Below are 54,040 nucleotides of genomic sequence, written 5' to 3'. Positions count from 1 at the left end.
TTGCCCATGTTTTCGCGCATGTCGGGGGCGAGGCGCTTGAAGAGATGCGCGCCCACCCAAAGCGCGATCCCGAAGATCATCAGAAGCATTGGTTCATCCTTTCGCGATCGCTGCGATCGCCTCTGCTTGTGCCAGCAAGCTCTGCGCCGTGTCTACGTGCAGGTTCTCCACGATCTTGCCATCGACCACGGCGACGCCCTGCCCGCTTGCCTTCGCGGCCTCGTAGGCTTCGATCTGGCGGCGCGCGAGGTCCAGTTCCGCCTCCGAGGGGCCGAACTCGGCATTGGCAATCTCCACCTGCGCGGGATGAATCAGCGTCTTTCCGTCAAAGCCCATGTCGCGGCCCTGTCTGCATTCCGCGGCCAATCCTTCATTGTCCTTGAAGGCGTTATAGACCCCGTCGACGATGGCGATGCCATGCGCCCGTGCGGCCAGCAGGCAGTGACCGAGCGCGGGCAGCATCGCCAGACGGTCCGGTGTCGAGCGCGAGCGCAATTCCTTGGCCAGATCGTTCGTGCCCATGACGAAGCCGTCCAGCAGCGGATGCGCCGCGATGCTGGACGCGTGCAGGATGCCGGTCGGCGTTTCCATCATCGCCCAGAGGCGGGCATTGCCGGTCAGCGTCGAGACCTCGTTGAGCCGGGTGGCGCTGCCGACCTTGGGCACGAGCACGGCATCGGCCTGCATGGTCGCGGCGGCGCGTGCATCCGCCTCGCCCCATTCGGTATCGAGCCCGTTGATCCGCACCATCTTGAAGCGCGCCCCGAAGCCGCCCTTGGCAAGCTCTTCGGCGAGCGTGTCGCGCGCCGAGGCCTTCTCCTCGGGTGAGACCGCGTCTTCGAGGTCGAAGATGATCGCATCGACGGGCAGCCCCCGCGCCTTGTCGATCGCCCGCGGCTTCGAGCCCGGAATATAGAGCACGGAACGGTAGGGACGGCTGATCATGGCGGAGATCCTGTTGCGAAATATAATTGCGCTCAGACCCACCAGTTTTGGACGAAACATTCAAGGAAAAGTTTCCGCAGCGCAGAGAAACCGGCGCAACGGGCATGTCGACCGCCGCATTAACCCGGTCTTGAGGGCTGTTGCGGCAGTGTCACCGGACCGCCCGCGTTCGGGCTGCTCCAGATATTCCGGGGGTTTTCATGCGCCGACTCATTCTTGCCTGTCTTGGCCCTGCTCTAGTCCTTGCCGCCGCCTCCGCCGCCGCGGCAGCGACGCCGCGCTGCGGTCCGCGAGAGACCGTTGTGCAGCGTCTGGCCGATCGCTACGGCGAGTCGCCGCAATCGGTGGGGCTGGCCGCCAATAACCAGATCATCGAGGTGTTCGCGTCGGACGACGGCACGTGGTCGGTCCTGCTGACACGGGCCGACGGCGTGACCTGCCTCATGGCCAGCGGCACCCATTTCGAGACGTTGATGCGGCTGCCGCCCGGACGCCCGGCCTGATCTGCGCGCCCGGTCGCTGCTTGCGATCCGCGCCGATCAGGTCAGCGCATCCCAGATCAGCTTGCTGCCTGTGATCGCCAGAAGCACGTAGGTGATCCCGAAGAAGATCCGCTCCGGCACCAGCCGATGCGCCTTGACGCCAAGCCAGGTGCCCAAAAGCGCGAAGGGGATCAGAAGGCCCGCAAGGATCAGCCCATCACGGGAGAAGATGCCCATCGCCCCGTAAATCCCGACCTTCGACAGGTTCAGCGCCCAGAAGACGAGCACCGTCGTGGCCTGGAATGCGGTCTTCGACAGCCCCCGTCCCAGCAGATACACCGCCGCGACAGGGCCGCCCGCATGGCTGACAAAGCTGGTAAATCCCGCACCGAGGCCTGCGGCAATCCCTGTTTTTGTGCCCATTTCACGCTCGATCCGGATGAGACCCGCCTTCTGCGACCATTGCCATGCGATGAAGGACAGGCAGACAAAGCCGATCACCAGCCGGATCGCATCGGGCGAGGTGAAACCGTAGAACAGTGCGCCCAGCACGCCCCCCGGCAATCCGGCATAGATCAGCAGTCGCGCCTCGGGCCAGGACCATTTGCGCCAATAGGGCGGCAGGGAGGCCACGTCGATCAGCATAAGGAGCGGCAGCATGATCCCGAGCGCGGAGCCCGGATCGAGGGCCACCGCCAGAATCGACGACGCCGCAAAGGCCGCGCCGGAGCCGAACCCGCCCTTCGAGACGCCCGCGAAGATCACCGCGGGCACGCAGATGGCGAAGATCGGCCAGCTCAGAAGCTCCATGGGAATCCCGGAATTGTCGCGTGCCCCGCAGGCTTAGCCGGTTGCGCCCGGCGACAACAGGGCCGTTTCACCCACGGCATTTCTCGCGCTGCAACGCGGCGGGCTTGCGCGAGGCGGCGCGATTGCTTAGGCCATCAGACGAATTTTGACCGAACCGGAGTAGAAATCCATGGCCAGACCCAAGATCGCGCTTATCGGCGCAGGGCAGATCGGTGGCACGCTTGCCCACCTCGCCGCGCTGAAGGAACTGGGCGATGTCGTTCTTTTCGATATTTCCGAGGGCACGCCCGAGGGCAAGGCGCTCGACATTGCCGAGTCGGGTCCCTCCGAAGGCTTCGACGCCACGCTGAAGGGCACGCAGGATTACGCCGATATCGCGGGCGCCGATGTCTGCATCGTCACCGCCGGCGTGCCGCGCAAGCCCGGCATGAGCCGCGACGACCTCCTGGGCATCAACCTCAAGGTCATGAAATCCGTGGGCGAAGGCATCGCCGCCAACGCCCCCGACGCCTTCGTGATCTGCATCACCAACCCGCTCGACGCGATGGTCTGGGCCCTGCGCGAATTCTCCGGCCTGCCGCATGAAAAGGTCTGTGGCATGGCAGGTGTGCTCGATTCGGCGCGCTTCCGTCATTTCCTGTCGCTCGAATTCGGCGTCTCGATGAAGGACGTGACCGCGTTCGTGCTGGGCGGCCATGGCGACACGATGGTGCCGCTGTCGCGCTATTCCACCGTTGCGGGCATCCCGCTGCCCGATCTGGTGAAGATGGGCTGGACCACGCAGGAAAAGCTCGACGCGATCATCCAGCGCACCCGCGACGGCGGCGCCGAGATCGTAGGCCTTCTGAAGACCGGCTCGGCGTTCTATGCCCCCGCCACCTCCGCGATTGAGATGGCCGAGGCCTACCTCAAGGACCAGAAGCGCGTCCTGCCCTGCGCGGCCTATTGTGACGGCGTCTTCGGCCTGAAGAACATGTATGTCGGCGTGCCCACGGTGATCGGTGCCGGCGGCGTCGAGCGCATCGTCGAGATCGAGATGAACAAGGACGAAAAGGCCATGTTCGAGAACTCGGTCAACGCGGTGAAGGGCCTCGTGGACGCCTGCAAGGGCATCGACGAGAGCCTCGCATAAGCCTCGCAAAAGTCCAGGCGACCGACCGAAACACAGCGCGCGTCCCCAGGGGGCGCGCGTTTTTTTATTGCGCAAGAGCGGCGTCGAAAGCCGCGGGCGAGAGGTCCACCGCATCCCCGAACAGGGCCCGGGTCGCCGCTGCGGGATCACATGGCATCGCTTCGATCAGCCCCGCCTCCTGCCAGGCCTGCGCCGTGTCAGCCGGGATCACCCGGATCATGTCGTGCAATGCGAAAGCCGCCGCGGGATCGGATCCCGCATTCTTCACATGCGTCACCTGGGCATGGCGGCAGCGATGCGGTCCCTTTGGCTCGGCATACATGCCAAGCTCCGCATAGCGCATGAGCTTCGCGACCCAATGCCGACGCGTGAGCCCGTCGAAATGGCACAATTTGGCAGATGGGGCCGCGACCTGGTGCGCTGGCGGCTCGCGGCGCGGCTTGTGCAGGCCGAGCTTCAGACCACGTCCCGTGCGCGTGACGCTCTTGCCCCATAGGTGCCCGCAGAACCCTCTGTCGGTGAACTCCGCAACCTCCGGGCCAAGAATGCGCCGGATGCGGCGTCGCGGTCCATCGACCGGCCAGCGCAGCACGCCATCGAAAATCGTGCGGGGGGACGCCCCGGCAATCCAGGCGCGTTCGCCATTGGCGATATGCAGGCTGTCGATGTCAGCGGGCTGCGCCGCGAGTTGCCCCGCGAAATCCTCCGCCGCGAGGAATTCGTCGGCATCGACATGCAACAGCCAGTCGACCTCCATCGTGCGCATCGCATGATCCGCGTTGAACCGCTGCTTGCGATTGAGCTGCGCAGGCTTGACGCGCGCACCGAGTTCATCCCTGTAGAAAGCGGCATCCGCGTCGATCGCTTCGACCCCCGGCACACGACTGATGAGTGCTGCCGCCTCGGGGTCCGGACGATCGAAATAAAGCCGGATCGATCCCGCCCCCATCCGGGCATAATGCGCCACGAAAGCCGCCAGCAGGGCAGGCGGTTCCGCGACGGTTGTGACGACGCCCCAGCGCATGACCTCAGGCCTGCCGCGCGACAGGCGCCGCGGCTTCGGGCATGAGTGCCGCATCGAAGGCGCTGATCGACAGGTCCGTCATGCGCCCGGGAAAGATCCGAGCGATGGATGCGGCAGCGTCTACCCCTGTCGGTACCAACTTACCGATCCGGGTCAGCTGCCGCGCGATCCGGGGCGGCAGAACGCGCAGCCGGTCGTGCAGCGCGAAGATCGGGGCCAGATCGCCGCCGCTTTCGGCGGCAAGCGCGATCTGACGGTCGCGATAGCCATAGAGCGTCCGACCCGGCTTGGACGCAATGCCGTTCAGCGCGTGGCGTTGCAGCTTGAGTGCCCAATGCAGTCGCGTCAGCCCATCGAAGTGACTGACGCGCAGGGTTTGCGCGACGTGAGTTTCCGCGGGCCCGACGCGGGGCCGGTGAATGCCCGCACCGACCTTCTGCCCCACCCGCAACGCGCCCTTGCCCATATCATGCGCAAGAAGGCCGAACCGGGTCAGCGCCGACATATCCGGCCCGCGCACCCGATCAAGGCGGTGTTCATTGGTCATGGGAAGCACGAGGGCCCCGTCGAAAATGCTTTCCGGCGGCGTATCATGCAGGAAGACGCGCTCTCCGTTGGGCACCCAGACGCCCCTGATCTCCGGGGCGATCGTGGCCAGTTCGGGACCGGGATCGGCGTTCAGGAACTCGTCCGCGTCGAGATGAAAGAGCCAGTCCGCAGAGCTTTGCGTCTCGGCGTGATTGGCGTTGATGATCTGACGGCGATTGATCCATTTCGGAAACCGGCGGCCCAGCGCATCGTAGAAATCGGCGTCACAATCGATCAGGGTCACGCGCGGGTCGGTTCCGATCATCGCGCGAAGCTCGGGGTTGGGCGCATCGAGATAGAGATGAACCTGCAAGGCCCCCAGCGCGAGGTGATGCGCGGCAAAGGCCTGCAGCAACTGCGCCGGTTCCCGGACCGTGGCGACCACGCTCCAGCGCGGCGCGGACGCAGGTGGCTGCACCGCGCCCTGCGGTTGGGATGAAGACATTGCCGGAAACCTGTCACTGCTTTTTTGTTTGTCAGACGGTAGGCCGTGGCCTCTTCTGCTGTCAAAACCGTGTCCGCACTTTGCAGGCCGTGTGATGCAGCCCCGCACCGGCAAGACATCCCATCGGATTCGAGACTCTCGCCGTCGACTTGTGATCACACCAAAATATTGCGTGATCACAAATGTCGCTTTTTCGCCCCTGAAGCCCTGACCTGCGGCATTTTCGCTGCAATCCTGCCCGCGACCTCAGGTATAGCAGGATCAAACAAAGCAGAACGGGACGGATGACATGAATATCCACGAGTATCAGGCCAAAGCGCTGCTGCGCAGCTACGGCGCACCGGTCTCGGATGGCCGGGTGGTGCTGCGCGCGGCCGATGCCAAGACCGAAGCCGCGAACCTCGACGGCCCGCTCTGGGTGGTGAAGGCGCAAATCCACGCAGGCGGACGCGGCAAGGGCAGCTTCAAGGAAGCCGATGCCGGCGAAAAGGGCGGCGTGCGGCTCGCCAAGTCGGTCGAAGAGGCCGCCGAGGAAGCCAAGAAGATGCTGGGCAAGACGCTGGTCACGCACCAGACCGGCCCCGCGGGCAAGCAGGTCAACCGCATCTATATCGAAGACGGCTCGGATATCGAGCGCGAGCTTTACCTCGCCCTGCTGGTCGACCGCGTCTCCAGCCGCGTCTCCTTCGTCTGCTCCACCGAGGGCGGCATGGATATCGAGGAAGTCGCGGCCTCCACGCCCGAAAAGATCCTCTCCTTCAGCGTCGATCCGGCGACGGGCTACCAGCCCTTCCACGGCCGTCGTATCGCCTTCGCCCTCGGTCTCTCCGGCGCGCAGGTCAAGCAATGCGTGAAGCTGATGGGCATCCTCTACACCGCGTTCATCGAGCGCGACATGGAGATGCTGGAGATCAACCCGCTGATCGTCATGACCAATGGCGAGCTGAAGGTGCTCGATGCCAAGCTCAGCTTCGACAGCAACGCGCTTTACCGCCAGCCCGACGTGGCCGAGCTGCGCGACGAGACCGAAGAGGACTCGAAGGAACTCGAAGCCTCCAAGTACGACCTGAACTACATCGCCCTCGACGGCGAGATCGGCTGCATGGTCAACGGCGCGGGCCTCGCCATGGCGACGATGGACATCATCAAGCTTTACGGTGCGGAGCCTGCGAACTTCCTGGACGTGGGCGGCGGTGCCACCAAGGAGAAGGTGACCGAGGCGTTCAAGATCATCACCTCGGACGCGAACGTCAAAGGCATCCTGGTGAACATCTTCGGCGGCATCATGCGCTGCGACGTGATCGCGGAAGGCGTGGTCGCCGCGGTCAAGGAAGTGGGCCTCAAAGTGCCGCTCGTCGTCCGCCTCGAAGGCACGAATGTCGAGAAGGGCAAGGAGATCATCAACACCTCCGGCCTCGACGTGATCGCCGCGGATGACCTCAAGGACGGCGCCGAGAAGATCGTGAAGGCGGTGAAAGGGTGAGCCGAGGGGCGGAATACACGCCCTTCCTGATCGGGCTGGGTCTGATCGGTCTGGGGCTGGCCGCGCGCCGTGTCGAGCCTGAGACACTGCGCCTGCCGGAACCGGCCGAGCGGGTCGATCTGCGCAATATCCGCAGCGGCAGCGATGCCGCTCGGGCGGCGCGGGACGGGATCGCAGGCTTCATGCCCCGCAACCTCACGAAATCGCTTGGCCGGACGATGATCCTGATGGGCGCGGCCCTCGTGGCCGTCCGGGCGCTCGACGAACTCGTGGATGATGACACAGCCGAATACTGATCGGCATGCCGGGCCTTCGGGACACCGGCGACAATGAAGGAAGATTGAACGATGGCCGTTCTTATCGATGAAAACACCAAGGTGATTTGCCAGGGCTTCACAGGCTCCCAGGGCACCTTCCATTCCGAACAGGCGATTGCCTACGGCACCAAGATGGTCGGCGGCGTGACCCCCGGCAAAGGCGGGCAGACGCATCTCGACCTGCCGGTCTTCAACTCGGTGCACGAAGCCAAGCACGCAACCGAAGCGAATGCGTCCGTGATCTACGTGCCGCCGCCCTTCGCCGCCGACTCGATCCTCGAGGCGATCGACGCCGAGATGGAGCTCATTGTCTGCATCACCGAGGGCATCCCGGTCCTCGACATGATGAAGGTCAAGCGCGCGCTCGAAGGCTCGTCCTCGAAGCTTATCGGGCCGAACTGTCCCGGTGTCATCACGCCCGATGCCTGCAAGATCGGCATCATGCCGGGCCACATCCACAAGCGTGGCAAGGTGGGCGTCGTGTCCCGCTCCGGCACCCTTACTTATGAAGCCGTGAAGCAGACCACCGATGTGGGCCTCGGCCAGTCGACCTGCGTCGGCATCGGCGGCGACCCGATCAAGGGCACGGAGCATATCGACGTTCTGGAATGGTTCCTTGCCGATGACGAGACCGAGGCCATCATCATGATCGGCGAGATCGGCGGCTCCGCGGAAGAGGACGCAGCGCAGTTCCTGGCCGACGAGAAGAAGAAGGGCCGCTGGAAGCCCACCGCGGGCTTCATCGCGGGCCGCACCGCACCTCCGGGCCGCCGCATGGGCCATGCCGGTGCGATCGTGGCCGGTGGCAAGGGCGGTGCCGAAGACAAGATCGAAGCCATGAACAAGGCGGGCATCGTGGTCGCGGACAGCCCGGCCACACTGGGCGAAGCGGTCCTGTCGGCCATCGACAAGGGCTGAAATAGGGGCTGAGCCCCCGGCCCTTCGGGGCACGCGGCCACGGGCCGCCAGTGAAAACGCATGCGGCCCCGGGTTCTGCCCGGGGCACCTGCACATCCAGGACAAGCCTCGCGACGAGGGCCCACACGGACCTTCTTCCCGATGCTTAGCGATCGGTCGAAAGGATACGAACATGACGGATCAGAGCCCGAACGATACCTTCCGCGCCTCCAGCTTCATGCAGGGGCACAACGCGGAATACCTCGAACAGATGTATGCCCGCTACGCCGCCGATCCTGATGCGGTGGACGAGGCATGGCAGGCCTTCTTCCTGAGCCTCGGCGACGAAGAGGTCGCGGTGAAGAAAGAGGCGGAGGGCCCGTCCTGGGCACGCAAGAACTGGCCGCCCCAACCGCAGGATGACCTGACCGCCGCGCTGACCGGCGAATGGCCCATGCCCATGGTGCCTGCCGAGGCGAAAGGCGCCGCGCAGAAGGTTCAGGCCAAGGCCGAAGCCGAGGGTGTGAAGCTCACCGACGATCAGGTCCAGCGCGCCGTGCTCGACTCGATCCGCGCGCTGATGATCATCCGGGCCTACCGGATCCGCGGCCACCTCGCGGCCAACCTTGACCCCCTCGGCATGCGCGACACGTCCGAGCATCCCGAGCTCGACTACAAGTCCTACGGCTTCACCGAACGCGACCTCGACAGGCCGATCTTCATCGACAACGTGCTGGGGCTCGAGATCGCCTCGCTGCGCGAGATCATCTCGGTGCTGAAGCGGACCTATTGCGGCACCTTCGCGCTGCAATACATGCACATCTCCGATCCCGAGCAATCCGCCTGGCTGAAGGAGCGGATCGAGGGCTACGGCAAGGAAGTGCGCTTCACCCGCGAGGGCCGGAAGGCGATCCTGAACAAGATGGTCGAGGCCGAGGGCTTCGAGAAGTTCCTGCACGTCAAGTACATGGGCACCAAGCGCTTCGGTCTCGATGGCGGCGAAAGCACGATCCCCGCAATGGAGCAGATCATCAAGCGCGGCGGCGCGCTCGGCCTGAAGGAGATCGTCATCGGGATGCCCCACCGCGGCCGTTTGTCGGTGCTCGCCAACGTGATGGGAAAGCCTTATCGCGCGATCTTCAACGAATTCCAGGGCGGCAGCTTCAAGCCCGAGGACGTGGATGGCTCGGGCGATGTGAAATACCATCTCGGCGCCTCGTCCGACCGCGAATTCGACGGCAACGAAGTACACCTGTCGCTGACCGCGAACCCCAGCCACCTCGAGGCGGTGAACCCCGTCGTTCTGGGCAAGGTCCGTGCCAAGCAGGACCAGTTCAAGGACAGCGCCCGCACGCAGGTCCTGCCGATCCTGCTGCACGGCGACGCGGCCTTCGCGGGTCAGGGCGTCGTTGCGGAATGTTTCGCGCTGTCGGGTCTGCGCGGGCACCGCACCGGTGGCACGATCCATATCGTGGTGAACAACCAGATCGGCTTCACCACCGCGCCGCACTTCTCGCGCTCCTCGCCCTATCCGACGGACAACGCGCTGGTCGTGGAGGCCCCGATCTTCCACGTCAACGGCGACGATCCGGAGGCCGTGGTGCATGCCGCCAAGGTCGCGACTGAGTTCCGCCAGAAGTTCGGCAAGGATGTCGTGATCGACATCTTCTGCTACCGCCGGTTCGGCCATAACGAGGGCGACGAGCCCATGTTCACCAACCCGCTCATGTACAAGCAGATCAAGGGTCACAAGACGACCCTGTCGCTGTATACCGAGCGTCTGGTGAAGGACGGTCTGATCCCCGAGGGCGAGATCGAGGACATGAAGGCCGCCTTCCAGAGCTTCCTCAACGAGGAATTCGAGGCGGGCAAGAACTACAAGCCCAACAAGGCCGACTGGCTCGATGGGCGCTGGTCGCATCTCGACCGGCAGAAGCAGGGCAAGTATCAGCGCGGCAAGACCTCCATCGCGCCCGAGACGCTGCAGGCCATCGGGTCCGCGATCACGACGGCGCCGGACGGCTTCCCGGTCCACAAGACCGTGGGCCGCCTGCTGGAGACCCGCAAGAAGATGTTCGAGACCGGCGAGGGCTTCGACTGGGCCACCGCCGAGGCAACCGCGTTCGGCTCGCTTCTGACCGAAGGCTATCCGGTGCGCCTCTCGGGCCAGGATTCGACGCGCGGCACCTTTTCGCAGCGCCATTCGGCCCTGATCGACCAGGAGACTGAGGAGCGATACTACCCGCTGAACCATATCCGCGAAGGCCAGGCGCGCTACGAGGTGATCGACTCGGCGCTGTCGGAATACGCGGTGCTGGGCTTCGAGTATGGCTATTCGCTGGCCGAGCCCAATGCCCTCACCCTCTGGGAGGCGCAGTTCGGCGACTTCGCCAACGGCGCGCAGATCATGTTCGACCAGTTCATCTCGTCGGGCGAAAGCAAGTGGCTGCGGATGTCGGGCCTCGTCTGCCTCTTGCCGCATGGCTATGAGGGCCAGGGGCCGGAGCACTCCTCGGCCCGTCTGGAGCGGATGCTGCAGCTTTGCGGTCAGGACAACTGGATCGTTGCGAATTGCTCGACGCCTGCGAACTACTTCCACATCCTGCGCCGTCAGCTGCACCGGTCCTTCCGCAAGCCGCTCATGCTGATGACGCCGAAGTCGCTGCTGCGCCACAAGATGTGCATTTCGACGGCCGAGGATTTCACCACCGGGTCGTCCTTCCACCGCGTCCTCTGGGACGATGCGGAAAAGGGCAATTCCGACACCGAGCTGAAGCCCGATGCCGAGATCAAGCGCGTCGTGATCTGCTCCGGCAAGGTCTATTTCGACCTGCTGGAGGAGCGCGACAGCCGCGGCATCGACGACATCTACCTGATGCGGGTCGAGCAATTCTATCCGTTCCCGGCCAACTCGATGGTCAAGGAGCTTGAACGCTTCAAGCAGGCCGAAGTCATCTGGTGCCAGGAAGAGCCCAAGAACCAGGGCGGCTGGAGCTTCATCGAGCCCAATATCGAATGGGTCCTGGGCCGCATCGGCGCCGATCATCCGCGTCCGCGCTATGTCGGGCGGGCGACCTCGGCCTCGCCCGCGACCGGCCTTGCCTCCGCGCACAAACAGCAACAACAGGCGCTCGTCGACGAAGCGCTGACGATTGAAGGGAAATAAGCGACATGACCACCGAAGTCCGAGTGCCCACGCTGGGCGAATCCGTGTCCGAGGCGACGGTCGCCACATGGTTCAAGAAGCCCGGCGACAGTGTCGCGGTGGACGAGATGCTGTGCGAGCTGGAGACCGACAAGGTCACCGTCGAGGTGCCCTCCCCCGCGGCAGGCACGCTTGCGGATATCGTTGCCGGTGAAGGCGAGACCGTGGGTGTCGATGCGCTGCTCGCGAACATCTCCGAAGGGGCCGAAAGCGGCAAGGCCGACGAGGGCTCGAAAGAGACCGAGAAGGCCGCCCCGAAAGAGGTCGCGGAAAGCGGCGGCGATCAGGGCGATGCGCAGCGCGACAAGGTCGACGTGATGGTCCCCACCCTGGGCGAGTCCGTCTCGGAGGCCACGGTCTCCACCTGGTTCAAGAAGGTGGGCGACAGCGTCGAGGCGGACGAAACCCTCTGCGAGCTCGAGACGGACAAGGTGTCGGTCGAAGTGCCCGCCCCCTCTGCCGGCACCTTGGCGGAGATCATCGCCGACGAAGGCACCACCGTGGAGGCGAACGGGCATCTCGCCGTGATCGCTAAATCTGCCGCCGGTCAATCGGGCGCATCGAAACCCGCCGCAGGCAAGGCCGATGGCGGCGACGAGGCCGCAGCGCCCAAGGGCGACACGCAATATTCGACCCCTGCCGCCGGCAAGGGCCGCTCGGATGTGGAAGATGCGCCGTCCGCCAAGAAGGCGATGGCCGAAAAAGGCGTGAGCCGCGACCAGGTCCAGGGCACCGGCCGGGACGGTCGCGCGATGAAGTCCGACGTGGACGCCGCGATCGTCGCCGCGAAGTCCGGCGCCGCCGCGCCCGCCCCCGAGACCAAGCAGCCCCCCCGCGCGCCCGTCGCCGCCGAGGACGAGGCCCGCGAAGAGCGGGTGAAGATGACGCGCCTGCGCCAAACCATCGCGCGGCGGCTCAAGGATGCGCAGAACAATGCGGCCATGCTCACCACCTATAACGAGGTGGACATGACCGAGACGATGGCGCTGCGCAGCCAGTACAAGGATCTCTTCGAGAAAAAGCACGGCGTGCGCCTCGGCTTCATGTCCTTCTTCACCAAGGCCTGCTGCCACGCGCTCAAAGAGGTGCCCGAGGTCAATGCGGAGATCGACGGCACCGATATCGTCTACAAGAACTTCGTGCATATGGGCATCGCCGCCGGAACCCCGCAGGGCCTCGTCGTGCCGGTGATCCGGGACGCGGATTCGAAGTCGTTTGCCGAGATCGAGGCGGACATCGCCGACAAGGGCAAACGCGCGCGGGACGGCAAGCTGTCGATGGCCGAGATGCAGGGGGGCACCTTCACCATCTCGAACGGCGGCGTCTATGGCTCGCTCATGTCCTCGCCCATCCTGAACCCGCCGCAATCGGGCATCCTCGGCATGCACAAGATCCAGGACCGGCCCATGGTGGTGGATGGCGAGATCAAGATCCGCCCGATGATGTATCTGGCGCTGAGCTACGATCACCGGATCGTGGACGGCAAGGGGGCGGTGACGTTCCTTGTGCGCGTGAAGGAGGCGCTCGAGGATCCGCGGCGGTTGTTGATGGATCTGTGAGAATCTTTCAATCGAAAGAGGTGAAGTTGGCGCGGAGCGCACTGGAACTCCGCGCCGAAAAAATGATTGGAAATTACAACGTTGGGCGACTTATTAACAAGACGCGAAAAGTTGCCTTTCAAAAGCGATTGGCTGCGTCGGCAATTCGCGACCATGGCGTTTCGCCGGAGGCCTATATCAGGCGCATTCTTGCCGAAGTTTGTGTCCAAGAACTATCCAGCGGGCAGCATCATTTCTATCGGTCAAAGCTAAACCGTGAAGGCCACTCTATTCTGAGATTGCTCTTCTTATTGCTAAGTGAAATGCGTGCAGACGGGGAAATCGATGATGTTGCGCTCAATCAAATGAAGTCTGATCTTCTCAAAGAAATTAAGGAAGTTGGCTAGTCGACTGATCAACGCAAATGATTGACAACTTATTATACGCCGCCCTCACCGCCCGCCGCGCGTTTCGCCCTGCCGGTTTCACCACCTTGACCGATATTGGGCTCGATCTGCCGCTGGTCTCTCCTTACCAGCTGTCCTGCGGCAATCCGGAGGGGCCGGTGCTCATTTCCTACAACCACATGGACGCGCCCACCGCCCGCGCACATCGCGACCGGATCGCGCAGGATGGCTACCTGCCCGAGATGCTGTTCAATCGGGTGCTGGACCGGGCGCTGGAGATGGCGGGTCTGCAACGTGCCGATCTCTACCTGACCCATGCCTTTCATGCCCTGCCCGAGACGCGGTCGGGTGTGATCCCGAAGCCGTCGGTGATGGAAAGCTTCGAGCGGATCACGCGGCACGAGATCAACGATCGCCCCGTCATCGCGCTGGGTCAGGTGGCGTCGGAATGCTGCGCGGCATTTGACGTGCCGCATCGCAGCGTTCCGCATCTTTCCGCGCGCGGGATGAGTATCGAGGTGAAGGCGCGGCTGCTGGCAGAGGCTTTGTACGAAAAAACCAAGAGGGCCGCATGACCCCCGAACTTACAGCCCTCACCCTCGCCGCATTGCTGCAATGCCTGACCTTCGTGGTCTATGCGATCCGCGCCAATCTCGAACTGGGCCCCGGCTACACGATGTCCGCGCGCGACCGCGAGCCCTCGCGCGAGATGGGAATCAAGACCGCACGCCTGCAACGCGCCATCGCGAATCACTTCGAGGGCCTGATCCTCTTCGGCATCGCCGTCATGGTGGTGACCTATGCGGATGTGGCGGATGCCTTCACGGCGCTGGCCTCCGCCCTCTACCTCCTCGCGCGCATTCTCTACGTACCCGCCTATTACTTCGGCCTGCGTCCCTGGCGCTCGCTCATCTGGTCGGTGGGTTGGCTCGCCACCGTTTTCATGCTGATCTACGCCCTCTTCTGAGGCGCGACACGTCAACGACACAGAAAAGGAATTCCTCATGGCATCCTACGACGTCATCGTCATCGGCTCCGGCCCCGGCGGCTACGTGGCCGCGATCCGCGCGGCGCAGCTCGGCCTCAAGACCGCTTGCGTCGAAGGCCGCGAGACGCTGGGCGGCACCTGCCTCAACGTGGGCTGCATCCCGTCGAAGGCCCTGCTGCACGCCACGCACCAGCTGCACGAGGCGGAGCACAACTTCGCCAAGATGGGCCTCAAGGGCAAAAGCCCCTCGGTCGATTGGGACCAGATGCAGACCTACAAGGCCGAGACCATCGAGGCCAATACCAAGGGCATCGAGTTCCTGTTCAAGAAGAACAAGGTCGACTGGCTGAAGGGCTGGGGCTCGATCCCCGAGAAGGGCCGCGTGAAGGTCGGCGACGAGACGCATGAGGCCAAGAACATCATCGTCGCCACCGGCTCGGACGTGTCGACCCTGCCCGGCGTCGAGATCGACGAGAAGATCGTCGTCTCCTCCACCGGCGCGCTGTCGCTAGGCAAGATCCCCAAGAAGTTGGTGGTGATCGGCGCGGGCGTGATCGGGCTCGAGATGGGGTCGGTCTATGCCCGTCTCGGTGCAGAGGTGACAGTCGTGGAATATCTCGACGGGATCACGCCCACGATGGATGCCGAGGTGTCGAAGAACTTCCAGAAGATCCTGCAGAAGCAGGGGCTGAAGTTCATCCTCGGCGCTGCCGTGCAAGGGGTCGAGACCACCAAGACCAAGGCCAAGGTCACCTACAAGCTCAAGAAGGATGACAGCGAAGAGACGCTCGATGCGGATGTCGTGCTGGTGGCCACGGGCCGCAAGCCCGTGACCGAAGGGCTGGGGCTCGCCGATCTCGGCGTCGAGATCACCGACCGGGGCTTCGTGAAGACCGACGGGCACTGGAAGACGAATGTGGACGGCATCTATGCCATCGGTGACGCGACCGAGGGTCCGATGCTGGCGCACAAGGCCGAAGACGAAGGCATGGCCGCCGCCGAGGTCATCGCGGGCAAGGCGGGCCACGTCAATTACGGCGTCATCCCGAGCGTGATCTACACCCATCCCGAGGTCTCTGCCGTGGGCAAGACCGAGGAAGAGCTGAAGAAGGACGGCCACGCCTACAAGGTCGGCAAGTTCTCCTTCATGGGCAATGGCCGTGCCAAGGCCAATTTCGCCGCGGACGGCTTCGTGAAGATCCTCGCCGACAAGGAGACCGACCGCATTCTGGGCGCGCATATCATCGGCCCGATGGCGGGCGATCTCATCCACGAGATCTGCGTCGCGATGGAATTCGGCGCGGCGGCCGAGGACGTGGCGCTGACCTGCCACGCGCATCCGACCTATTCGGAAGCCGTGCGCGAAGCGGCACTCGCCTGCGGCGACGGCCCGATCCACATGTAAGACAGAAGGCCCTCCGGTCCCGTGCGCATGCGGGACCGGAGGGCCCGTTGCGCTCATTCAGATCGAGACAGACATTGCGGGGCGGGCAGACAGGATCGCCCAGCTTTTCCGGACCACCTTCACCGCATCCGAGGGCGCGGAGGAAGGTGCCCTGATAGGCGATTTGGCGCAGGACCTGCTGGCCACGACCCCGCCGCAGGATATCCGCGTCTTCTTGGGTATCGAGGCAGGCGCGCTGATCGCCGCTGCAATCTTCACGCGGCTCGCCTATCCCGAGGACAGGCGCCAGGTCTTCCTGTTGTCGCCCATGGCGGTCGTGCCGGATCGGCAAGGCAAGGGCGTCGGGCAGACGCTTCTGCGCGGCGCGCTGGAGGCCCTGACGCGGGACGGTATCGACGCGGCGCTCACCTACGGCGATCCGGCCTATTACGCGCGTGTGGGATTTGCACCGATCACCGCGCAGGAAGCCGCCCCGCCGCTGAGCCTCTCGATGCCCGAAGGCTGGCTCGGCCAGTCGCTGACGGGTGAAGCGGTCTTTCCCCTGCAAGGGCCGTCGCGATCCGCGCCTGCCCTCGATCATGCGGCATTCTGGTAGCGCCTCCGCCACTGGTCCACCGCAGAAAGATCACCGTAGCCCGAGCACCGCGTCCAGATCGTTCTCGTGAATGTCGGTCAGGTGATAGCCCTGCCAGCCCGCGTCCCGCGCCGCCGCGATGTTCTCTTCCAGATCGTCGACCAGGAGGATGTTGCCCGGCGTGACGCCAGTTTCCGCCGCGATGTGGTGAAAGAACCGGGGATCGGGCTTGCGCAGCCCCATCCGCCCCGAGGCGAAGACCGTCTCGACTCGCGTGCCATAGCCCATCTCGTCTTCGATGAAGCGCGCGCGATGGGCCTCATTGTTGGTGGCGATAACCTGACGCATGCCGCGATCCGCCAAGCGGTCGAGCCGCTCCAACATCGCGGGCACCGGGTGGCGATCCTGTTCGAACCAGTAGCGGATCACCGTGTCGGCCCCGTGCGCGTAGCCCACCTTGTCGGCCCAATCCGCGACCGCCGCGCGCAGATCTTCGCGTCCGGTCACGACCGCTTCGAACCGGTCGCCGAAAAAGTGGTCGCGAAAGGATGAGATCGGATGCCCGAGATCGCGCTCGAAATTGTCGGCCCAGATCGCGCGGCCGTCGCGGAAGCCGTCATTCAGGACGCCATCGAAATCCCAGGCGACGAGGTGCAGGTCGTAACGTGTCATGGGTCGCAGATAGCTCACCGAAGGTGAAGCCCAAGGGCGCTTGCGATTTTCGCGATCGAGGCATCGCGACGCGCTGACTGGTCGCGCCCTCGTGGGCGCCCTACACTCCCGCACCGCAGGCCGCTATGCCTACACGCGCAGCCAAACAGATGTTTACGGAACGAGGGTCGCACATGATCACGGCGACAGGAATGCAGAACGCACATACGGGCCACGCCAATCTGGCGGCGCGCGTCGGCGCGAGGCATTGATGCGCTACGACGCCTATGCCCCGCGGATCGCGGAAGCCCGCGCCAAGCCGCAGCTCTGGCGGCTGCTCGTGGGCGTTTTCCTTGCGGCGATCGTGACCATGATGACCTCGCAGATGCTGCTGATGAGCGCGCTCTCGATGGCGGGCGGCGACTTCGCGCAGACGATCCTTGGCGGCACATCCCCGGGCGGCCTTCTGGTTCTGCTTTTTGCCATGGGCACCATGGCCCTCGGGGCGCTGATCGCGGCCCGGGTGATGCATGACCGCGGCCCCGAAAGCGTCATTGGTCCCTGGGACCAGACAATCCGGCAGGGCCTGCGCGTGCTGGTGGCGGTGGGTGCGGTACAGGCGCTGATGCTGGTGCTGCTGAGCTGGGGCGTGACCGGGGAGATGTCGCTCAACGTGCCCGTGGGCCTTTGGCTCACGCTATTGCCCCTCGGGCTGGCCGGGGTGCTGGTTCAGACCGGCGCGGAGGAGGTGCTCTTTCGCGGTTACCTGCAAAGCCAGCTTGCCGCACGCTTCCGCTCGCCTTTGTTCTGGATCGGCCCGCAGGCGGTGCTCTTTGCCATGGGGCATTACGCGGCAGGCACGTTCGGCTCGAATGCGTTGGGGATCGCGCTCTGGGCGGGGTTGTTCGGCGTTCTGGCCGGGGATCTGACCGCACGATCCGGCACGCTCGGTCCGGCCATTGCGCTGCATTTCACCAATAACGTGCTGGCGATCCTGGTGGTTTCGCTCGATGGGGTGTTGTCGGGGCTGTCGCTCTTCACCCTCCCCTTTTCGGCCAGCGACGAGGATGTCATCGCGGCGGCCCTGCCCGTGGATTTCGCGGGCCTGATCGTGGCCTGGCTTGCGGCGCGGGTGGCCCTGAGGGTGTAACCGCCCCCCGGCGCGCGCGATTGCAATTCCTCTGCACGCGGCATAAGTCGGTCACATCCGACGCAGCGTCAGAGCCGTTTTATGAACTGGATTACCAACTACGTCCGCCCGCGCATCAACTCCATCTTCTCGCGCCGCGAAGTGCCCGAGAACCTTTGGACCAAGTGCGATGAATGCGGCACCATGCTGTTCCACCGGGAACTGACGGACAATCTGCATGTCTGCGCCACCTGCGGCCATCACATGCAGATCACGCCGCGCGCGCGGTTCAGGGCGCTGTTCGACAACGGCATCTTCTCCGAGGTCAAGGTGCCGGAGCCGGTCGCCGATCCGCTGCATTTCCGCGATCAGAAGAAATATCCCGACCGGATGCGCGCCGCCCAGAAAAGCACGGGCGAGAAGGAGGCCATGCTGGTCGCCTCGGGCGAGATGGGCCGCACGCCCATCGTCGCGGCCGCGCAGGACTTTTCGTTCATGGGCGGCTCCATGGGGATGTATGTCGGCAACGCGATCATCGCCGCGGCCGAAGAGGCCCTGCGCCTCCACCGTCCATTGGTGCTGTTCTCGGCCGCTGGCGGCGCGCGCATGCAGGAAGGCATCCTGTCGCTGATGCAGATGCCCCGCACGACCGTCGCGATCCAGATGCTGCGCGAGGCGGGCCTGCCCTACATCGTCGTGCTGACCCATCCCACCACGGGCGGCGTCACGGCCTCCTACGCGATGCTGGGCGATATCCAGATCGCGGAGCCCAACGCGCTGATCTGCTTCGCGGGCCCCCGCGTGATCGAGCAGACCATCCGCGAGAAACTGCCCGAAGGTTTCCAGCGCGCGGAATACCTGCTGGAGCATGGCATGCTCGACCGGGTGACCGACCGGCGGCAACTCCGCGAAGAGCTAGTGACGATTCTGCGCATGCTGATGCAGCAACCGCCGCCGATCTGGGGGGAATTGCCCCCACCTGCCGAACCGGTGACGGATGACGCCCCCGACTTGGCAGAGCCCGCGCAAGACGACACCAAGGCATGATCGCCAGTCGGACGGGTCACGACCCGCGGACAAGACAGACATGACCGAGGTTCATTCCGACGCCATCCTCGAGCGGATGCTGGCGCTGCATCCGAAGTACATGGATCTGGTTCTGGACCGGGTCTGGGCCCTGCTTGAAAAACTGGGCCATCCGGAGCGGTCGCTGCCGCCCGTGATCCACCTTGCGGGCACCAACGGCAAGGGATCGACGCAGGCCATGATCCGCGCAGGACTGGAGGCCGAGGGGCACCGCGTCCACGCCTACACATCACCCCATCTTGCCCGGTTTCACGAACGCATCCGTCTTGCGGGCACTCTCATCTCGGAGCCGGATCTGACCGCGCTGCTCGACGAGGTCTACGCGATCAATGACGGCACGCCGATCACCTATTTCGAGATCACGACCTGCGCGGCCCTTCTGGCCTTCGCCCGGACGCCCGCGGATTACGTGCTGCTCGAGACCGGCCTCGGCGGCAGGCTCGATGCGACGAACGTGATCGAACGGCCTGCGCTGACGGTCATCACGCCTGTGTCCATGGATCACGAGACCTATCTCGGCGACACGTTGCCCAAGATCGCAGGCGAAAAGGCAGGCATCCTGAAGCGCGGCGTTCCGTGCGTCGTGGGCCCGCAGGCGCCCGAGGGGCTGGAGGTGATCGAGGATCGCGCGGCCCGGCTCGGCGCGCCGCTTCTGGCCCACGGGCAGCACTGGCATGTGGCCGAGGAGCATGGTCGCCTTGTCTTTCAGGACGAACGCGGCCTTCTGGACCTGCCCCGCCCGAACCTGCCGGGACGCCATCAGTTCGACAATGCGGGCGCGGCGCTCGCCGCCCTGCGGCAACTGGACTGCGGCGAGGCGGCGTTCGAGGCCGCGGTCACCCGTGCCGAATGGCCCGCGCGGATGCAGCGGTTGCGCAGCGGACCGCTCGTGGACGCTGCGGGCGGGGCGGAGCTGTGGCTCGATGGCGGGCATAATCCGGCAGCCGGTGCCGCGCTGGCCGAGCATCTGTCGACCCTGCCCGCCAAGCCGACCTATTTGATCTGCGGGATGCTCAACACCAAGGATGCGACCGGCTACATGCGCGCCTTTGACGGGCAGGTCCGAGCGCTTCATGCCGTGGCGATTCCGGGCGAGACGAATACGCTCAGCGCGGAGGACACCGCTGCCGCCGCACGGCGCGCGGGCCTGCAGGCAGAGACCGCGGTCAGCCCAAGCGACGCGATCGCCACGATCCTGCGGGAGACGCCCGAGCCGCGCATCCTGATCTGCGGCTCGCTCTATCTGGCGGGCAACATACTGCGGGATCACGGCTGAGACACCAGACCTCGCGCGAATCACTATAGATTGACCCGCAGGCGCGATCTCCTCTAAATGGTGTGGAGTTTTCTGCGGGCGATGTACGCCCCAAGAGGTGTGGTTGATGCGTGTGTCCCGTCTGGTTGCGTTCTGGTTCGGTATCCTGGGGTTCGGATTGCCCATGAATGCCACCGCGCAGGACGCCGGATTGACGCCGACCCTGTCGCGCCTCGACACCCAGATCGCGGGGCTTCCGATCACGGTCGCCCGGAACGGTCCGGCCTGCCCGCCCGCCTGCCTGCAACCGATGGAAGCCGCGCCCGGGGTCACCCCCATGGGTGAGGCGGAGCTGGTGGCGTTCCTCGCCGGTCCCGCCGCCGAGATGCAGGGCATCGTCGTCGATGCGCGCAGTCCCGAAGACCATGCGCAGGGCACGCTGCCGGGTGCGATCAGCCTGCCGGGGGCCACGCTACGCAGCGACAATCCCTACCGCGCGGAGCTGCTGGCCGCACTTGGCCTGGCACCGGGGCGCAGCCCGGAGCATGCGCTGGTGGTGTTCGGTCAAGGGCCGCTCGATCCCGCGCCGGTGGCGGCGCTGCGCGCGCTCTACGAGGCGGGGTATCCCCAGGAAAAGCTGCATTACTATCGCGGCGGCCTCGACGTGTGGACGGCCCTTGGGCTGACCGTTGGACCGGGGAGCTGAGATGATCCGCATCGCGCTCTACACGCTGGGTTTCCTGACGATCACGGGCCTCCTGATCGCGCTACAACCCGGCGCGAGCCCCACGGCCCGCGAGCAGGCAGGTGCCCCGACGGAGGCGCAAGGACTGGCAACAGCAATGCCGTCCGCCCGCGTCCCGAGCGACCTTTCGGAGGGTGTTTCGGCGCCGACAGGCACGGCGCTTGAAGCGGATATGGTCACGCGCAACGACGCCGTCTTTCCGGGCATTGACCTCTCCGACCAACCGCGCCCCGGTTCGGACGATCTGCGAAGCCTGACCTGGGCAAGCATCGCGCGGATCAACGCCGCCACGGGGCGGAGTGTCGCGCCGGGTCAGCCCGGCAGCCTGCTGCATGCCGTGGTGCAGAAATCGCTGGCCGGACGTGGTGCCACCTTGCCCGCAACCGACAGCACCGACACAGGTGGCGCGGCCGAGCTCTATACCGTCGCGCCCGGCGACAGCCTCGTCAGCATCGCACAATCCGTCTATGGCGATGCGAACATGACCGGGCCGCTCTATGCCGCGAATGCCGATCAGCTGACCTATCCGCGCGATCTGCAGGCGGGCCAGGTGCTGCGCCTGCCCTCCAGATAGGCAATCTGAGCCACAACCTATTGATATTATGACCGCTGACAAAAACGATGTCTTGACGGCGCCACTATATGTTGACGCAGCCGAAATAATCGCGCTATGATTCTCGGCAAGCGGGACGACGGGCGACGCAGGGACGCGGCACCGACCCCCGGGGGACACGATATCGACGAGACCGAAGCTTCAGCCGACAGCGCCCTTTTTGGCGCGCGGACAGCCCCGGTGCGCGATGTCATACGGGAAGAACAGGCGGCAAAGCCGGATCGAGCAGCAGCGAACCTTGGGGTCCTTCGGGACCCCTTTTTCGTGGCGCCTTACTCGAGCGCGGCGCGGCCCCAATCCTCGGACTGCATCTCGCGCAGGCGACTGGCGGTCCGTTCGAACTCAAACGCGCCGGGCCCTTCGAGATAAAGGTATTCCGGCTCCGCCGCGGCTGACACCACGAGCTTCGTCTTGGCCTCGTAGAGCGCGTCGATCAGCGTCACGAAGCGCTTGGCCTCGTTGAAGTTGGACCGGCCGAGCTGCGGCACGTTCTCAAGGATCAGAACGCGCACGGTCTCCGCGAGCTTGAGGTAATCCGCCGGGCCCAGCGCCTTGCCGCAGAGATCGAAGAACCGTGCGCGCGCCACCCCGTTGGAAAAGCGCGGCAGGTGCAGATCGCGCCCTTTGACCTGCAGCACCAGTTCTTCTTCGTTTCCGGCCGAAAGCCGCTGCCAGAGCGCGTCGATCGCCGCACGCGCCTCGGCATCGTTCGGGGAAAAGTACGTATCGGCCCCCTGCATCCGGTCCTGCCGATAATCGCGATGCGCGACCAATTCGTGCACGACCATCTGCTCTTTCAGCAAGTCGATGAAGGGCAGGAACAGGTTGCGGTTGAGACCATCCTTGTAAAGCTCGTCCGGCACGCGGTTCGACGTCGTGACCACCACGCAGCCCGCCGCGAACAGCTTCTCGAACAGCCGTCCGACGATCATCGCATCGGCGATATCGGTGATCTGCATCTCGTCGAAGGCGAAGACTTTCACGCTGTCGGACACCGCCTTGGCCACCGGCGCGATCGGATCTTCGCGGCCCTTCTGGCGCTCCGCATGCACGCCTGCCTGCACCTCCTGCATGAAAGCATGGAAATGCACGCGGCGCGTCGGCACTTCGAGGCTTTCAACGAAGAGATCCATCAGCATGGACTTTCCGCGTCCGACCCCGCCCCAGAGATACAGGCCCTTGGGCGGCGGCGGTGCCTTGCGGAAGAGGCCCTTCTTCGGGGGATCGTTCACGGCCTCGGCAATACGCGCGAATTCCGGCAGAACCTCGCGTTGCGCGGCATCCTCGTGCAGCACGCCCTCGGCCAGACGCGCCTCGTAAAGCGCGGTCAGGGCGTCAGACATTCGGTTCGCCCTGCAGACCCAGAAGCTTGCGGAACCCGGTCCAGTAGCCCGGCAATTGCGGCGGACCATCCAGGCCGTGCAACGCCTCGTCCGCCCATTGCGCCATGTGGCTTTTCGCAAAGCTCCGGCCCCAGTCCAGGTAATCGTCCGCATATTCCGGCCGCAAACGGCAGGCGGAGCCCACAAGACCCACGAGCGTCTCGGGCGGCGAATACCATTCGTCCTGAATACCGGTCACGCGAGCCTGCATGAGCGGGCCGATCAGGCGCATCAGCCGCTTTTCGGAGAATTGCAGCAGAAGCTTGCCCATATCGTCGCGGTTGTAATGGATGAGCGGCGGGAAGGTGTCGAAGAAGATCGCCTTGCCGTCCCGGATCGCGAAATTCCGGATCGACGGATGGAAGCCCACACGTTCCTCGACATGCTCGGCGGCGATCCAGAAGCGCGCGATAACCTCGCCCGCGGCCTGCATCATGGCGATGGTCTCTTCGCGGCTGCCGTCGCGCATGCGCGGGCGCATCAGGCTGTCGAGCGGCAGCGCCTCCTGCACGATCACGGGCGTGCGCGACCCGGTTCCGTCCAGATCCACGAGGTGAAACGCCGTCTCTGGCAGCGTCACGCCGCATTCGGTCAGAACGCGGACGTAATCGTCATGCGCCCGAGCCATCCGTTCGAGTGCCGCGTCATCCGCAGACCCGCGATAAACCTTGATCACCTTATCCGAGAACGGCCCCGAGGGCGGCTGGAACGGCGCGCAGAAATAGCCCAGCCTCGAGATGGTGCGCCCGCGCGTTGCGGTGTCGGCACGAATGAGATCAGCCAGCGCGGCAAGGTCGGTCATGGTCACTCCGAAGGCAGCGGGTCGGGTCAGTCCGCCCCGTTTAGCCCTTTGCCAGCCGCTGCGCCACCTCTGCGGCCAGCGCGTCCACCTCGTCGCGGGCGGGCGTCTTGCGGCCTTCCGCTCCGGACAGGCCCTTGCCCATCGCCTCGGCATAGATCGTGCGGTTGGCCAATTGCGTCTCGGCCATCGCCGCGTCGAGCGCGGCAGCGGCATCGGCGACCTCGCCCGCAAGGCGCGTCCGGGCGCGCGTCCGGTTCATCACCACAAGCGCATCCTTGTCCTCGCGCCGGGCGAGGTCGAGAACACCCTCCGTGGCCCAAAGGTCCACATGGCTCATGGCAACCGGCACCAGAACAAGATCAGCCACGCGCAGGGCGGGGCGCAGGTCGCTGTCGGCTTTCGGCGGGGTATCGACGATCACGATGTCGCATTCACCGGCCAGCTTGCGCGTCTCGTAGGTAATGCCCCAGGCCGAGGACGTGGCGAAATCGAGCCCGACCGTGGCGTCCGGGAAATCCTCGACACGGGTCATGAACCACCGCCCCAAGCTGCCCTGCGGGTCGGTATCGACAAGCGCCACGGATTTGCCCTGGCGCAGGAAGCCCACGGCGAGGTTGGCTGTCAGCGTCGTTTTGCCGGAGCCGCCCTTCTGCTGGGCCACGGTAATGATCGAACCAGTCATGCGAATCGTCCCCCCAGACGAAATTTCCACCATTTTGCACCTGCAGAATGGGATTGCCACCGCATGCGCCCGCCTGTGGCGTTAAGCGTGCTTAACGCGCCATTAACCGTGGCAGGGCAAAGCTTGGGCCATGTTGCGACTTGTCCTCCTTCTGGCTTGCACCTTCGGTCTGCTGCCCGCCTCCGCAATTGCAGGCGCCTGGCCGCGCGAGAAGGGGACTGGTTTCGTTTCGACTGTCACGTACCTGTCTTGGCCCCAGAACTATCTGCTCTGGGAAAGCTATGCGCCCGAAACCCGCTACGACACGCTCTATCTCGAATACGGGCTGACGGCGCGGTGGACCGTCGGGCTCGATCTCGGGCGGTCCGTGTCGGGCGCCGAGAAGGTTGTGGCCTTCGCCCGCCGCCCCCTCGCACGCCCTGATGCGTGGCTCCAGATCGCCGCAGAGATCGGCGCGGGCCAGATCGATGGCGACACGGTCCTGCGCCCCGGACTGAGCCTTGGCTACGGATGGGATGGCGGCTGGGTGAATGCCGATCTTCTGGCGGAGCATTTCAGCGATCGCAGCGAGACCGATGTGAAGCTCGACCTGACCTATGGCCGCACCCTTGGACGGCACAAGCTGATGATGCAGGTGCAGGCGGGCAAGCAAGCGGGCGACGAGGCCTTCGTGCGGCTGGTCCCTTCGATTGTGACGCCGATCTGGCGCAAGGTATCGCTGGAAATCGGCGCGACCTACGGCGTGACGGGGGATGAAAGCATGGGGCTCAAGCTTGGCATCTGGACCGAGTTCTGAACCCGGCCTAGCTTGCCCGCATGACACAGACACCCATCGATCCCATCCGCCCCACCGATGACGAAGCGCGCGCGCTTGCGCGTGACCTGATCGCCGGGGCCCGCTTCGGCGCGCTCGGCACGATCGAGCCCGAGACCGGCGCGCCGATGGTCACCCGCGTGGCGATTGCCCCTGACGGCTTTGGCGCACCGCTCAGCCTTGTCTCGGACCTTTCGGCGCATAGCGCGGCCCTGCTCGCGAACCCGGCCTGCTCCCTGCTTCTGGGAGAGCCAGGCCCCAAGGGCGATCCGCTGACCCATCCCCGCGTCACCCTGCAGGCAGAGGCGCATTTCATCCGCCACGGCGCGCCGGAGCATCCCGAGCTCGCCGCAACCTTCCTGAGAGCCTATCCCAAGGCGCAGCTTTATATCGGTTTCGCGGATTTCTCGATCCTGCGCTTCCGCATCCATGCCGCCTATCTCAATGGCGGCTTCGGCAAGGCCTACCGGCTCACGCCTGCGGATCTGTCGCCCTGACGGCAAAAGGCCGCCCGTGGATCCGGGCGGCCTGTGGAAAGGCTTAATTGGAGCGGGATCAATCCATGCGGATCGTCACGTTCGCATCCCCCAGAACCGGCGTGCCGTAGATGAGATGCACACGGTTGTTCTGCCCGCCCTCGCGGACCGAGCAATAGGGCATGATCCATTCGCTGACATTGGCCGAATTGCGCAGGCGCGACATGTGCGTGACAGCGTCGACCTCCTGCGCCCAGCCGTCGAAGGGCAACTCGTTATCCGTCTCCACGACCCAGGTATCCGAATGACTGTTCTGGTCATGCCGCACCACCAGTGGGTTTTGCGTCGCCTTTTCCACATTGGCGAAGGTGTTGTTGGAGAAAGTCACCCGCTTCATGTTGCCAAACTCGAGATTGGCGAAGGAGGTATCGACCCGCTCCACCCGGTCGATCTTGCCCGACGAGGCGCGGAACGTGTTGCCCGAGACGTTGAAGCCATTCAGGAAATGCCCCGTCCCGTAAGGCTTCACCACGATGTAGGAGAAGGTCGTCGCGACGTTCGAGCACAGGAACACGTTGTCGGTGATCGAGAGGCCCGCGAAGCCGAAGCCGCCGGTGAAATCCGGCTCCGGCTCGCGTTCGTTGGTCCATTCGACGAAGCAATTGTCGATGTAATTGTTCGAGATCTGCGTGTTGCAGGCCCGAAGCGCCAGGACGATCCCCGCGCTGCGGATGCCGTTTGACGCGGTATCGCCCTGGAAGAAGTGGTTGCCGGTGATGAGGTTCTGCGCCCCCGAGGCGACGAGGAAATGCCGGAACTGCGACGCGCGGCAATCGCGCACCTTCACATCGTTGGCGTTGACGTTGATCGCAACCGACCGGCGGTTCTGCGTCAGCTCCCCGCCTTCATGGCTGATGAACTGGCAATGCTCGATCAGCATGCCCTGGCAACCCTCTCCGGGCGAGGTGATACCGCGGAATTTCGGTCGGTTGAACGTACATTCGCGCACGATCATCACCGTGCCTTCGGGCGCCAGAATGATCCCGTTCGCCTGAATCGCGCATTGGAACTCGATATCCTCGAGCTGGAACACGTCAAGCCGGTCGAAGTCCGCGAAATCGAGCATGTATTTGTAGCGCGTGAAGGTGTAATTCTGCGTGCCCGTCGCATCCGACAGCGGTTGCGACAGCGTCAGATCGCCCGCGCCGACATTGACGGATTTCACGTAGATCTCGCGGCCCACCCCCGCGCCCTCGACGAGGCTGCCCACCTGGATGTTGGCGATATTCGTCACATTCGTCAGGCGGAACTGGTTCGACGGCGAATAGCTGGCCTGGCTTGTGACGACATCCTCATCCCAGTCGCCCGCATCGGTGGCCTGCAGCTGGCCATTGCGCAGAACGCGGCGCTGCGCATAGCTCGTCCGGTTCGCCACCGCCGCCTGCACATCAAGCGGCCCGGACAATGTCACGCGCCGACCGCCCATATCGAGGCTTTCGTGATCGGCATCGTTCATCAACGATTGCAGCGCCTTCTTCAGCGCGATCTCCTCGTCCCCGAAGGCGTCGATATAAGAGGGCAGGCTGAAGTTCTTGGTCAGCGACAGGCGGCGGCTCGTGGGCATCGTGACCGTGCCCTCGAAGATCACCTCCGAGTTGATCGTCACGTCCTCGCCGAGGAAATAGCTCCCCTGGCTGACAAAGAGCGTGCGACCATTAGTGACCTGATCGGCCGCCTCGAAGGCCGCGCTGTCATCGGTCACGCCATCGCCGCGCGCGCCGTAATCGCGCACGTCCACGTAGCCCAACATCTCGCGCAGAAAGACCGAGGTCACATCCTCGATCACGATATCATCGACCCTGAGCAGCCCGCCGGACGCGCCGGTGAAGTCGATGCCGAAATGCCCGTATGTCGGCTGCCGTCCCCAGACCAGATCGACGCCGCCGCGATTGCCCGAGCCGATGATCGCCGAAACCTCGACGATCTGGCCGTAGGTGGGGATCGCCACCGCGTCACCCGAGAGCGGTATCCCCGACACCGCGTTGCCGCTGGCATTGCCCGCGAAGGCTGCGATCCGCACCGAGGGCAGCGAGCCCGAGACGCATTTCACCCGCGCCGTCACGCGCAGGTAGCAACCGGGCTCGATGGGAACCTCGCCCATGTAACGGATGCGCTGGGTGGCGTCGGTTTTCAGCAGTTCGAGGCAGCCGCCGAAATCCTGATCCGCCGCGACGAAAGCGGCGGTGGGCGTGCTGGCGTAGGTGTCAGAGCCCGGTGTGCCATTCCCGCTCGACCATACGTTCAGCCCCTCCGCGAAGGGGGTCGGCATCAGCACCACACCGTCCGTTATCGCCTTGTTCATCGCTTTCCCTTTCCGTGCGCGCGACACCACAGAATGCGGGGCCGACTTTCACGCAAAGGGGTAGCGAGGGCGCCATTAAGACCGGCTGAGGCGACCGTGCGTTGCAGGCGGGATCAGGCGGCGAAGGCGTCCTGACGCAGAACCTGCACACCGTCGATGCGCCAGCCGTCAACCGTCTCGATCATCTTGTAATCAAGGACATGCACGCGCCCGCCCGGCCCGGTCACGACGACCTTCTGGTAGAGCGCGCCGTTCTCCTCGCGCAGATCGCCGAAGGTCACGTCGGAGGGTGTCCAGACCATGGGATAGCCCTGCTCGACCATGGCACCAAAGTTCTGCGGGCTTCGGAAAAGACCCTTGATCATGGGGCTAGCATAGCCGAAGGCCGCGTCGACATCGCGGTCGAGAAACGCCTCCATCTGGCTGGAGATCGTGGCCTCGATGTCCGGAACCGGTGCGACCACCTCCTGCGCATGGGCAGGCAGGGTCCAGAGCATCAGGGCGAATGCGGCAAACAGGCGTTTCATGGCAGAGCCTCCTCGTGACGACAAAAGGAAGGTAGGGCGTCCACCTTCCATGCCAAAATCACGGGAATGTGGGGCGATAAGTTTCACCGCGCCACGCGATCTGCCGGGTCAGCCGAGCTCGCCGCGCAGGCCACGCTCTATGAGTTGCACGGTTTCCTCAACGCCGTAGAGCGCGATGAACCCGCCAAAGCGCGGGCCCTGGCTGGCGCCCAGAAGCACCTCGTAGAGCGCCTTGAACCAGTCCCGCAACGGATCGAACTCGTGCTCCTTGCCGACCGCGAAGACAAGGCTCTGCAACGTCTCGTCGTCCGTCGGGCCATCATGGGCCTGAAGCCGGGCCGCCAGATCGCGCAACGCCGCCTCTTCCTTCTCATCGGGCGCGCGGAAGACCTTTCCGGGCTTCACGAAGTCCTCGTAATACCGGATTGCGAAACCCGCCGCCTGATCGAGATCGGGATTGGCTTCGGGCGAGGCGTCCGGCGCATAGCGCGCGATGAAGCCCCAAAGCGTCTCCTTCGTCTCCGCACCGGAGACCGAAACGAGGTTCAGCAGCATCGAGAAGGGCACCACCATCGTCGAGGCCGGAACACTGCCGCCATGGATGTGCCAAACGGGGTTTGCCGCCTGTCCCTTGGCGTCCTGACCCGGATAGGCGCGCAGCTGCTGGTGGTATTCGTCGACGGCCTTCGGAATTACGTCCCAGCTCAGCCGCTTGGCGGTCTTGGGCTTGAGGAACATGTAATAGGACAGGCTCTCGGTCGAGGCATAGGTCAGCCATTCGTCGATCGAGAGGCCATTGCCCTTCGACTTCGAGATCTTCTCGCCGTTCTGGTCGAGGAACAGCTCGTAGGTGAAATGCTCGGGCTTCCGACCGCCGAGGATCTCGCAGATGCGGTCGTAGATCGGGGTGTTGGTGGAATGGTCCTTGCCATACATCTCGAAATCGACGCCGAGGGCGGCCCAGCGCGCCCCGAAATCGGGCTTCCACTGGAACTTCACGTTGCCGCCGGTGACCGGCAGCGTCCATTCGCGGCCCTCTTCGTCGTCGAAGGTGATCTCGCCCTTCGCGGCATCCACATGCTTCATCGGCACGTAGAGGACGCGCCCCGTCTCGGGATGCATGGGCAGGAAGATGGAATAGGTCTGCTGGCGTTCCTCGCGCAGGCTCTTGAGCATCACGGCCATGATGTCGTCGTAACGCTCGCAGGCGCGCAGCAGCACCTCGTCGAAGGCGCCCGACCGGTAATACTCCGTCGCAGAGTAGAACTCGTACTCGAACCCGAACGTGTCGAGGAACCGCCGCAGCATGGCGTTGTTGTGATGGCCGAAGCTTTCGTACTTGCCGAACGGATCGGGCACCGAAGTGAGCGGCTTTTGCAGATGCTCTTTCAGCGCCTCGGGATCGGGCACGTTGTCCGGCACTTTCCGCATCCCGTCAAGATCGTCCGAGAAGCAGATCAGCCGCGTCGGGATATCCGAGATCGCCTCGAAGGCGCGGCGGATCATCGTGGTGCGCGCAACCTCGCCGAACGTGCCGATATGCGGCAGGCCCGAGGGGCCGTAGCCCGTCTCGAAGAGGACGCGATCCTTGCCGCCCTTGGTGCTTTCCACGCGTTTGAGCAGACGGCGCGCCTCTTCGAATGGCCAGGCCTTCGAATTCATCGCGGCTTCGCGAAAATCGGACATGCGTCTTATGCTCCTGTATGCTTGGCCGGGACGACCCCGGCCGCGTCAAGCGCCGCTACCTATTGCGGGTGCAGGGCAGGGTCAATATTGAAGGGCCACACACCGCAAAGAGCGAGGACCAAATGGCGAATTCCATCGAACATCCGATGTCACCGCAGGATGCGCTTGTGGCATTGATGGTGGCGGTTTCGGCCTCCGACGAGGATATCCGCACGGCCGAGCTCATCAAGATCCAGTCGATCGTCAGCACGCTGCCCATATTCCTCGAATACGATGCGGACCGAATCAAGTCCGTCAGCCAGACGGTGTTCGATCTCTTCGATCAGGAAGACGGGCTCGATGCGCTGTTCGGGCTTTTGCGCGACGCCCTGCCCGAGCGGCTGCACGAGACGGCCTATGCGCTGTCATGCGACGTGGCCGCCGCCGATGGCACGCTCGCCGATACCGAGCTGCGCCTGCTGGAAGAAATCCGCTACGAGCTGGATCTGGACCGCCTGCACGCCGCCGCGATCGAGCGCGGTGCGCGCGCGCGTCACATGCGGGCCTGATACCGGGCACCGGACGGCGCGGTTGCCCTTGCCCGGACAGGCCGCATTCAAGCGCAGCGGCCCTTTGATTGGTACAATCGGCGACTTGCGCCGTTCGGCGCGCCGGGTAACGTCCCGCCCATGGAACGCCACGCCCCCCTGATGAGCCCCGTCCTGATCGCGGGCTGCCTGATCATCCTCGTCTCCTTCGCGATCCGCGCGAGTTTCGGGGTCTTCCAAATCCCCATTGCCGAGGAATTCGGCTGGCTTCGCTCCGAGTTTTCGCTGGCCATCGCGATCCAGAACCTTGCCTGGGGTATCGGGCAGCCGCTCTTCGGGGCCTTCGCGGAAAAGCTTGGCGACCGGATCGCCATCATTCTGGGCGCTGTTCTCTACGCGATCGGCCTCGTTCTGTCGTCCTTCGCGGTCACGCCCGAGGCGCATCAGGTGCTGGAGATCCTCGTGGGCTTCGGCATCGCGGGCACCGGCTTCGGGGTGATCCTCGCGGTTGTGGGCCGCGCGGCATCGGACAAGAACCGCTCAATGTCGCTGGCCATTGCCACGGCGGCAGGCTCGTCCGGTCAGGTTTTCGGCGCGCCCGTAGCCGAATGGCTTCTGGGCTTCATGCCCTGGCAATCGGTGTTCCTGGTCTTCGCGGCCGCCATCCTCGCCGTGCTGGCGGTGCTTCCGATGATGCGCGCGCCGCAAGCCTCCCGCGCGCAGATCGAGGAAAGCCTCGGCCAGATCCTGAACCGCGCCTTTCGCGATCCGTCCTTTTCGCTGATCTTCATCGGCTTTTTCTCCTGCGGCTATCAGCTGGGCTTCATCACCGCGCATTTCCCCGCGCTTGTGACCGAGATGTGCGGCCCGATCCTGCAGGGCGGACTGCTCGACTCGCTGGGGATCGGGACGACCTCGGCACTGGGGGCGATCGCGATATCGCTGATCGGCCTGGCCAATATCGTGGGCACGCTGACCGCGGGCTATCTCGGCAATCATTTCCCGAAGAAATACCTGCTGGCCGGGATTTACGTGGGCCGCACCATTGCCGCCGCCGCCTTCATCATGCTGCCGATCACGCCGGGCTCGGTGCTGATCTTCTCGGCGGTCATGGGCTCGCTCTGGCTGGCGACGGTGCCGCTGACCTCGGGCCTCATCGCGCATATCTACGGGCTGCGCTATATGGGCACGCTCTACGGGATCGTGTTCTTCAGCCACCAGCTTGGCAGCTTCATCGGCGTCTGGCTGGGCGGCCGGATGTATGACCTGACGGGGGATTACACGCTTGTCTGGTGGGTCGGTGTGGGGGTCGGCGCGCTGTCGGCCATCGTCCATCTGCCCGTGCGCGAGAAGGCCTACGCGCCGCTCAGTCGGGCGGCGTAGACGGCCCCGGACGCTGCCCCTCAAACATCCCCGACAAGACCTCTGCCAACGCATCGGCATGGGTGAAGGGCAGGCCGTGATCCGCGCCCGGAATCACCTCCTGCCGGGTGCGCCTGTTCCATTGCGCGAGCTGCCCCAGACCCGAGATCGGAATCGTGCGATCCGCATCTCCCCAGACGGCGATGACCGGCAGCGCCTCTTGCGCGAGCGCCTTGTGCAGATGCGGCACGGGCTTGCGGAGCGCATAGCGCAGGCTCGACAGAACGGCGGGCACGAAGCCGCGCCGGTGAAGCTCGGCCTGCTGCACGGCGCGGATATCCTCCGGCGCGTCGCTTGCCGCGATGGCCTCCGCGTGGCGGGACGGATAGGCCATGTGAAAAAGCCAGTCGCCGATATAGGGCCATTCCACGCAGAACCGTTGCAGCCGTCCCATCGGCAGTCCCATCCCGGCAGGCGCCACAAGGACGAGCTGTCGCAGACGCGCGGGCTGCTCCACCGCGAAGGCGGAGGCGATCACGGCCCCCATGGAATAGCCGATCAGCGTGACGTCCTCGTCGAGACCGTGATGATCGAGCAGATCGCGCAATTGTCGCGCAAAGAAAGCGGGCGATTGCTGGCCTTTCGGTGCGCCGGAGAACCCGCGCCCATAAAGATCGTAGACCAGTACCCGGAACTCCATCGTGCCCAGATGCACCGCCAATCGCTCCCAAGCTGGCGATGGTGTTGTCAGCCCGTGCACGCACACGGCGACCGGACCCCGTGCAGGCCCGATCCAGCGGTAATGTGTGCGCCCCTGGCTGAGCGTGACGATATCGCCGGGCGCATCGACCTGCGCCTCGGCATCCATCGGCCGCCGCCGGGCCTCGCGGACCGCCGGGATGACCGCGACCAGCGCGCCAAGGATCGCCAGTGCCCAGATCACGCCGCCTGCCACGCCTCCAGAATGTAGCGCGCGCACATGAGGTCGAGATGGGCCCCGCCGCCATTCTTGAGGATGGTGATGTCCTCTTCGCTGCGGGTGAAGGCCTCGGGTGTGTAGTAATCTGCCAACACATCCGTTTTCGCGATGATCCCCGCCTCGAGCGGGATCTTCAACTCGCCGATATGGCCCAGCGTCGTGTCGAAACTGTCGACGAAGATCCGCGCCCGGGTCAGGGCCGCGTCGTCCACTTCGCGCATGTCCGGGCGATAGGCACCAATGAGGTCGAGATGCTGACCGGGCTGCAGCCAGTCGCCCTGGATCACGGGTTCGGTGGCCATCGTGGCAGTGGCGATGATGTCCGACTTGGCGATTGCCGCTTCGAGATCCGTTGCCACGCGCAGGCCCGGGATCTCGGCCGCCATCTCCTCGGCCCGCGCGGCGGAGCGGTTCCAGAGCGTGAAGCGCGCCTCTGGAAAGCCCGCGCCATAGGCCTCGATCAGGGATCGCGCCACGGCCCCCGCGCCCACGATCAGGATCTCGCGGCTATCGGGCCGCGCAAGCTTCAGCGCGCCGTAAAGACTGTCGCCCGCGGTCTTCCACTTGGTCACAAGGTGGAAATCGATCAGCGCCGCCAGCGTGCCGTCGCTGTCCGACATCAGGTTCACCGCGCCGTTGACCGCGGGCTTGCCCGCCTCCGCATTGCCCGGAAAGATCGTCGCGGCCTTCACGGCCACGCCCAGCCCGTCGATCCAGGCCGCTCGATTGAGCAGCGTGTCGCCACCGCGATAGAGAAAGGTATCGGCGATCTCCGCCTTGGGCAGCCTGTGCCCGGCCTCGAAGGCGCGCGCCAGTCCCAGCCATTCGAGCCGTGCCTCGCCTTCCTTGAACGGGATCACAAGCGGCTGTGTCATTGCGCCTCCTCCGGGCTCAGAAGCCCCTCTGCCACCAATCGCTTCGCGAAACCTTCGGGCGCATGGAACTGGTGCGTCTGCCAGCCGCGCGCCGCAGCCGCCGCGATATTGTCACCCCGATCATCGGTGAAGAGAAGCCCCTCGGGTGATTGCGGCACCTCCGCCTCCAGCGCCGCGTAGATCGCGGCATCGGGCTTTGCCATGCCCATATGGCCGGAGATGAAGCTCTGGTCGAACTCGCGCAGGAAGGGCCATTTGGCGACACCGACCTCGAAGGTGCCGATCCCGAAATTCGACAGCGCGTAGCAGGGCACGCCCTTGGCGCGCAGCGCCCGCAGAAGCCGGAGCGAATGCGGAATGTCGGGTCCCGCGATCTCGGCCCAGCAATCGTGCCACAGCCGGATTTCGTCGCGCCATTCTGGATGCGCGTCGGCCGCGTCGTAGATCGTTGCGCGAAAATCGTGCCCGCGATCAATGAGGTCGTTGTAGTGATGCAGGTCCACCTCGGCGAAAAGCCGTTCGCGGTCTGGCCTGCCGATCCGCGCATCGAAGAACCGCTCAGGGTTCCACTCGATCAGCACGTTGCCGATATCGAACACCACCGCGCGCACGCTCATGTCCCGGCCTCCCGCAACGCCGCGCGGATTTCGCGCTCCAGCGCATCGAGAAACCGCGCGCGGTCTGCCTTGGAAAAGGCGCGGCCCCCGCCCTGCCGGAACGGATCGGCGGCGCGCAGATCGGCCATGAGGTCGCGCTGCGCAAGCCGCGGCCCGATATTCGCCTGCGTGAAGGCCTCCCCCGCATGTGACAGGGTGCGTGCGCCCGACGCGACGGTCTTGGCCGCGAGCGGAATATCCCCGGTCACCACAACGTCGCCGCGCTTGGCCCGGTCTGCGATCCACATATCGGCGATGTCCGGCCCGTCCGGCACGATCACCACCTCCACGAGCGGATTGCGCGACATGCGCAGCCCACCGTTGGAGACCAGCTTCATCGGCACCTTGTGGCGCGTGGCGACGCGCTCGGCCTCCTCCTTCACGGGGCAGGCATCGGCATCGACATAGAGCACGCTCACCGATAGAGCGCCTCTGCGTGGAAGGCGATATGCTCTTCCATGAAGGTCGACATGAAGAAGTAACTGTGATCGTAGCCCTTCTGCATGCGGAAGGCGCCCTCCTGACGCCGCGCGGTCATCGCCTCGGCCAACGCTTCGGGCATCAGCAAGTCGAGGAAATTGTCCTCCGTCCCCTGATCGATCAGCACCGGCCCGTCAAAGCCGCGCTCCCGCATCAGCAGCGTCGCGTCATGCGCGGCCCAAGTGCTTTCGTCCGCGCCCAGATAGGCGCCGAACTGCTTGCGGCCCCAGTCGCTTTGCGTCGGATGCGCGATGGGCGCGAAGGCCGAGACGGCGCGGAATCGCTCCGGATGGTGCATCGCGACGGTCAGCGCGCCATGCCCGCCCATGGAGTGGCCGGTGATCGATTGCCGCTCCATGTCGAGGGCGAAGTTGCGGCCCAGAAGGGTCGGCAGCTCCTCGGTGATGTAGTCCCACATCCTGAAATGCGGGGCCCAGGGCGCCTCGGTCGCATTGACGTAGAAACCAGCACCCTGCCCCAGATCGAAGGCGTCGTCATCGGCAATGCTGTCCCCGCGCGGCGAGGTGTCCGGAAAGCAAAGCGCGATCCCCTGCTCCGCCGCCCAGGCCTGCGCACCGGCCTTCGTCATCGCGTTCTCATGGGTGCAGGTCAGACCCGAAAGATACCACAGAAGTGGCACCGGCATCTCCCGCGCCTCCTCCGGCAGGAACAGCCCGAAGGTCATGTCGCAACCGCAGGCATCGGATGCGTGGCTGTAGACGCCCTGCACGCCCCCATGGCAGCGGTTTTCGGATTTGGTGTCCATCTTGGCGCTCCTCGTGACAGATTGGTCCAAGGGCTATCGCGGGGGGCTGCCGGGCGGCAAGGCCTATCCGCCGGTCATCCACGCGATCCAGGCCGAGACGGTCAGGATACTGCCCGCGGTCGACAGAAGGATCGCCGCCGAAACGCGCTGCGGCGAAGTGCCGTAATGCTGGGCCAGGATGAAGACATTGCCCGCCACGGGCAGTGCCGCCGCCGAGACCGCGACCACGGCGGCGAAGGGCTCGACCGGGAACAGAAGCAGGGTGCCCACGGCCACGAAAAGCGGATGCAGTCCCAGTTTCGCAAAGCTGAGCCAGCCTGCAATGAAGAGCCGCTCGGCGGATTTCGAGGCCAGCGACGCGCCGATGGCAAACAGCGCGCCGGGCGTTGCCGCATTGCCAAGGATGGTGACGAACTCGTTCACCGGCTCCGGCAGGTCGAACCCGGATCCCGCCACGATCAGCCCCAGCGAGATCGACACGATCATCGGGTTCTTCAGAAGCCCGATCCCGATGGTGCGCAACACACCCGGGCTCATCCGTCCGTCGCGCGATCCCTCGACCAGGATCACGAGAAGCGAGGAGAAGACGATCATGTCGATGGACAGGATCAGGATGATCGGGGCCACCGCCGCCTCGCCCAGCAGAAGGGCCAGCATGGGCACACCCAGAAAGCCCGTATTGCCGATGGCGGCACATTGTCCCTCGATGGCCGCCGTTTCCACCTTCACGCCGCGCCAGAACGCCACGATCAGGCCGATCCCGTAGACGAAGGCCGTACCCCAGAGATAGGCCACTGCGAGCCAGGGATCGAAGATCTCCGAGATCGAGAGGTTGGCCGAAAACCGGAACAGCATCGCCGAAAGTGCGAAGTAGAAGACGAACTTCGTGAGGTACGCGCTGGCCTCCTCGGTGAAGAAGCGCGTCCGGGCCGCGCCGTAGCCCAGACCGATCAGCGCGAAAAAGGGGAGTGTCTTGAGGAAGATCGCCAGCATGCGATCTTTGTGAGGGGTTGCGCCGGTGCGGTCAATCGCAAGGCCGGGTTCGCAGCGCTAGTGCTCCTCGAAAACCGTCATCACCTGTCCGAGCGGCTTCTTGCGCTTGGCGGCTTGCGGCACGGTCGCATCGTCCGAAGGGTAGCCCACGGGCAGGATCATCACCGGCTTCTCGCGGTCGGGCCGCCCGCACATCTCGTTGAGGAACTTCATCGGGTTCGGCGTATGCTCAAGGCAGACAAGCCCCGCCTTGTGAATGGCGGTGATCAGCATGCCGGTGGCAATGCCCACGCTTTCGGGCACATAGTAATTCTTGTACCGCTCGCCGCTGTCGTCGACGCCCCACCGTTCGGCGAAGACCACGATCAGCCACGGCGCCTGCGTCAGATGCGGTTTGTCCACGCCGGTGCCGATGGGCTCCAGCGCCTGCAGCCAGGCGTCGCCCGCCCCGCCCCCGTAGAATTGCCGCTCCTCGTCCTCGGCCCCTTCGCGCACCCGCGCCTTCATCGCCGGATCGGAGATGGCCACGAAATGCCAGGGCTGGCGGTTGGCGCCCGAGGGCGCGGTATGGGCCGAGGCGATACAGGCCTCGATCACCGCGCGCGGTACGGGGCGGTCGGAATAGTCCCGCACGGAATGACGCTGCCGCATGTAGTCACGAAACGCCTCCGCCGCTGTCACGGCCTCTTCAGGTGGCAATTGCACGCGGTCCGGCAGGGGCAGGGGCGTGTAGGTCGGGCTGTCGTCGTCACGGGGCATGGGCGCTCTCCTTTTGGCGTGGATTGAGAGCACCCGCGCCGACCATCGTCAACCGGACCCGATCAACGCCCCCGCGGCAAAGACCAGTGCGCCGCCCAGCACCACCTGGAAGGTCGCCCGCAGGAAGGGCGTGTCCATGAACTTGTTCTGGATCCAGACGATGGCCCAAAGCTCCACGAAGACGACGACGAAGGCGATGATCGTCGCGGTCCAGAATTGCGGAATGAGATAGGGCAGCGCATGGCCCAGCCCGCCAAGCGTGGTCATGACGCCCGACGCGATCCCCCGCTTCAAGGGTGATCCCCGGCCCGACAATTGACCGTCATCCGACGCGGCCTCGGTGAAACCCATGGAGATGCCCGCGCCGACGCTCGCCGCAAGACCCACGAGGAACGTGGTCCAGGTATCCTGCGTCGCGAACGCCACGGCGAAGATCGGTGCCAGCGTGGAAACCGAGCCGTCCATCAGCCCCGCAAGACCCGGCTGCACCCAGGTCAGAACGAATTGCCGCTTGGCGCCGTCATCCTCCGCTTCGCGGGCATCTTCGGGCAGATGCTCCTGCTCAAGGGCGTCGGCCTTGTTCTGATGCCCGGCCTCTGCCGCCGCGAGATCCCCCAAGAGCTTGCGGGTGTCGGCATCCTGGGTGCGCGCCGCTGCGTTCAGATAGAACCGCTCGGCGTCCCGCTCCATCTGTCGCGCTTCCGAGCGGATACGCTCCAGCCCGAGGTTTTCGATTAGCCAGACCGGCCGACGGGCGTAGAAACCCGCCACATGCTCGCGCCGGATCAGCGGAATAACCTCCCCGAAGCGCTTCCGGTGCAGATCGATGAGCGCCTTTCGGTGTCCATCCTCTTCGGCGGCCATCCCGTCGAAAACCTTGGCGGTGCCGGGAAATTCCTCCCGCAGATGCTCCGCATACATGCGGTAGATGCGCCCGTCATCTTCCTCCGAAGAGATGGCGAGGGCGATGATTTCCTGCTCGTTCAGGTCCGAGAAACGGCGACGGCTGGTAATGAAACGCATGGCGATATCCAAAATTAGAACGGTTCTAATCTACGTGCGGAGAGATGTATCGCAAGCCCCGCGCGCAAAATTATTTGAACCGAACGGTTCATATGGGAGTTGAATAGTGAACTAATCGGTTTAGATACGCTGCAATACAGAAAGGACCCCTCCTATGCGCCTCTCCCTCCTCCTCATCGCCGTTGTCACCGTGGCCAGCCCCGCCGTCGCCGACGACTACCTCCCCCATCTGGCGGATCTTCAGTTTCCCGCGGATCGCACCGAGACCATCCATCAGCCGCCCGTCCCGGCCACATATTCCCGCTGAACGCCGCGCGGCAATTGTTCAAACTGAACTGAGCGGTTTATACTTCTGCCTCACAGGCGAGGAGAGCTTATGGACGCGTCCGTCGACAAGATCCGCAAGGGTCGCAAATACGACCAGGTGATCGACGGCGCGCGCGAGGTCTTCCTGCGGGACGGCTTCGACGGGGCCAGCGTGGACGATATCGCACGCGCGGCCGGCGTCTCCAAGGCGACGCTCTATTCCTACTTCCCGGACAAGCAGTTGCTGTTCATGGAAGTGGCGCGCCTGCAATGCCAGGAACAGGCCGAAGAGGCGATCACCCATCTCGACCGCTCGCTGGACAGCGAAACGCTGATGCAGCGGGCGGGCAAGAGCTTCCTCGATATCGTCTTTTCGCCCATGGCGATCGAGCATTTCCGTCTCTGTATCGCAGAGGCGGAACGCTTTCCCGCGCTGGCCGAAGAATTTTGGCGCTGCGGTCCGTTGAAATTCAGGGACGCCATGCTGACGATGTTCGACCTGATGATCGCGCGCGGCGATATCGAGATCGCCGAGGCGGATCGCGGACGCGCGGCCTACCAGTTCGGCGACCTGTGCAAATCAGGCCTGCATATGGAGCGCGTCTTCAACATCCGCGGACCGGTCAGCGATGCCGAGAAACAGCAAAACGTCGAAGAGGCGGTACGCATCTTCATGGCGCGCTACGCCAAGACGGGATGAGAAGCAGGCGAGCGGGCGGGGCCTTAGCCCTCGCCCAGCTTTGGCGCTGCCTTCTCAAGCACCAGATCCGCATCCGAAAACCTGAAGGGCGCCCGCACGCCCGGTAGCCCTTCGGGCGCGATCTGCATGCCACGCGCCTGAACCTGCGGATCGGCCATGACCTCGGCCATGTCGTTGATCGGCCCGGCCGGCACGCCCTCGGCTTCGCAGGCCGCGAGCAGGTCGGCCTTGGTGAAGGTCAGCGTCGCGGCCGTCAGGCGGGCGGTCATGTCGGCGCGGTGCGCGATGCGGTCCGCATTCGTCAGAAACTCCGGCGCTTCGGCCATCTCCGGCACACCGAGCAGGCGGCAGAGGCGGCGATACTGACCGTCATTGCCCGTCGCGATGATGATGTGACCATCCGCAACCTCGAAGACCTGATAGGGCGTCAGGTTCGGGTGGTAATTCCCCGTACGTCCCGGCGGCGTGCCGGTCGACAGGTAGTTCAGCGCCTGATTGGCCGTCGCCGCCACCGCGCAATCCAGAAGCGCCATGTCGATATGCTGACCCCGGCCCGTCCTGTGCCTCTGCTCCACCGCCGACAGGATGCCCACGACGGAATAGAGCCCGGTGAACAGGTCCGTGACCGCCACGCCCGCGCGCTGCGGTTGGCCATCGGGATCGCCGGTGATCGACATCAGCCCGGACATGCCCTGAATGATGTAATCGTAGCCCGCGCGATGCGCATAGGGCCCGGTCTGGCCGAAGCCGGTGATCGAGCAATAGATGAGCCGCGGATTGACCGCCGAAAGGCTCTCGTAGTCGGCGCCGTATTTCGCAAGTCCGCCGACTTTGAAATTCTCGATCAGGATATCGGCGTCGCGCACCAGATCACGCAGTTGCGCCTGCCCCTCGTCGGTCCGCAGATCGACGATGACCGACGCCTTGCCCCGATTGCAGGAATGGAAATAGGAAGCGGAGGTATCGCCCTCGCGCTCGATGAAGGGCGGGCCCCATTGCCGGGTGTCGTCCCCCGCGGCGGCCTCGACCTTGATCACAACCGCACCGAGATCGGCCAACGTCTGACCGGCCCAGGGGCCGGCCAGGATGCGCGCGAGCTCGATGACTTTCAGACCTTCCAGCGGCCCGCGCGGGGCAGAGACGCTCATTGATCGGCGAGTTTCGCGTCGAGGATTTCGGCGAAGTCCCCGTAGTTCATGTTGGAGTAAAGCTCGCCATCGATAACGAAAGACGGGGTCGAGCTGATCTCGTCCTCTTCCGCGTTGCCCTGATACCACTCGACCAGCGCGCGCAGCTTGTCGCCATCAGTCAGGCAGGCCTCCAACTCGTCATTGCCGAGACCGGCAATGCGGCCGATCTTGCGCAGACCTTCGGCGATGGCCGCATCGGAGCCTGCGCGCGCCCAGTCGGATTGCGTGTCGTAGATCATGTCGGTGATCCCGAAGAAGCGATCCTGGTTGCCGCCGCAGCGCGCCACGAGCGAGGCCCACATGCCGTACTTGTCGAAATACACTTCGCGGTACACGAAACGGACCTTGCCGGTATCGACGTAGTTTTCCTTGATCTCCTCGAAGACATCGGCGTGGAAGCTCGCGCAATGCGGACAGGTGAAGGAGGCATATTCGATCACCTCGACCGGCGCATCCTCTGCGCCCAGTACCATTTCCTGCACGGTGACGGACGAATCTGCCCCATCCGCCTCGGCGCCTTGCGCATTCGCCGCACCCGGCAAAGCGAGGTCGGCCGTTCTATCCGTCGCCTGTGTCACACCGGTGTTTTGCAGTGCGAACCAGCCACCGAGGCCCAGAACCGCGGCGAGCGCCGTTGCGGAAATCATCCGTTTCATGAAGTCACCTTCCTTTGTGCGAGGCGGTCAGCCTCGGTCGTTTTCTCTGGATAGGACGTTGGTTGCCAGACGTTCAAGTGCAACCCTCAAACCCTCATCCGCGACGCCATGCGCGGTCTGCCGCGCCTCGGCGACGATTTCGGGCGCAGGCGGACGCGGTTGCGCCTTGGGTGCGGGCGCAAAGGCCACCTGGCCCTCGGAAAAGCCCGTCGGCGCCGTCTGCGTGATACGCACGCGCTGGATCGCGTTATAGCCGTAGATCTGGTTCACCCGGTCGCGGATCTGGTCCTTCTGCATCTCGAGCATGGGGGCATGGGCCCCGGTCGTCAGCAGAACGAGCGTCGCCCCCATGCCGCCCCGGGAATAGCTGACCTCGACCGGGCGGGCGATGCGGGCAGTGTCCTCGCCCGCGATCTCGGGCCAATGGGTCAGGACGCGGGATTCGGCAAAGCCACGGGTTTCGGACGCGCGGCGGATCCGGGACTTCAATAGTCCCGAGGCCTGCGCGAAACCGCGTGTCGTTCCCTTCTGTCGTCCCATCCTTGGCACTCCCGTTTGCGCGCTATACTAAAGCCCCGGTGGTCGAGCGCCACCCCGAGTGACAAGCCCCCGATCAAAGGACGTTGATCCGTGCGTGACATCGCCGATCCCGAAGTCTTGCTTGAATGGTACGACCGCCATGCCCGCACCATGCCCTGGCGTGTGGGGCCTGCCGCGCGGAAGGCCGGGATGCGGCCCGACCCCTACCGGATCTGGCTTTCGGAAGTGATGCTGCAACAGACCACCGTCGCCGCCGTGAAGTCCTATTTCGAGGCCTTTACGGCCCGTTGGCCGACCGTGAGCGACCTCGCAGGCGCGGCAGATGCCGATGTCATGGCGGCCTGGGCCGGGCTTGGCTATTACGCCCGCGCGCGTAACCTGCTGAAATGCGCCCGCGCGGTCGTGGCCGATCACGATGGCGTCTTCCCGGACAGCTATGACGGCCTGCTGACCCTACCGGGCATCGGGCCCTATACGGCCGCCGCGATCGCGGCCATCGCCTATGACGAGGCGGCGACCGTAGTGGATGGCAATGTCGAGCGGGTGATGGCGCGCCTTCACGACGAACACACGCCCCTTCCGCAATCGAAGCCGATCCTCACACGGCACGCAGAAGCCCTGACACCCGAGGCACGCCCCGGTGATTACGCGCAGGCGGTCATGGATCTTGGCGCCACGATCTGCACGCCCAAGCGTCCGGCCTGCGGGCTCTGCCCTTGGCGCGAAGCCTGCGCGGCCTGGGCCGCGGGCACGCAGGCCGAGCTCCCGAAGAAGGCGCCCAAGAAGAAAAAGCCCGTGCGCTTCGGCATCGCCTATCTCGTACGCCGCGTCGATGGGGCCTGGCTTCTGGAGCGGCGTCCGGATTCGGGGCTTCTGGGTGGCATGCTGGGCTGGCCGGGGTCGGACTGGATCGACGTGACCGCAGGCACACCCGAAGCCGCGCCGCCGATCCGTGCCGAATGGAAAACCCTGCCGGACGAGGCGCGACACACCTTCACGCATTTTCATCTGCGCCTGGGCCTGCGCACGGCGCTTGTCCCGATGGAGCGGGTGCCCGAGCGCGGTGAATTCGTCGCAGCGGAAGATTTCCGGCCCGCCGATCTGCCGACACTGATGCGCAAGGCATTCGACCTCGCGCGGCCACGATAAGCCGCTCCAACTGCCAAATGTTTACGGAACGAAAACACAACAGCGGTCAGGCTTGCATCGCTGCGCGCTTCTGCGCACTAGGCGCATTGGCTGTTGTCGCGCTAGGCTCGCGGCAAAAGACGTCTGAGCAGTCACGGAATTCAGTATGAGCGATCAAGGTCTCTCCGCCCCCCGCTTCATGTCGCCCGCGCGCATTGCGCGGTTGTCGGCGGCGCTGCCATTCTGGGTGTCGGTCGCGCTCGTGCCTCTGCTGTGGCTCGGGGCGGTCAAGGGTGGCTGGTGGATCGCGCTGACGCCACTTGCCACGTGGTATCTCTTCAGCGCGCTCGATGCAGCACTTGGGCTCAACACGGACAATGCCGATCCGCAGACCGACGACAGCCAGCTTTTCTGGTACCGGCTCGTCACCCTGATCTGGGCGCCGCTGCAGGCCGCGACCCTCTTCGGCCTCTTGGCCTACACGAGCACGGCAAGCCATCTCGGAACGGGCGAGAAGATCGGCATCTTCTTCGGAATGGGCGTGATTTCGGGCACGGTCGGGATCAATTACAGCCACGAGCTGATGCACCAGAAAAACAAGTGGGAGCGCTGGCTTGGCGACCTGCTGCTGGCCATGGTGCTTTATTCCCATTTCCGGTCGGAGCACCTGCTGGTGCATCACCGCTACGTGGCAACGCCGCGCGATCCGGTGACCGCGCGCTACAACGAGGGCTTCCACCGCTTCTATCCGCGCGTGCTGGTCCAATCGCTGAGCTCGGCCTTCAAGGCCGAACGCGACATGCTCGCGCGGCGCAACATGCCCTGGACGCATCACAAGAACCCGTTCTTTCTCTATGCGGGGCTTCAGATTGCCTTCCTTGCGCTGGCCTTCGCCATTGCAGGCTGGGCAGGGGTTGGCCTGTTTCTGCTGCAGGCCGGTGTTGCGATCTGGCAGCTCGAGCTGGTGAATTACATCGAGCATTACGGCCTGACCCGCGCGCATCTGGGCGACGGCAAATATGAGCATGTCAAACCGCGCCACAGCTGGAACGCGGCGCAGAAGGCGTCCAACTGGTTGCTCATCAACCTGCAGCGCCATTCGGATCATCACTACAAGCCAGACAGACGCTTCCCGCTCTTGCAGAATTACGACGAGGACGAGGCCCCGCAACTGCCCTATGGCTACCCGGTGATGACGATGGCCGCGATGGTGCCGCCGCTTTGGCGGCGCGTGATGAACCCGCGGGTCCGCGAATGGCGGCGCCAGTTCTATCCCGAGATCACCGACTGGTCGGACTACAACAAACACCGCACTCCGATGCCACGCTGATCACCGATGCTGCGCACCGACCTCCTGGATCCGTGCCAGTAATGCGTCGAGCGTGCTGTCGTCCGATCCGCCATTATCCGTGAACCAGTCGCGATGCGCGCCCACGATCCGCAATGGGAACGGGGTAACATTCAGCGCGTGGCACATGTTGAACCGGTGATTGCCTGAGCCCGTCTTCGTCAGCGAACCGTCGCGACAGATCAATGCCGAGGATTCGTAGCGCGACTCGTTCGACGAAAATCCATGGGCGCGCAGGCTGTCCATCAGACCGCCCACGTAGCCTTCCAGAAAATCGAGGATCTCGGCCTCGCTGCGCATCGCGATCTTCTTGTGCCAAGCCACGCCCTGCGTTTCCAGTTCGCGCATCAGATCCCGGTACCACAGGCTGTCCGTCGGAGTGTCCCGGTGGGAGATGAAGTCCGCGACCTTGCGGTAGCGCGGCGTGTCGACCACCGGTTGGCCGGGCCGGAACGCATCGCCGGGAATGAAGAATGGCTCTCGCGCTTTCAGGGCGGGCCGCGCCAGGTTCGCAAAAGCCAAGGGCACATAGCGACGGAGGCGCAGCATCCGTTTGCGATAGACGGGCCATTTCGAGCCGCTATGCAGCGGCACGCGCGCCGGATCGACCCAGATGACAGCCCGCTCTCCGGCCAGGCGGTTGAACTCTTTATGGGTCATGGACAGAAGCGACATGTCGGAAACTCGTCAAAATGGCCTTTCGCGGATCATCGCAAAGCGGGCCGGAGATGAAAACGAAAAGACCCGGCGGGGTGCCGGGTCCTTCGAAAGTCGCTATCTGGCAAAGCTGGTCAGTGCAGCTTCTTGCCGACCTCGTCGATGGCGCTGTCGATCAGCTTGCTCTGATCAGACTTGCCCATCTTCTCGGCTACGACGTCGCGCGCTGCGGCAACGGCCACGGCGATGGCACGGTCGCGCACATCCTTGATGGCGGCCTGCTCGGCCGATGCGATCTGGTCCTGCGCGGCGGCGATACGACGCTCGATGGACTTGTCGAGATCGGCCAGTGCCTGCGCTTTGGTCGCCTCGCCATCTTCCTTTGCCTTTGCGACGATGCGATCCGCCTGCTCCTGCACTTCGCGCTGTTTGCGCTCGTAGCTGGCCAGAAGGGATTGCGCCTCTTCGCGCAGGGTGCGCGCTTCATCAAGCTCGGACTGGATGCCCGCCGCCCGATCGTCGAGCATCTTGCCCAGAAGACCCGGCACCTTGAAGTAGATCAGCACACCGATGAACACGATGAAACCGAGCAGCACGACGAAGTCGGTGTTGCGCAGCGAGAAGAAGACATCGCCCGCAGCCAGCGCCGGAGTCGCGAAGCCGAGGCTTGTCACCAGCGCGGCAAGTGCTGTGCGTTTGATCATGTCGCTCACCCCTTCATCCGCGCGTTGACGGCCTTGTCGACCTCGGCCTGATCGGCAGACGTTCCCAGGGCTGCCACAACGGCTGCCGCTGTGTCCTTGGCCACCGCTTCGACGTTTTCCATGGCGGATGCCCGGATCGCCTCGATTTCCTTCTCGGACTCGGCGGTCTTCGCGGCGATTTCCGCGTCGGCCTTGGCCTGTGCGTCGGCCACCTGACCCTTGATCTCCTCGCGCGTCTGCTCGGCGATCTTCTGCGCTTCGACGCGCGCATCGGCCAGGGCTTTCTCGTAGGCCTGCTCGGCCTCCGCAGCCTGTGCCTTCAGGTCTTCTGCCTTGGCAATATCATTGGTGATCGTGCCCTGACGTTCCGCCAGAACAGCCGCGATGCGCGGGAGTGCCACGCGCGACAGCACGAAGTAGATCACGACAAGCGTGACGATCAGCCAGAAAATCTGGTTGCCGAAGGTCGAAAAGTCGAGCTGCGGCATGCCCGGAGCGGTTTCGGGGCTTGTTGCCAGCCCGTCGCCTGCTGCGGCAGTGGTTTCGGTCGCCATTGCGTCCTCCGTCAAGCCTCTCTGCAATCAGCGGGCGGGCCGGAATGATCCGGTCCCGCCCGTCGCGTAAGGATAGCTCAGACGTCTCTTAGACGGCGAACATCAGCAGGAGCGCGACGAGGAACGAGAAGATGCCCAGCGCTTCTGCGAATGCGATGCCGATGAAGAGGGTCGCGGTCTGCGACGCGGCGGCCGAGGGGTTGCGCAGGGCGCCGGCCAGGTAGTTGCCTGCAACGTTGCCCACACCGACAGCTGCACCACCCATGCCCATGCATGCGAGGCCCGCGCCGATGAATGCGCCCATTTGTACGATATCGCCTTCCATGATCTTTCTCCTTACGATGGAATTGCTTTAGGTCCGTAGGGTGGGGAAGCCCCCACCGCTGCGTTAGTGATGCGGATGCAGCGCGTCCTTGAGGTACACGCAGGTCAGAATGGTGAACACGTAAGCCTGGATGAAGGACACCAGCACCTCGAGGCCGTACATGGCCGTGATCGCCAGAACCGACAGGGGCGAGATGGCCGCTATGGCGGCAAAGCCCGCGAAGACCTTGATCACCGCGTGACCGGCCATCATGTTGCCCGCCAGACGAATGGAGTGGCTCACGGGCCGCACGAAGTAGGAAATCACCTCGATCAGCGCCAGGATCGGCCGCAGCGCGAGCGGTGCGGAGCTGACCCAGAAGAGGCTCAGGAATGACGCGCCATTCTTGACGAAACCTAGGATCGTCACGCCGAGGAACACGGCCAGCGCCATGACAGCGGTGACAGCGATGTGCGACGTCGTGGTGAAGGCCATCGGGATGAGGCCCAGGAAGTTGGCGAAGACGATGAAGAGGAACAGCGTCATGATGTACGGGAAGTACTTAACGCCATCCTTGCCAGTGATGTCCTCGACCATCTTGTAGATGAAACCGTAGGCCAGCTCGGCGATCGACTGAACGCGCGAGGGGACGATCGAGCGCCCGCCCGTGCCCAGCACCATTAGGCCCACGACGCAAAGGATCGCCAGCGCCATCCAGAGCGTCACGTTCGTGATGGTGAACATGCCCACCGGACCGTCCCCGAAGAGCGGGGAGACGATGAACTGATCCATCGGGTGGAACACAAGGCCGGTTTCTTCGCCGCCAGCTTCAGTTGCCATCTTCGGTCCTCTCATCCTCTTCGGCCTGCTCGGCCATCTTCTGCTCCTGGATTTCCTTGGCGGAGCGGATCATCACGTTCACGCCCGCCGCGAAACCCAGCAATGTAAACAGCACCAGAAACCACGGACGCGTATCCAGAAGTGCGTCCAGCCCGTATCCGATGCCAAAGCCGATCCCCAGACCGGCCACAAGCTCTACCACCATGCGCCAGGCGAGCTGCGCCTGCGAATAGTGCTCCTCCTGGTGCCGTTTCGGGGGCGCCTTGGCCGCTTTCATCGCCGCGATCTTCGCGTCGAGTTCGTCCATGCGCCGCTTGCGGTCGGTATCGTCCAAGCCGTCACCAGCCCCAGTCAGAGTTTGGATGTGTGCTAAGCGGGCGGGAGGCCCGAGTCAAGCGACCGCCCGTCGCAGCGTCGAAAGGACTATCATTCTGTTTTTCAATAATTATTTCCCCACCCCAAAAATGCCCGATCCGCTCCCAATCGCGAAACCGGACCGATCCGGCGCCAGCACGTTATTCAACTTGGCAGTTAAGTATGGCGCGGCAGCGCTTGACGGCGGGCAGGATTGACCGCCATGTCGCTGTCATGGCCCATGATCTCGACCTCGTCTTTGCCGCGCTCGCGGATCCGACCCGGCGGCGCATCCTCGCGATGCTGCTGGAGGATGACATGGCGGTGACGGATGTGGCCGCCCCTTTCGAGATGTCGCTTGCCGCGATCTCCAAACATCTGGCGATCCTCGCGGGCGCGGGTCTCATCAGCCAGGACAAGCGCGGTCGGCTGAAATGGTGCCAGCTCGAGCCGGACGCGCTTCGCGAAGCTGCCGTCTGGATGCAGAGCTTCGGCCAGGTCGAGCCCATCAATCTCGATGCGTTCGAACGCTTTCTGGAGACCGAGCTCGGCACCGGCGAAGACGCCCGCACGGGCGGATGAGCACGCTCAGCCCACCGGGTTCTTGCCGACGAAATCCTTGATGTGCTGCAGGAAGGCCTGAACCTTGGCGGTCCGGTGCAGATCCACATGCGTGACCAGCCAGGAGGACGCCGCCCAATCCTCGAGCGGCGGCATGATCTCCACGAGGTCGGCCTCCTGTTCAGCCTCGTTCACCCCGACAAAGCCGATGCCGACGCCTGCCGCGACGGCGCGCAGCATGACCCGCATGTCGGAGGTGCGGAACACGACGCGCTCCCGCGCCACATTCTCCTTCAGCCAGCGGAAGAACGGCGCCCGGTTGTCCGGGTTCTCGGAGCCCACGAAGCGGTGCGAGACCAGCGCCTCGGACGTCTCGGGACGGCCATATCGCGCCACGTAGGATTTAGACGCGTAAAGCCCCACATGATGCGTCATGAACCGCTGCACCACATTGTCGGGCTCATCGGGCTTGTTGCCCGCACGCAGGGCGATATGCGCCTCTCCGTATTCGAGCCGGAAAACCCGGTCATCGGTCATGTAGCGCACGATGACATCCGGATAGGCCTCCTGAAATGAGGCGAGCGCCGGCACCACCAGGGGCGAGAAGTTGATCAGCGACGTGACGACCAGTTCGCCGGACACTTCGGCCCCCTGCCCCTTGATCCGGCTGGTGAGCTGCTGGAATTGCTCATCCGTGGTCTGCGCCACGCGCAACAGGTCCTGCCCCGCCTCCGTCGGCGTGTAGCCGCGTGCGTGACGCTGGAACAGCTTGACCCCCAGCCGCGCCTCGATCGCATCTATGTGCCGGATGACCGTGGCGTGATGCACGCCCAACTCGGCCGCTGCGCCTGACACCGTTCCCATCCGCGCGACCTGAAAGGCCGTTCGCACCTCTTCCCAATTGTCCATCGGCGCAACGCATCCTTCTGTGCGATTTGTCACATTCATTGTGGATTTGGTTTGATTGAGTGCGAAATTGCAAGACCCATCTTAGCGGTAGTTCAAACATCATCGTCATCGCAAGGAATGCTTCATGACCGACACCGTTCTCCGTATCGACACGTCCGCCCGTCGCGACGGGTCGATCTCCCGCCAGCTGACCGATCGCGTGATCGACAAGCTCGCACCGCGCCACGTCATCACCCGTGATCTCGCCACGCCGCTGCCTCATGTCGATGAACGCTGGATCGGCGCGAATTTCACCCCCGGCGCGGATCGCTCCGACGAGCAGAAAGCGACGCTGGCGCTCTCGGATGACCTGATCGCAGAGCTGCAAAGCGCCGACACGCTGGTCATCGGCCTTCCGGTCTACAATTTCGGCGTGCCCGTCAGCTTCAAGACCTGGATCGATTTGGTTGCGCGCGTCGGCGTCACCTTCCGCTACACCGAAGCGGGCCCCGAAGGTCTCCTGACAGGCAAGCGCGCGATCCTCGTCGTGGCCTCGGGCGGCACCAAGGCCGGCTCCGACTATGACTTCGCCTCGACCTATGCGCGCCACATCCTCGGTTTCATGGGGATCACCGACGTAGAGGTGGTCAGCGCCGACGAGCTGGCGATCCAGCCCGAAGAGACCGTGAAGGCCGCCGAGGCGCAGGTGGACCGTCTCGCCGCCTGACCGGCAGACGCGCAACCTCGCGACAGACAGATAAAGGCCGTCGGTTGAACCGGCGGCCCTTTGCGTGGAGCCTTGGCCGGGGCGCGCCCGCTTGACTCCGCGCCTCGCCCGCGCCTATACGCGCCCAATCACCCGGAAGTGTATCGCTTCCGGTCCCATGGGCCATGCCCGGGATCCCCCTCCGTCAGCGCGTTGCGCCCACGGGGGCGCTACTGGTTTGGGCCTTTGGAATTGATGCGCCGCGACCCTGACCCCATCTTCGGAGGCAGGAATCAGAAGTAGGAGGGGCAAGCCCCGATGTTCGAGAATCTGTCAGACCGCCTTGGCGGCGTCTTCGACCGGCTGACCAAGCAGGGCGCGCTCTCCGAAGATGACGTGCGCACCGCGCTCCGCGAAGTGCGCGTCGCCCTGCTCGAAGCCGACGTCTCCCTGCCCGTCGCCCGCAACTTCATCAAGGCCGTCGAGAAGAAGGCCACCGGCGCGGCGGTCACCAAGTCAGTGACACCCGGTCAGCAGGTCGTGAAGATCGTCCATGACGAGTTGATCGCCGTTCTCAAGGGCGATGACGAAGAGCCGGGCGCGCTGCGCATCGCGAATGCCCCTGCCCCGATCCTGATGGTCGGCCTGCAGGGCTCGGGCAAGACGACGACCACCGCGAAACTTGCCAAGCGCCTGACGGAGCGGGACCGCAAGAAGGTCCTGATGGCCTCGCTCGACGTGAACCGCCCCGCGGCGATGGAGCAGCTCGAAATCCTCGGCAAGCAGATCGGCGTCGACACGCTTCCCATCGTCAAGGGCGAAGACCCCGTCGCCATCGCCAAGCGCGCCAAGACGCAGGCGGCACTCGGCGGCTACGATGTCTACATGCTCGACACGGCAGGCCGTCTGCATATCGATCAGGAGCTGATCGCCCAGGCCGCCGCCGTCCGCGACACCGTTTCACCCCGCGAAACCCTGCTGGTGGTCGATGGTCTGACCGGTCAGGACGCCGTCAACGTGGCCGAGGAATTCGACGACAAGATCGGCGTCTCAGGCGTCGTGCTGACCCGGATGGATGGCGACGGGCGTGGCGGTGCGGCGCTGTCGATGCGCGCGGTCACGGGCAAGCCCATCAAGTTCGTCGGCCTCGGCGAGAAGATGGACGCGCTGGAGACCTTCGAGCCCGACCGCGTCGCGGGCCGCATCCTCGGCATGGGCGATATCGTGGCGCTGGTCGAAAAGGCGCAGGAAACGCTCGAGGTCGAACAGGCCGAGCGCATGATGAAGCGCTTCCAGAAGGGTCAGTTCAACATGAACGACCTGCGCATGCAGCTCGAGCAGATGATGAAAATGGGCGGCATGGAAGGCATGATGTCCATGATGCCCGGCATGGGAAAGATGGCCAAGCAGATGGAGGGGGCCGGCATCGACGACGGCATCCTGCGCCAGCAGATCGCGCTGATCAATTCCATGACCAAGAAGGAGCGCGCCAACCCGCAGATCCTTCAGGCCAGCCGCAAGAAGCGCATCGCCAAAGGTGCCGGCCTCGACGTGTCCGACCTCAACAAGCTTCTGAAGATGCAGCGCCAGATGGGCGACATGATGAAGAAGATGGGCAAGATGGGCAAAGGCGGCATGATGAAACAGGCCATGCGCGGCATGTTCGGCAAGGGCGGAATGCCCCCGGGCATGGACCCGTCGCAGATGGATCCCAAGCAGCTGGAAGCCGCGGCCAAGGCCATGGGCGGTCAGGGCGGATTGCCCGGCGGCCTGGGTGGCATGGGCGGTGGCCTGCCCGGCGGTCTTTCGGGCTTCGGCAAGAAGAAGTGATGCAGTACCGCGCCGCATATCCCGTGTGTTTCGACGTCGCTTTCGCGGCGGCGGGACCGGTATGCGCGCGCGCGGTGTTGCGCTTTTCGAACTCCGCCTGCCTTATCCGCGCGCCCCGCGCCGGAGGGTCGGCATGAGCCTCACCAACGCCCCCGTCCTGCACAGCGACACGCTGATCCTGCGCGGCCCCGAGAAGGCCGATGCGGAGCACATGATCGCCTTCCTGCGCGACCCGGAGCGGTCGATTGGCTTCGGACACATTCCGTTGCGCGGCGATGCCTGGCGCTGGTTCGTGACAAATGTGGGCCACTGGCATTGGCACGGCTACGGCTATTTCGTGATCGAGACCAAGGCAGGCAAGGTCGCGGGCATCTCGGGCATCTGGAACCCCGAAACGTGGCCCGAGCCGGAACTTGGATGGGTGGTCTTCGACGGGTTCGAGGGCCGCGGCATCGCCTATGAGGCCGCCGCCCGCGCCCGCCGCTGGGCCTACGAAGATCTGGGCTTCACCACGCTCACCTCGAACATCGTGCCCGGAAACGACCGCTCCAAGGCGCTCGCGCGGCGATTGGGCGCGGTCTATGAGCGGACCTATCACAACGAACAGATGGGCGAGGATGAGCTCTGGCGCCATCCCGGGCCTGCGGAGATTGCCGCATGAGCCTCGATATCCCCACGCTCACCACGCATCGGCTTGAACTGAGTGCGCCCGACGCCGCCGATTATCCGGATTTCAAGGCGACCTTCGCCTCCTACCGGTCGCGCTTCATGGGCGGGCCGCTCAATGCATACGAGACCTGGATGCTCTATGCCGCCGAGATCGGCCATTGGGAGATCCGCGGCTTCGGCATGTGGATGGTGCGCCTCAAGGATACGGGCGAGACGGTGGGCATGGCGGGCGGCTGGCAGCCCGCGAAATGGCCCGAACGCGAAATCGCCTGGATCATCTGGCCCGACCGCGCCGGGCGCGGCTACGCGCTGGAGGCCACGAGCCGCGTGCGGCGCCACTTCTACGAGGATCGCAGCTGGGACGCGGCGGTATCCTACCTCGATCCCAAGGATCTCGATTCGATCCGCCTCGCGGAGCGGCTGGGCGCCAAGCGCGACCCCGAGGCCGCGACGGTGGATGGCAGCGATGTCTGCTACCGCCATCCGGGCCCGGCGGCGCTGAAGGGCAGCCAGATCGCCCACGGGATCGAGATGGAGATCCAGAACTACATCGATCCTCTGTTCAAACCGAAAGGCTGGGCCATTGACTGATGCATCCACCACCACGCCCGATGCAGGCGATGCCGTCACCCGAGCGGCCGTATTGCTGGCAGGCCACCGCGACAGCATCGACCGGCTCGATGCGATCCTGGTCTTCACGCTGGCCGAGCGGTTCAAGCACACCCAGGCCGTGGGCGTCCTCAAGGCGCAACACGACCTGCCCGCCTCCGATCCCGCGCGAGAGGAAAAGCAGATCGCGCGGCTCGAAACTTTGGCGAAGGAGGCCGATCTCGATCCCGAATTCGCCAAGAAATTCCTGAACTTCATCATTCAGGAAGTCATCCGCCACCATAAGCAACACCAATCCTGACCGGGCTGATCCGGTCACACGTCAACCAAGGAGAAGACACCCATGGCTATCAAAATTCGCCTCGCCCGCGGCGGCTCCAAGAAGCGCCCCCATTACGCAATCGTCGCCGCCGACAGCCGCATGCCGCGCGACGGCCGCTTCATCGAGAAGCTCGGCACCTACAATCCGCTCCTGCCCAAGGACAGCGAAGACCGCGTCAAGATGGACATGGAGCGCGTGAAGTACTGGCTGGGCCAGGGCGCTCAGGTCACCGACCGTATCGCCCGCTTCCTCGAAGCCGCAGGCGAGATGGAAAAGCAGGAGCGTTCGAACCCCAAGAAGGGCA

General features: G+C 64.6%; 62 protein-coding genes (2 of these 62 only partly in view). 32 read left to right on the top strand and 30 right to left on the bottom strand.

Annotated features, from left to right (window positions below; translation table 11 throughout):
• Nucleotides 1-89: the beginning of an NnrU family protein gene (locus FIV09_RS01365; RefSeq protein ID WP_152448302.1), read on the bottom strand. It extends 457 nt beyond the left edge of the window; 89 of the gene's 546 nt are visible here — the first part of the coding sequence; its start codon is at nucleotides 87-89; its stop codon lies off the left edge, out of view.
• A gap of 4 nt (nucleotides 90-93) precedes the next feature.
• On the bottom strand, nucleotides 94-945 hold the full coding sequence (locus FIV09_RS01360) for a CoA ester lyase (protein ID WP_152448301.1): 852 nt from the start codon (nucleotides 943-945) through the stop codon (nucleotides 94-96).
• Nucleotides 946-1,145: 200 nt separating this feature from the next.
• Between FIV09_RS01360 and FIV09_RS01355 the strand changes: the two genes are divergently transcribed.
• A complete protein-coding gene (locus tag FIV09_RS01355) occupies nucleotides 1,146-1,448 on the top strand; it encodes a hypothetical protein (RefSeq protein ID WP_152448300.1) in 303 nt (100 codons plus the stop codon).
• Nucleotides 1,449-1,484: 36 nt separating this feature from the next.
• On the opposite strand, the gene FIV09_RS01350 is transcribed toward FIV09_RS01355, so the two are convergent.
• Complete coding sequence (locus FIV09_RS01350; protein WP_152448299.1) at nucleotides 1,485-2,237, bottom strand: sulfite exporter TauE/SafE family protein; 753 nt, start codon at nucleotides 2,235-2,237, stop codon at nucleotides 1,485-1,487.
• A 169-nt stretch (nucleotides 2,238-2,406) separates the two neighbouring features.
• On the opposite strand from FIV09_RS01350, the gene mdh reads away from it, so the two are divergent.
• Nucleotides 2,407-3,369 (top strand): malate dehydrogenase, encoded by a 963-nt coding sequence (gene mdh / locus FIV09_RS01345; RefSeq protein WP_152448298.1) that lies wholly within the window; start codon nucleotides 2,407-2,409, stop codon nucleotides 3,367-3,369.
• 64 nt (nucleotides 3,370-3,433) lie between these two features.
• Here the strand turns inward: mdh and FIV09_RS01340 are convergent, their stop codons facing one another.
• Together FIV09_RS01340 and FIV09_RS01335 are read right to left on the bottom strand one after the other, a co-directional pair.
• Nucleotides 3,434-4,393 carry a glycosyltransferase family 2 protein gene (locus tag FIV09_RS01340; RefSeq protein ID WP_172975596.1) on the bottom strand — a complete coding sequence of 320 codons (960 nt, stop codon included), beginning with the start codon at nucleotides 4,391-4,393 and terminating at the stop codon, nucleotides 3,434-3,436.
• A gap of 4 nt (nucleotides 4,394-4,397) precedes the next feature.
• Complete coding sequence (locus FIV09_RS01335) at nucleotides 4,398-5,426, bottom strand: glycosyltransferase family 2 protein (protein ID WP_152448296.1); 1,029 nt, start codon at nucleotides 5,424-5,426, stop codon at nucleotides 4,398-4,400.
• Nucleotides 5,427-5,715: 289 nt separating this feature from the next.
• Here FIV09_RS01335 and sucC point away from each other — a divergent pair, with 289 nt between their 5' ends.
• The 10 genes from sucC (at nucleotide 5,716) to FIV09_RS01285 (ending at nucleotide 16,261) form a co-directional block, all read left to right on the top strand.
• Nucleotides 5,716-6,909: an ADP-forming succinate--CoA ligase subunit beta gene (sucC, locus tag FIV09_RS01330; protein ID WP_152448295.1), complete on the top strand. Its 1,194-nt coding sequence runs from the start codon at nucleotides 5,716-5,718 to the stop codon at nucleotides 6,907-6,909.
• A complete protein-coding gene (locus FIV09_RS01325) occupies nucleotides 6,906-7,205 on the top strand; it encodes a hypothetical protein (RefSeq protein ID WP_254702283.1) in 300 nt (99 codons plus the stop codon). The genes sucC and FIV09_RS01325 overlap by 4 nt, the downstream gene beginning before the upstream one ends.
• A gap of 51 nt (nucleotides 7,206-7,256) precedes the next feature.
• Entirely contained in the window at nucleotides 7,257-8,144 is an 888-nt protein-coding gene (gene sucD / locus FIV09_RS01320; RefSeq protein WP_152448294.1) for a succinate--CoA ligase subunit alpha, read from the top strand.
• A 172-nt stretch (nucleotides 8,145-8,316) separates the two neighbouring features.
• A complete protein-coding gene (locus tag FIV09_RS01315) occupies nucleotides 8,317-11,289 on the top strand; it encodes a 2-oxoglutarate dehydrogenase E1 component (protein ID WP_152448293.1) in 2,973 nt (990 codons plus the stop codon).
• A 5-nt stretch (nucleotides 11,290-11,294) separates the two neighbouring features.
• Entirely contained in the window at nucleotides 11,295-12,887 is a 1,593-nt protein-coding gene (gene odhB, locus FIV09_RS01310; RefSeq protein ID WP_152448292.1) for a 2-oxoglutarate dehydrogenase complex dihydrolipoyllysine-residue succinyltransferase, read from the top strand.
• A gap of 26 nt (nucleotides 12,888-12,913) precedes the next feature.
• Entirely contained in the window at nucleotides 12,914-13,273 is a 360-nt protein-coding gene (locus FIV09_RS01305; protein ID WP_152448291.1) for a hypothetical protein, read from the top strand.
• A gap of 86 nt (nucleotides 13,274-13,359) precedes the next feature.
• Nucleotides 13,360-13,848: a hypothetical protein gene (locus FIV09_RS01300; protein WP_216646961.1), complete on the top strand. Its 489-nt coding sequence runs from the start codon at nucleotides 13,360-13,362 to the stop codon at nucleotides 13,846-13,848.
• Nucleotides 13,845-14,240: an MAPEG family protein gene (locus FIV09_RS01295; protein ID WP_152448289.1), complete on the top strand. Its 396-nt coding sequence runs from the start codon at nucleotides 13,845-13,847 to the stop codon at nucleotides 14,238-14,240. Before FIV09_RS01300 ends, FIV09_RS01295 begins: the two co-directional genes overlap by 4 nt.
• Nucleotides 14,241-14,277: 37 nt before the next feature.
• Complete coding sequence (lpdA, locus tag FIV09_RS01290; protein WP_152448288.1) at nucleotides 14,278-15,666, top strand: dihydrolipoyl dehydrogenase; 1,389 nt, start codon at nucleotides 14,278-14,280, stop codon at nucleotides 15,664-15,666.
• Nucleotides 15,599-16,261, top strand: coding sequence for a GNAT family N-acetyltransferase (locus FIV09_RS01285; protein ID WP_371417762.1), 663 nt, complete (start codon nucleotides 15,599-15,601; stop codon nucleotides 16,259-16,261). Before lpdA ends, FIV09_RS01285 begins: the two co-directional genes overlap by 68 nt.
• A gap of 30 nt (nucleotides 16,262-16,291) precedes the next feature.
• Here FIV09_RS01285 and FIV09_RS01280 read toward each other — a convergent pair whose 3' ends face one another.
• Complete coding sequence (locus tag FIV09_RS01280; protein WP_152448286.1) at nucleotides 16,292-16,912, bottom strand: HAD family hydrolase; 621 nt, start codon at nucleotides 16,910-16,912, stop codon at nucleotides 16,292-16,294.
• Between the two features lie 250 nt (nucleotides 16,913-17,162).
• Here FIV09_RS01280 and FIV09_RS01275 point away from each other — a divergent pair, with 250 nt between their 5' ends.
• The 5 genes from FIV09_RS01275 to FIV09_RS01255 all read left to right on the top strand — a co-directional run bounded on the left by FIV09_RS01275 (nucleotide 17,163) and on the right by FIV09_RS01255 (nucleotide 21,680).
• Nucleotides 17,163-18,041, top strand: a complete 879-nt coding sequence (locus FIV09_RS01275; protein WP_152455026.1) for a CPBP family intramembrane glutamic endopeptidase — start codon at nucleotides 17,163-17,165, stop codon at nucleotides 18,039-18,041.
• An 81-nt stretch (nucleotides 18,042-18,122) separates the two neighbouring features.
• Complete coding sequence (gene accD / locus FIV09_RS01270) at nucleotides 18,123-19,067, top strand: acetyl-CoA carboxylase, carboxyltransferase subunit beta (RefSeq protein WP_152448284.1); 945 nt, start codon at nucleotides 18,123-18,125, stop codon at nucleotides 19,065-19,067.
• A gap of 40 nt (nucleotides 19,068-19,107) precedes the next feature.
• Nucleotides 19,108-20,382 carry a folylpolyglutamate synthase/dihydrofolate synthase family protein gene (locus tag FIV09_RS01265; RefSeq protein WP_152448283.1) on the top strand — a complete coding sequence of 425 codons (1,275 nt, stop codon included), beginning with the start codon at nucleotides 19,108-19,110 and terminating at the stop codon, nucleotides 20,380-20,382.
• A 106-nt stretch (nucleotides 20,383-20,488) separates the two neighbouring features.
• Nucleotides 20,489-21,067 carry a rhodanese-like domain-containing protein gene (locus tag FIV09_RS01260; RefSeq protein ID WP_152448282.1) on the top strand — a complete coding sequence of 193 codons (579 nt, stop codon included), beginning with the start codon at nucleotides 20,489-20,491 and terminating at the stop codon, nucleotides 21,065-21,067.
• Between the two features lies 1 nt (nucleotide 21,068).
• The gene (locus tag FIV09_RS01255) at nucleotides 21,069-21,680 is read left to right on the top strand and encodes a LysM peptidoglycan-binding domain-containing protein (protein ID WP_152448281.1); all 612 of its coding nucleotides are present in this window, start codon (nucleotides 21,069-21,071) and stop codon (nucleotides 21,678-21,680) included.
• A 311-nt stretch (nucleotides 21,681-21,991) separates the two neighbouring features.
• Here the strand turns inward: FIV09_RS01255 and zapE are convergent, their stop codons facing one another.
• From zapE to parA, 3 genes are read right to left on the bottom strand one after another with little or no spacing between them, the layout of a single operon-like run.
• Nucleotides 21,992-23,062, bottom strand: coding sequence for a cell division protein ZapE (gene zapE, locus FIV09_RS01250; RefSeq protein WP_152448280.1), 1,071 nt, complete (start codon nucleotides 23,060-23,062; stop codon nucleotides 21,992-21,994).
• On the bottom strand, nucleotides 23,055-23,903 hold the full coding sequence (locus FIV09_RS01245) for a DUF6206 family protein (RefSeq protein WP_152448279.1): 849 nt from the start codon (nucleotides 23,901-23,903) through the stop codon (nucleotides 23,055-23,057). Before FIV09_RS01245 ends, zapE begins: the two co-directional genes overlap by 8 nt.
• Nucleotides 23,904-23,943: 40 nt before the next feature.
• Nucleotides 23,944-24,585, bottom strand: coding sequence for a ParA family partition ATPase (gene parA, locus FIV09_RS01240; protein WP_152448278.1), 642 nt, complete (start codon nucleotides 24,583-24,585; stop codon nucleotides 23,944-23,946).
• A 130-nt stretch (nucleotides 24,586-24,715) separates the two neighbouring features.
• Here parA and FIV09_RS01235 point away from each other — a divergent pair, with 130 nt between their 5' ends.
• A complete protein-coding gene (locus tag FIV09_RS01235) occupies nucleotides 24,716-25,381 on the top strand; it encodes a hypothetical protein (protein ID WP_152448277.1) in 666 nt (221 codons plus the stop codon).
• A 20-nt stretch (nucleotides 25,382-25,401) separates the two neighbouring features.
• Nucleotides 25,402-25,896, top strand: a complete 495-nt coding sequence (locus tag FIV09_RS01230; RefSeq protein WP_152448276.1) for a HugZ family protein — start codon at nucleotides 25,402-25,404, stop codon at nucleotides 25,894-25,896.
• A gap of 58 nt (nucleotides 25,897-25,954) precedes the next feature.
• Here FIV09_RS01230 and FIV09_RS01225 read toward each other — a convergent pair whose 3' ends face one another.
• From FIV09_RS01225 to FIV09_RS01215, 3 genes are all read right to left on the bottom strand, one after another.
• Nucleotides 25,955-28,237: a right-handed parallel beta-helix repeat-containing protein gene (locus tag FIV09_RS01225; RefSeq protein ID WP_152448275.1), complete on the bottom strand. Its 2,283-nt coding sequence runs from the start codon at nucleotides 28,235-28,237 to the stop codon at nucleotides 25,955-25,957.
• A gap of 113 nt (nucleotides 28,238-28,350) precedes the next feature.
• Nucleotides 28,351-28,764 carry a DUF4864 domain-containing protein gene (locus tag FIV09_RS01220; protein ID WP_152448274.1) on the bottom strand — a complete coding sequence of 138 codons (414 nt, stop codon included), beginning with the start codon at nucleotides 28,762-28,764 and terminating at the stop codon, nucleotides 28,351-28,353.
• A 108-nt stretch (nucleotides 28,765-28,872) separates the two neighbouring features.
• The gene (locus tag FIV09_RS01215) at nucleotides 28,873-30,450 is read right to left on the bottom strand and encodes a lysine--tRNA ligase (protein ID WP_152448273.1); all 1,578 of its coding nucleotides are present in this window, start codon (nucleotides 30,448-30,450) and stop codon (nucleotides 28,873-28,875) included.
• A gap of 122 nt (nucleotides 30,451-30,572) precedes the next feature.
• Between FIV09_RS01215 and FIV09_RS01210 the strand changes: the two genes are divergently transcribed.
• Both FIV09_RS01210 and FIV09_RS01205 read left to right on the top strand, forming a co-directional pair.
• Nucleotides 30,573-30,998 (top strand): tellurite resistance TerB family protein, encoded by a 426-nt coding sequence (locus FIV09_RS01210; protein ID WP_152448272.1) that lies wholly within the window; start codon nucleotides 30,573-30,575, stop codon nucleotides 30,996-30,998.
• Between the two features lie 120 nt (nucleotides 30,999-31,118).
• Entirely contained in the window at nucleotides 31,119-32,360 is a 1,242-nt protein-coding gene (locus tag FIV09_RS01205; RefSeq protein WP_152448271.1) for an MFS transporter, read from the top strand.
• Here FIV09_RS01205 and FIV09_RS01200 read toward each other — a convergent pair.
• The 8 genes from FIV09_RS01200 to mbfA form a co-directional block, all read right to left on the bottom strand.
• Nucleotides 32,344-33,282, bottom strand: a complete 939-nt coding sequence (locus tag FIV09_RS01200) for an alpha/beta fold hydrolase (protein ID WP_152448270.1) — start codon at nucleotides 33,280-33,282, stop codon at nucleotides 32,344-32,346. The two genes, FIV09_RS01205 and FIV09_RS01200, sit on opposite strands and share 17 nt — an antisense overlap.
• On the bottom strand, nucleotides 33,279-34,193 hold the full coding sequence (locus tag FIV09_RS01195) for an ornithine cyclodeaminase family protein (protein WP_152448269.1): 915 nt from the start codon (nucleotides 34,191-34,193) through the stop codon (nucleotides 33,279-33,281). The genes FIV09_RS01200 and FIV09_RS01195 overlap by 4 nt, the downstream gene beginning before the upstream one ends.
• The gene (locus tag FIV09_RS01190; protein WP_152448268.1) at nucleotides 34,190-34,810 is read right to left on the bottom strand and encodes an HAD family phosphatase; all 621 of its coding nucleotides are present in this window, start codon (nucleotides 34,808-34,810) and stop codon (nucleotides 34,190-34,192) included. Before FIV09_RS01190 ends, FIV09_RS01195 begins: the two co-directional genes overlap by 4 nt.
• Nucleotides 34,807-35,268 carry a YaiI/YqxD family protein gene (locus tag FIV09_RS01185; RefSeq protein WP_152448267.1) on the bottom strand — a complete coding sequence of 154 codons (462 nt, stop codon included), beginning with the start codon at nucleotides 35,266-35,268 and terminating at the stop codon, nucleotides 34,807-34,809. Before FIV09_RS01185 ends, FIV09_RS01190 begins: the two co-directional genes overlap by 4 nt.
• Nucleotides 35,265-36,095: an S-formylglutathione hydrolase gene (gene fghA / locus FIV09_RS01180; RefSeq protein WP_152448266.1), complete on the bottom strand. Its 831-nt coding sequence runs from the start codon at nucleotides 36,093-36,095 to the stop codon at nucleotides 35,265-35,267. The genes FIV09_RS01185 and fghA overlap by 4 nt, the downstream gene beginning before the upstream one ends.
• A 63-nt stretch (nucleotides 36,096-36,158) precedes the next feature.
• Nucleotides 36,159-37,088 (bottom strand): AEC family transporter, encoded by a 930-nt coding sequence (locus tag FIV09_RS01175; RefSeq protein WP_152448265.1) that lies wholly within the window; start codon nucleotides 37,086-37,088, stop codon nucleotides 36,159-36,161.
• Between the two features lie 57 nt (nucleotides 37,089-37,145).
• On the bottom strand, nucleotides 37,146-37,847 hold the full coding sequence (locus FIV09_RS01170) for a nitroreductase family protein (RefSeq protein ID WP_152448264.1): 702 nt from the start codon (nucleotides 37,845-37,847) through the stop codon (nucleotides 37,146-37,148).
• A 48-nt stretch (nucleotides 37,848-37,895) separates the two neighbouring features.
• Complete coding sequence (gene mbfA / locus FIV09_RS01165; RefSeq protein ID WP_152448263.1) at nucleotides 37,896-38,870, bottom strand: iron exporter MbfA; 975 nt, start codon at nucleotides 38,868-38,870, stop codon at nucleotides 37,896-37,898.
• Between the two features lie 154 nt (nucleotides 38,871-39,024).
• Here mbfA and FIV09_RS20270 point away from each other — a divergent pair, with 154 nt between their 5' ends.
• Nucleotides 39,025-39,177: a hypothetical protein gene (locus tag FIV09_RS20270; protein WP_172975595.1), complete on the top strand. Its 153-nt coding sequence runs from the start codon at nucleotides 39,025-39,027 to the stop codon at nucleotides 39,175-39,177.
• A 69-nt stretch (nucleotides 39,178-39,246) separates the two neighbouring features.
• On the top strand, nucleotides 39,247-39,876 hold the full coding sequence (locus FIV09_RS01160; RefSeq protein ID WP_152448262.1) for a TetR/AcrR family transcriptional regulator: 630 nt from the start codon (nucleotides 39,247-39,249) through the stop codon (nucleotides 39,874-39,876).
• A gap of 23 nt (nucleotides 39,877-39,899) precedes the next feature.
• On the opposite strand, the gene FIV09_RS01155 is transcribed toward FIV09_RS01160, so the two are convergent.
• The 3 genes from FIV09_RS01155 to FIV09_RS01145 are packed head-to-tail and all read right to left on the bottom strand — an operon-like array spanning nucleotide 39,900 to nucleotide 42,262.
• Nucleotides 39,900-41,024, bottom strand: coding sequence for a CaiB/BaiF CoA-transferase family protein (locus FIV09_RS01155; protein WP_152448261.1), 1,125 nt, complete (start codon nucleotides 41,022-41,024; stop codon nucleotides 39,900-39,902).
• Nucleotides 41,021-41,722 carry a DsbA family protein gene (locus FIV09_RS01150; RefSeq protein ID WP_152448260.1) on the bottom strand — a complete coding sequence of 234 codons (702 nt, stop codon included), beginning with the start codon at nucleotides 41,720-41,722 and terminating at the stop codon, nucleotides 41,021-41,023. Before FIV09_RS01150 ends, FIV09_RS01155 begins: the two co-directional genes overlap by 4 nt.
• A 27-nt stretch (nucleotides 41,723-41,749) precedes the next feature.
• The gene (locus FIV09_RS01145; protein WP_152448259.1) at nucleotides 41,750-42,262 is read right to left on the bottom strand and encodes a DUF721 domain-containing protein; all 513 of its coding nucleotides are present in this window, start codon (nucleotides 42,260-42,262) and stop codon (nucleotides 41,750-41,752) included.
• A gap of 150 nt (nucleotides 42,263-42,412) precedes the next feature.
• Between FIV09_RS01145 and FIV09_RS01140 the strand changes: the two genes are divergently transcribed.
• The gene (locus tag FIV09_RS01140) at nucleotides 42,413-43,411 is read left to right on the top strand and encodes an A/G-specific adenine glycosylase (RefSeq protein ID WP_371417761.1); all 999 of its coding nucleotides are present in this window, start codon (nucleotides 42,413-42,415) and stop codon (nucleotides 43,409-43,411) included.
• 145 nt (nucleotides 43,412-43,556) lie between these two features.
• A complete protein-coding gene (locus tag FIV09_RS01135; RefSeq protein ID WP_371417738.1) occupies nucleotides 43,557-44,720 on the top strand; it encodes an alkane 1-monooxygenase in 1,164 nt (387 codons plus the stop codon).
• On the opposite strand, the gene FIV09_RS01130 is transcribed toward FIV09_RS01135, so the two are convergent.
• From FIV09_RS01130 to FIV09_RS01105, 6 genes are all read right to left on the bottom strand, one after another.
• On the bottom strand, nucleotides 44,721-45,413 hold the full coding sequence (locus FIV09_RS01130) for a hypothetical protein (protein WP_152455016.1): 693 nt from the start codon (nucleotides 45,411-45,413) through the stop codon (nucleotides 44,721-44,723).
• 116 nt (nucleotides 45,414-45,529) lie between these two features.
• Nucleotides 45,530-46,099, bottom strand: a complete 570-nt coding sequence (locus FIV09_RS01125; RefSeq protein WP_152448256.1) for a F0F1 ATP synthase subunit B — start codon at nucleotides 46,097-46,099, stop codon at nucleotides 45,530-45,532.
• Between the two features lie 5 nt (nucleotides 46,100-46,104).
• Complete coding sequence (locus tag FIV09_RS01120) at nucleotides 46,105-46,653, bottom strand: F0F1 ATP synthase subunit B' (protein ID WP_152448255.1); 549 nt, start codon at nucleotides 46,651-46,653, stop codon at nucleotides 46,105-46,107.
• An 88-nt stretch (nucleotides 46,654-46,741) separates the two neighbouring features.
• Complete coding sequence (locus FIV09_RS01115; protein ID WP_076447653.1) at nucleotides 46,742-46,978, bottom strand: F0F1 ATP synthase subunit C; 237 nt, start codon at nucleotides 46,976-46,978, stop codon at nucleotides 46,742-46,744.
• Nucleotides 46,979-47,041: 63 nt separating this feature from the next.
• Nucleotides 47,042-47,797 carry a F0F1 ATP synthase subunit A gene (locus tag FIV09_RS01110; RefSeq protein ID WP_152448254.1) on the bottom strand — a complete coding sequence of 252 codons (756 nt, stop codon included), beginning with the start codon at nucleotides 47,795-47,797 and terminating at the stop codon, nucleotides 47,042-47,044.
• Complete coding sequence (locus tag FIV09_RS01105; protein WP_152448253.1) at nucleotides 47,787-48,131, bottom strand: AtpZ/AtpI family protein; 345 nt, start codon at nucleotides 48,129-48,131, stop codon at nucleotides 47,787-47,789. The genes FIV09_RS01110 and FIV09_RS01105 overlap by 11 nt, the downstream gene beginning before the upstream one ends.
• Nucleotides 48,132-48,385: 254 nt before the next feature.
• Between FIV09_RS01105 and FIV09_RS01100 the strand changes: the two genes are divergently transcribed.
• Entirely contained in the window at nucleotides 48,386-48,733 is a 348-nt protein-coding gene (locus FIV09_RS01100; RefSeq protein WP_152448252.1) for a metalloregulator ArsR/SmtB family transcription factor, read from the top strand.
• A gap of 6 nt (nucleotides 48,734-48,739) precedes the next feature.
• On the opposite strand, the gene FIV09_RS01095 is transcribed toward FIV09_RS01100, so the two are convergent.
• Nucleotides 48,740-49,621 (bottom strand): LysR family transcriptional regulator, encoded by an 882-nt coding sequence (locus FIV09_RS01095; RefSeq protein WP_152448251.1) that lies wholly within the window; start codon nucleotides 49,619-49,621, stop codon nucleotides 48,740-48,742.
• A gap of 124 nt (nucleotides 49,622-49,745) precedes the next feature.
• Here FIV09_RS01095 and FIV09_RS01090 point away from each other — a divergent pair, with 124 nt between their 5' ends.
• The 6 genes from FIV09_RS01090 to rpsP form a co-directional block, all read left to right on the top strand.
• Entirely contained in the window at nucleotides 49,746-50,327 is a 582-nt protein-coding gene (locus FIV09_RS01090; RefSeq protein WP_152448250.1) for an FMN-dependent NADH-azoreductase, read from the top strand.
• Nucleotides 50,328-50,624: 297 nt separating this feature from the next.
• Nucleotides 50,625-52,136, top strand: a complete 1,512-nt coding sequence (ffh, locus tag FIV09_RS01085) for a signal recognition particle protein (protein WP_152448249.1) — start codon at nucleotides 50,625-50,627, stop codon at nucleotides 52,134-52,136.
• Between the two features lie 133 nt (nucleotides 52,137-52,269).
• The gene (locus FIV09_RS01080; protein WP_152448248.1) at nucleotides 52,270-52,797 is read left to right on the top strand and encodes a GNAT family N-acetyltransferase; all 528 of its coding nucleotides are present in this window, start codon (nucleotides 52,270-52,272) and stop codon (nucleotides 52,795-52,797) included.
• The gene (locus FIV09_RS01075) at nucleotides 52,794-53,396 is read left to right on the top strand and encodes a GNAT family N-acetyltransferase (RefSeq protein WP_152448247.1); all 603 of its coding nucleotides are present in this window, start codon (nucleotides 52,794-52,796) and stop codon (nucleotides 53,394-53,396) included. Before FIV09_RS01080 ends, FIV09_RS01075 begins: the two co-directional genes overlap by 4 nt.
• Nucleotides 53,389-53,715: a chorismate mutase gene (locus tag FIV09_RS01070; RefSeq protein WP_152448246.1), complete on the top strand. Its 327-nt coding sequence runs from the start codon at nucleotides 53,389-53,391 to the stop codon at nucleotides 53,713-53,715. The genes FIV09_RS01075 and FIV09_RS01070 overlap by 8 nt, the downstream gene beginning before the upstream one ends.
• A gap of 42 nt (nucleotides 53,716-53,757) precedes the next feature.
• Nucleotides 53,758-54,040: the 5' portion of a 30S ribosomal protein S16 gene (rpsP, locus tag FIV09_RS01065; RefSeq protein ID WP_152448245.1), read on the top strand. The gene runs 104 nt beyond the window's last position; only the first 283 of its 387 coding nucleotides appear in the window; its start codon is at nucleotides 53,758-53,760; its stop codon lies off the right edge, out of view.

Source organism: Roseivivax sp. THAF197b (assembly GCF_009363255.1).
Classification (GTDB): Bacteria; Pseudomonadota; Alphaproteobacteria; order Rhodobacterales; family Rhodobacteraceae; genus Roseivivax.
This window is presented reverse-complemented; position numbering and strand designations above follow the sequence as displayed.

Coding starts and splice junctions, on each gene's coding strand:
- FIV09_RS01360 (WP_152448301.1), bottom strand. CDS start 945: ATGATCAGCCGTCCCTACCGTTCCGTGCTCTATATTCCGGGCTCGAAG.
- FIV09_RS01355 (WP_152448300.1), top strand. CDS start 1,146: ATGCGCCGACTCATTCTTGCCTGTCTTGGCCCTGCTCTAGTCCTTGCC.
- FIV09_RS01350 (WP_152448299.1), bottom strand. CDS start 2,237: ATGGAGCTTCTGAGCTGGCCGATCTTCGCCATCTGCGTGCCCGCGGTG.
- mdh (WP_152448298.1), top strand. CDS start 2,407: ATGGCCAGACCCAAGATCGCGCTTATCGGCGCAGGGCAGATCGGTGGC.
- FIV09_RS01340 (WP_172975596.1), bottom strand. CDS start 4,393: ATGCGCTGGGGCGTCGTCACAACCGTCGCGGAACCGCCTGCCCTGCTG.
- FIV09_RS01335 (WP_152448296.1), bottom strand. CDS start 5,426: ATGTCTTCATCCCAACCGCAGGGCGCGGTGCAGCCACCTGCGTCCGCG.
- sucC (WP_152448295.1), top strand. CDS start 5,716: ATGAATATCCACGAGTATCAGGCCAAAGCGCTGCTGCGCAGCTACGGC.
- sucD (WP_152448294.1), top strand. CDS start 7,257: ATGGCCGTTCTTATCGATGAAAACACCAAGGTGATTTGCCAGGGCTTC.
- FIV09_RS01315 (WP_152448293.1), top strand. CDS start 8,317: ATGACGGATCAGAGCCCGAACGATACCTTCCGCGCCTCCAGCTTCATG.
- odhB (WP_152448292.1), top strand. CDS start 11,295: ATGACCACCGAAGTCCGAGTGCCCACGCTGGGCGAATCCGTGTCCGAG.
- FIV09_RS01295 (WP_152448289.1), top strand. CDS start 13,845: ATGACCCCCGAACTTACAGCCCTCACCCTCGCCGCATTGCTGCAATGC.
- lpdA (WP_152448288.1), top strand. CDS start 14,278: ATGGCATCCTACGACGTCATCGTCATCGGCTCCGGCCCCGGCGGCTAC.
- FIV09_RS01280 (WP_152448286.1), bottom strand. CDS start 16,912: ATGACACGTTACGACCTGCACCTCGTCGCCTGGGATTTCGATGGCGTC.
- FIV09_RS01275 (WP_152455026.1), top strand. CDS start 17,163: ATGCGCTACGACGCCTATGCCCCGCGGATCGCGGAAGCCCGCGCCAAG.
- accD (WP_152448284.1), top strand. CDS start 18,123: ATGAACTGGATTACCAACTACGTCCGCCCGCGCATCAACTCCATCTTC.
- FIV09_RS01265 (WP_152448283.1), top strand. CDS start 19,108: ATGACCGAGGTTCATTCCGACGCCATCCTCGAGCGGATGCTGGCGCTG.
- FIV09_RS01260 (WP_152448282.1), top strand. CDS start 20,489: ATGCGTGTGTCCCGTCTGGTTGCGTTCTGGTTCGGTATCCTGGGGTTC.
- FIV09_RS01255 (WP_152448281.1), top strand. CDS start 21,069: ATGATCCGCATCGCGCTCTACACGCTGGGTTTCCTGACGATCACGGGC.
- zapE (WP_152448280.1), bottom strand. CDS start 23,062: ATGTCTGACGCCCTGACCGCGCTTTACGAGGCGCGTCTGGCCGAGGGC.
- FIV09_RS01245 (WP_152448279.1), bottom strand. CDS start 23,903: ATGACCGACCTTGCCGCGCTGGCTGATCTCATTCGTGCCGACACCGCA.
- parA (WP_152448278.1), bottom strand. CDS start 24,585: ATGACTGGTTCGATCATTACCGTGGCCCAGCAGAAGGGCGGCTCCGGC.
- FIV09_RS01235 (WP_152448277.1), top strand. CDS start 24,716: ATGTTGCGACTTGTCCTCCTTCTGGCTTGCACCTTCGGTCTGCTGCCC.
- FIV09_RS01230 (WP_152448276.1), top strand. CDS start 25,402: ATGACACAGACACCCATCGATCCCATCCGCCCCACCGATGACGAAGCG.
- FIV09_RS01225 (WP_152448275.1), bottom strand. CDS start 28,237: ATGAACAAGGCGATAACGGACGGTGTGGTGCTGATGCCGACCCCCTTC.
- FIV09_RS01220 (WP_152448274.1), bottom strand. CDS start 28,764: ATGAAACGCCTGTTTGCCGCATTCGCCCTGATGCTCTGGACCCTGCCT.
- FIV09_RS01215 (WP_152448273.1), bottom strand. CDS start 30,450: ATGTCCGATTTTCGCGAAGCCGCGATGAATTCGAAGGCCTGGCCATTC.
- FIV09_RS01210 (WP_152448272.1), top strand. CDS start 30,573: ATGGCGAATTCCATCGAACATCCGATGTCACCGCAGGATGCGCTTGTG.
- FIV09_RS01205 (WP_152448271.1), top strand. CDS start 31,119: ATGGAACGCCACGCCCCCCTGATGAGCCCCGTCCTGATCGCGGGCTGC.
- FIV09_RS01195 (WP_152448269.1), bottom strand. CDS start 34,193: ATGACACAGCCGCTTGTGATCCCGTTCAAGGAAGGCGAGGCACGGCTC.
- FIV09_RS01190 (WP_152448268.1), bottom strand. CDS start 34,810: ATGAGCGTGCGCGCGGTGGTGTTCGATATCGGCAACGTGCTGATCGAG.
- fghA (WP_152448266.1), bottom strand. CDS start 36,095: ATGGACACCAAATCCGAAAACCGCTGCCATGGGGGCGTGCAGGGCGTC.
- FIV09_RS01175 (WP_152448265.1), bottom strand. CDS start 37,088: ATGCTGGCGATCTTCCTCAAGACACTCCCCTTTTTCGCGCTGATCGGT.
- FIV09_RS01170 (WP_152448264.1), bottom strand. CDS start 37,847: ATGCCCCGTGACGACGACAGCCCGACCTACACGCCCCTGCCCCTGCCG.
- mbfA (WP_152448263.1), bottom strand. CDS start 38,870: ATGCGTTTCATTACCAGCCGTCGCCGTTTCTCGGACCTGAACGAGCAG.
- FIV09_RS20270 (WP_172975595.1), top strand. CDS start 39,025: ATGCGCCTCTCCCTCCTCCTCATCGCCGTTGTCACCGTGGCCAGCCCC.
- FIV09_RS01160 (WP_152448262.1), top strand. CDS start 39,247: ATGGACGCGTCCGTCGACAAGATCCGCAAGGGTCGCAAATACGACCAG.
- FIV09_RS01155 (WP_152448261.1), bottom strand. CDS start 41,024: ATGAGCGTCTCTGCCCCGCGCGGGCCGCTGGAAGGTCTGAAAGTCATC.
- FIV09_RS01150 (WP_152448260.1), bottom strand. CDS start 41,722: ATGAAACGGATGATTTCCGCAACGGCGCTCGCCGCGGTTCTGGGCCTC.
- FIV09_RS01145 (WP_152448259.1), bottom strand. CDS start 42,262: ATGGGACGACAGAAGGGAACGACACGCGGTTTCGCGCAGGCCTCGGGA.
- FIV09_RS01140 (WP_371417761.1), top strand. CDS start 42,413: ATGCCCTGGCGTGTGGGGCCTGCCGCGCGGAAGGCCGGGATGCGGCCC.
- FIV09_RS01135 (WP_371417738.1), top strand. CDS start 43,557: ATGAGCGATCAAGGTCTCTCCGCCCCCCGCTTCATGTCGCCCGCGCGC.
- FIV09_RS01130 (WP_152455016.1), bottom strand. CDS start 45,413: ATGTCGCTTCTGTCCATGACCCATAAAGAGTTCAACCGCCTGGCCGGA.
- FIV09_RS01125 (WP_152448256.1), bottom strand. CDS start 46,099: ATGATCAAACGCACAGCACTTGCCGCGCTGGTGACAAGCCTCGGCTTC.
- FIV09_RS01120 (WP_152448255.1), bottom strand. CDS start 46,653: ATGGCGACCGAAACCACTGCCGCAGCAGGCGACGGGCTGGCAACAAGC.
- FIV09_RS01115 (WP_076447653.1), bottom strand. CDS start 46,978: ATGGAAGGCGATATCGTACAAATGGGCGCATTCATCGGCGCGGGCCTC.
- FIV09_RS01110 (WP_152448254.1), bottom strand. CDS start 47,797: ATGGCAACTGAAGCTGGCGGCGAAGAAACCGGCCTTGTGTTCCACCCG.
- FIV09_RS01100 (WP_152448252.1), top strand. CDS start 48,386: ATGGCCCATGATCTCGACCTCGTCTTTGCCGCGCTCGCGGATCCGACC.
- FIV09_RS01095 (WP_152448251.1), bottom strand. CDS start 49,621: ATGGACAATTGGGAAGAGGTGCGAACGGCCTTTCAGGTCGCGCGGATG.
- FIV09_RS01090 (WP_152448250.1), top strand. CDS start 49,746: ATGACCGACACCGTTCTCCGTATCGACACGTCCGCCCGTCGCGACGGG.
- ffh (WP_152448249.1), top strand. CDS start 50,625: ATGTTCGAGAATCTGTCAGACCGCCTTGGCGGCGTCTTCGACCGGCTG.
- FIV09_RS01080 (WP_152448248.1), top strand. CDS start 52,270: ATGAGCCTCACCAACGCCCCCGTCCTGCACAGCGACACGCTGATCCTG.
- FIV09_RS01075 (WP_152448247.1), top strand. CDS start 52,794: ATGAGCCTCGATATCCCCACGCTCACCACGCATCGGCTTGAACTGAGT.